The sequence below is a fragment of the Actinoplanes sp. NPDC051851 genome (genome assembly GCF_040681165.1).
Lineage (GTDB): Bacteria > Actinomycetota > Actinomycetes > Mycobacteriales > Micromonosporaceae > Actinoplanes.
Genome location: NZ_JBFAYF010000026.1, coordinates 76,189 through 132,598 on the forward strand (window position 1 = coordinate 76,189; position 56,410 = coordinate 132,598).

Annotated in this window: 54 protein-coding genes and 1 pseudogene (2 of these 55 running past the window's edge); 19 read left to right on the top strand and 36 right to left on the bottom strand. The window is 71.6% G+C overall.

Annotated elements, in window-relative coordinates; translation table 11 throughout:
• Both AB0M08_RS24260 and AB0M08_RS24265 read left to right on the top strand, forming a co-directional pair.
• Positions 1-1,369: the 3' portion of a ribonucleoside-diphosphate reductase subunit alpha gene (locus AB0M08_RS24260; RefSeq protein ID WP_364497292.1), read on the top strand. Its footprint begins 995 nt before the window's first position; only the last 1,369 of its 2,364 coding nucleotides appear in the window; its start codon lies off the left edge, out of view; it ends in the stop codon at positions 1,367-1,369.
• Entirely contained in the window at positions 1,369-2,364 is a 996-nt protein-coding gene (locus AB0M08_RS24265; RefSeq protein WP_364497295.1) for a ribonucleotide-diphosphate reductase subunit beta, read from the top strand. Before AB0M08_RS24260 ends, AB0M08_RS24265 begins: the two co-directional genes overlap by 1 nt.
• A 97-nt stretch (positions 2,365-2,461) precedes the next feature.
• Here AB0M08_RS24265 and AB0M08_RS24270 read toward each other — a convergent pair whose 3' ends face one another.
• Genes AB0M08_RS24270 through AB0M08_RS24285 form a run of 4 tightly spaced genes read right to left on the bottom strand, consistent with a single transcriptional unit; the run spans position 2,462 to position 7,648 of the window.
• Entirely contained in the window at positions 2,462-2,674 is a 213-nt protein-coding gene (locus AB0M08_RS24270; protein ID WP_364497298.1) for a hypothetical protein, read from the bottom strand.
• A 5-nt stretch (positions 2,675-2,679) separates the two neighbouring features.
• A complete protein-coding gene (gene meaB, locus AB0M08_RS24275; RefSeq protein ID WP_364497300.1) occupies positions 2,680-3,666 on the bottom strand; it encodes a methylmalonyl Co-A mutase-associated GTPase MeaB in 987 nt (328 codons plus the stop codon).
• Positions 3,663-5,852, bottom strand: coding sequence for a methylmalonyl-CoA mutase (gene scpA / locus AB0M08_RS24280; RefSeq protein ID WP_364497302.1), 2,190 nt, complete (start codon positions 5,850-5,852; stop codon positions 3,663-3,665). The genes meaB and scpA overlap by 4 nt, the downstream gene beginning before the upstream one ends.
• On the bottom strand, positions 5,849-7,648 hold the full coding sequence (locus AB0M08_RS24285; RefSeq protein WP_364497305.1) for a methylmalonyl-CoA mutase family protein: 1,800 nt from the start codon (positions 7,646-7,648) through the stop codon (positions 5,849-5,851). The genes scpA and AB0M08_RS24285 overlap by 4 nt, the downstream gene beginning before the upstream one ends.
• 202 nt (positions 7,649-7,850) lie before the next feature.
• Between AB0M08_RS24285 and AB0M08_RS24290 the strand changes: the two genes are divergently transcribed.
• Positions 7,851-8,663, top strand: a complete 813-nt coding sequence (locus AB0M08_RS24290; protein ID WP_364497308.1) for an SAM-dependent methyltransferase — start codon at positions 7,851-7,853, stop codon at positions 8,661-8,663.
• On the opposite strand, the gene AB0M08_RS24295 is transcribed toward AB0M08_RS24290, so the two are convergent.
• The 4 genes from AB0M08_RS24295 to AB0M08_RS24310 all read right to left on the bottom strand — a co-directional run bounded on the left by AB0M08_RS24295 (position 8,664) and on the right by AB0M08_RS24310 (position 13,897).
• Entirely contained in the window at positions 8,664-10,394 is a 1,731-nt protein-coding gene (locus tag AB0M08_RS24295) for an ABC transporter ATP-binding protein (RefSeq protein ID WP_364497311.1), read from the bottom strand.
• Positions 10,391-12,070, bottom strand: a complete 1,680-nt coding sequence (locus AB0M08_RS24300) for an ABC transporter ATP-binding protein (protein WP_364497313.1) — start codon at positions 12,068-12,070, stop codon at positions 10,391-10,393. The genes AB0M08_RS24295 and AB0M08_RS24300 overlap by 4 nt, the downstream gene beginning before the upstream one ends.
• 149 nt (positions 12,071-12,219) lie before the next feature.
• Positions 12,220-13,140, bottom strand: coding sequence for a M20/M25/M40 family metallo-hydrolase (locus AB0M08_RS24305; RefSeq protein ID WP_364497316.1), 921 nt, complete (start codon positions 13,138-13,140; stop codon positions 12,220-12,222).
• A 178-nt stretch (positions 13,141-13,318) separates the two neighbouring features.
• Entirely contained in the window at positions 13,319-13,897 is a 579-nt protein-coding gene (locus AB0M08_RS24310; RefSeq protein WP_364497319.1) for a hypothetical protein, read from the bottom strand.
• A 243-nt stretch (positions 13,898-14,140) separates the two neighbouring features.
• Here AB0M08_RS24310 and AB0M08_RS24315 point away from each other — a divergent pair, with 243 nt between their 5' ends.
• Positions 14,141-14,395: a hypothetical protein gene (locus AB0M08_RS24315; protein WP_364497321.1), complete on the top strand. Its 255-nt coding sequence runs from the start codon at positions 14,141-14,143 to the stop codon at positions 14,393-14,395.
• 63 nt (positions 14,396-14,458) lie between these two features.
• Here AB0M08_RS24315 and AB0M08_RS24320 read toward each other — a convergent pair whose 3' ends face one another.
• Positions 14,459-15,667, bottom strand: coding sequence for a DUF1996 domain-containing protein (locus tag AB0M08_RS24320; RefSeq protein WP_364497324.1), 1,209 nt, complete (start codon positions 15,665-15,667; stop codon positions 14,459-14,461).
• 354 nt (positions 15,668-16,021) lie between these two features.
• On the opposite strand from AB0M08_RS24320, the gene AB0M08_RS24325 reads away from it, so the two are divergent.
• Both AB0M08_RS24325 and AB0M08_RS24330 read left to right on the top strand, forming a co-directional pair.
• Positions 16,022-16,828, top strand: a complete 807-nt coding sequence (locus AB0M08_RS24325; protein WP_364497327.1) for a Dyp-type peroxidase — start codon at positions 16,022-16,024, stop codon at positions 16,826-16,828.
• Positions 16,825-17,328, top strand: coding sequence for a hypothetical protein (locus AB0M08_RS24330; RefSeq protein WP_364497330.1), 504 nt, complete (start codon positions 16,825-16,827; stop codon positions 17,326-17,328). Before AB0M08_RS24325 ends, AB0M08_RS24330 begins: the two co-directional genes overlap by 4 nt.
• 72 nt (positions 17,329-17,400) lie before the next feature.
• Here the strand turns inward: AB0M08_RS24330 and AB0M08_RS24335 are convergent, their stop codons facing one another.
• Complete coding sequence (locus AB0M08_RS24335; RefSeq protein ID WP_364497333.1) at positions 17,401-18,426, bottom strand: alcohol dehydrogenase catalytic domain-containing protein; 1,026 nt, start codon at positions 18,424-18,426, stop codon at positions 17,401-17,403.
• 177 nt (positions 18,427-18,603) lie between these two features.
• Between AB0M08_RS24335 and AB0M08_RS24340 the strand changes: the two genes are divergently transcribed.
• Positions 18,604-19,194: a TetR/AcrR family transcriptional regulator gene (locus AB0M08_RS24340; RefSeq protein ID WP_364497336.1), complete on the top strand. Its 591-nt coding sequence runs from the start codon at positions 18,604-18,606 to the stop codon at positions 19,192-19,194.
• A 476-nt stretch (positions 19,195-19,670) separates the two neighbouring features.
• Complete coding sequence (locus AB0M08_RS24345; RefSeq protein WP_364497338.1) at positions 19,671-21,527, top strand: sigma-70 family RNA polymerase sigma factor; 1,857 nt, start codon at positions 19,671-19,673, stop codon at positions 21,525-21,527.
• Between the two features lie 60 nt (positions 21,528-21,587).
• Here AB0M08_RS24345 and AB0M08_RS24350 read toward each other — a convergent pair whose 3' ends face one another.
• On the bottom strand, positions 21,588-22,673 hold the full coding sequence (locus AB0M08_RS24350; protein WP_364497341.1) for an S-(hydroxymethyl)mycothiol dehydrogenase: 1,086 nt from the start codon (positions 22,671-22,673) through the stop codon (positions 21,588-21,590).
• Between the two features lie 118 nt (positions 22,674-22,791).
• Between AB0M08_RS24350 and AB0M08_RS24355 the strand changes: the two genes are divergently transcribed.
• Positions 22,792-24,072 (top strand): LuxR C-terminal-related transcriptional regulator, encoded by a 1,281-nt coding sequence (locus tag AB0M08_RS24355; protein ID WP_364497344.1) that lies wholly within the window; start codon positions 22,792-22,794, stop codon positions 24,070-24,072.
• Here the strand turns inward: AB0M08_RS24355 and AB0M08_RS24360 are convergent, their stop codons facing one another.
• Together AB0M08_RS24360 and AB0M08_RS24365 are read right to left on the bottom strand one after the other, a co-directional pair.
• A complete protein-coding gene (locus AB0M08_RS24360; protein ID WP_364497347.1) occupies positions 24,073-25,248 on the bottom strand; it encodes a cytochrome P450 in 1,176 nt (391 codons plus the stop codon). It lies immediately after the preceding gene.
• A 61-nt stretch (positions 25,249-25,309) separates the two neighbouring features.
• A complete protein-coding gene (locus AB0M08_RS24365) occupies positions 25,310-26,509 on the bottom strand; it encodes a cytochrome P450 (protein ID WP_364497349.1) in 1,200 nt (399 codons plus the stop codon).
• A 489-nt stretch (positions 26,510-26,998) separates the two neighbouring features.
• Here AB0M08_RS24365 and AB0M08_RS24370 point away from each other — a divergent pair, with 489 nt between their 5' ends.
• Positions 26,999-30,685 carry a hypothetical protein gene (locus tag AB0M08_RS24370; protein ID WP_364497351.1) on the top strand — a complete coding sequence of 1,229 codons (3,687 nt, stop codon included), beginning with the start codon at positions 26,999-27,001 and terminating at the stop codon, positions 30,683-30,685.
• A gap of 26 nt (positions 30,686-30,711) precedes the next feature.
• Here AB0M08_RS24370 and AB0M08_RS24375 read toward each other — a convergent pair whose 3' ends face one another.
• Together AB0M08_RS24375 and AB0M08_RS24380 are read right to left on the bottom strand one after the other, a co-directional pair.
• Positions 30,712-30,975 carry a hypothetical protein gene (locus AB0M08_RS24375; protein ID WP_364497353.1) on the bottom strand — a complete coding sequence of 88 codons (264 nt, stop codon included), beginning with the start codon at positions 30,973-30,975 and terminating at the stop codon, positions 30,712-30,714.
• Positions 30,976-31,057: 82 nt separating this feature from the next.
• A pseudogene (locus AB0M08_RS24380) lies at positions 31,058-31,213 on the bottom strand (transposase); the annotation flags it as partial.
• A 38-nt stretch (positions 31,214-31,251) separates the two neighbouring features.
• Here AB0M08_RS24380 and AB0M08_RS24385 point away from each other — a divergent pair.
• Both AB0M08_RS24385 and AB0M08_RS24390 read left to right on the top strand, forming a co-directional pair.
• Positions 31,252-32,475 (top strand): transposase, encoded by a 1,224-nt coding sequence (locus AB0M08_RS24385; RefSeq protein WP_364497355.1) that lies wholly within the window; start codon positions 31,252-31,254, stop codon positions 32,473-32,475.
• Between the two features lie 173 nt (positions 32,476-32,648).
• Positions 32,649-32,840 carry a hypothetical protein gene (locus AB0M08_RS24390; protein WP_364497357.1) on the top strand — a complete coding sequence of 64 codons (192 nt, stop codon included), beginning with the start codon at positions 32,649-32,651 and terminating at the stop codon, positions 32,838-32,840.
• Here the strand turns inward: AB0M08_RS24390 and AB0M08_RS24395 are convergent.
• Positions 32,832-33,611, bottom strand: coding sequence for an IclR family transcriptional regulator (locus tag AB0M08_RS24395; RefSeq protein WP_364497360.1), 780 nt, complete (start codon positions 33,609-33,611; stop codon positions 32,832-32,834). The two genes, AB0M08_RS24390 and AB0M08_RS24395, sit on opposite strands and share 9 nt — an antisense overlap.
• A gap of 129 nt (positions 33,612-33,740) precedes the next feature.
• Between AB0M08_RS24395 and AB0M08_RS24400 the strand changes: the two genes are divergently transcribed.
• The 3 genes from AB0M08_RS24400 to AB0M08_RS24410 are packed head-to-tail and all read left to right on the top strand — an operon-like array spanning position 33,741 to position 35,931.
• Entirely contained in the window at positions 33,741-34,772 is a 1,032-nt protein-coding gene (locus AB0M08_RS24400; protein WP_364497362.1) for an aromatic ring-hydroxylating dioxygenase subunit alpha, read from the top strand.
• The gene (locus AB0M08_RS24405) at positions 34,769-34,987 is read left to right on the top strand and encodes a hypothetical protein (RefSeq protein WP_364497364.1); all 219 of its coding nucleotides are present in this window, start codon (positions 34,769-34,771) and stop codon (positions 34,985-34,987) included. Before AB0M08_RS24400 ends, AB0M08_RS24405 begins: the two co-directional genes overlap by 4 nt.
• A 2-nt stretch (positions 34,988-34,989) precedes the next feature.
• Positions 34,990-35,931, top strand: a complete 942-nt coding sequence (locus AB0M08_RS24410) for a PDR/VanB family oxidoreductase (RefSeq protein ID WP_364497366.1) — start codon at positions 34,990-34,992, stop codon at positions 35,929-35,931.
• A 10-nt stretch (positions 35,932-35,941) separates the two neighbouring features.
• Here the strand turns inward: AB0M08_RS24410 and AB0M08_RS24415 are convergent, their stop codons facing one another.
• Together AB0M08_RS24415 and AB0M08_RS24420 are read right to left on the bottom strand one after the other, a co-directional pair.
• A complete protein-coding gene (locus AB0M08_RS24415) occupies positions 35,942-37,267 on the bottom strand; it encodes a lipase family protein (RefSeq protein WP_364497369.1) in 1,326 nt (441 codons plus the stop codon).
• Positions 37,268-37,375: 108 nt separating this feature from the next.
• The gene (locus AB0M08_RS24420; protein ID WP_364497372.1) at positions 37,376-37,567 is read right to left on the bottom strand and encodes a hypothetical protein; all 192 of its coding nucleotides are present in this window, start codon (positions 37,565-37,567) and stop codon (positions 37,376-37,378) included.
• A 150-nt stretch (positions 37,568-37,717) separates the two neighbouring features.
• Here AB0M08_RS24420 and AB0M08_RS24425 point away from each other — a divergent pair, with 150 nt between their 5' ends.
• Both AB0M08_RS24425 and AB0M08_RS24430 read left to right on the top strand, forming a co-directional pair.
• Complete coding sequence (locus tag AB0M08_RS24425) at positions 37,718-38,587, top strand: helix-turn-helix transcriptional regulator (RefSeq protein ID WP_364497375.1); 870 nt, start codon at positions 37,718-37,720, stop codon at positions 38,585-38,587.
• A 17-nt stretch (positions 38,588-38,604) separates the two neighbouring features.
• Positions 38,605-38,799: a DUF397 domain-containing protein gene (locus AB0M08_RS24430; protein WP_364497377.1), complete on the top strand. Its 195-nt coding sequence runs from the start codon at positions 38,605-38,607 to the stop codon at positions 38,797-38,799.
• Positions 38,800-38,827: 28 nt separating this feature from the next.
• Here the strand turns inward: AB0M08_RS24430 and AB0M08_RS24435 are convergent, their stop codons facing one another.
• Both AB0M08_RS24435 and AB0M08_RS24440 read right to left on the bottom strand, forming a co-directional pair.
• Complete coding sequence (locus AB0M08_RS24435) at positions 38,828-38,992, bottom strand: hypothetical protein (protein WP_364497378.1); 165 nt, start codon at positions 38,990-38,992, stop codon at positions 38,828-38,830.
• A gap of 61 nt (positions 38,993-39,053) precedes the next feature.
• Entirely contained in the window at positions 39,054-39,365 is a 312-nt protein-coding gene (locus AB0M08_RS24440; RefSeq protein ID WP_364497381.1) for a hypothetical protein, read from the bottom strand.
• 78 nt (positions 39,366-39,443) lie between these two features.
• Here AB0M08_RS24440 and AB0M08_RS24445 point away from each other — a divergent pair, with 78 nt between their 5' ends.
• Positions 39,444-39,734 (top strand): SemiSWEET family transporter, encoded by a 291-nt coding sequence (locus AB0M08_RS24445; protein ID WP_364497383.1) that lies wholly within the window; start codon positions 39,444-39,446, stop codon positions 39,732-39,734.
• Between the two features lie 120 nt (positions 39,735-39,854).
• Here AB0M08_RS24445 and AB0M08_RS24450 read toward each other — a convergent pair whose 3' ends face one another.
• On the bottom strand, positions 39,855-41,840 hold the full coding sequence (locus tag AB0M08_RS24450) for an ATP-binding protein (RefSeq protein WP_364497385.1): 1,986 nt from the start codon (positions 41,838-41,840) through the stop codon (positions 39,855-39,857).
• Between the two features lie 76 nt (positions 41,841-41,916).
• Between AB0M08_RS24450 and AB0M08_RS24455 the strand changes: the two genes are divergently transcribed.
• Positions 41,917-42,786 carry a cyclase family protein gene (locus tag AB0M08_RS24455; RefSeq protein ID WP_364497388.1) on the top strand — a complete coding sequence of 290 codons (870 nt, stop codon included), beginning with the start codon at positions 41,917-41,919 and terminating at the stop codon, positions 42,784-42,786.
• 150 nt (positions 42,787-42,936) lie between these two features.
• On the opposite strand, the gene AB0M08_RS24460 is transcribed toward AB0M08_RS24455, so the two are convergent.
• The 15 genes from AB0M08_RS24460 to glnT form a co-directional block, all read right to left on the bottom strand.
• Positions 42,937-43,278 carry a hypothetical protein gene (locus AB0M08_RS24460; RefSeq protein ID WP_364497390.1) on the bottom strand — a complete coding sequence of 114 codons (342 nt, stop codon included), beginning with the start codon at positions 43,276-43,278 and terminating at the stop codon, positions 42,937-42,939.
• A 56-nt stretch (positions 43,279-43,334) separates the two neighbouring features.
• The gene (locus AB0M08_RS24465; protein WP_364497392.1) at positions 43,335-44,801 is read right to left on the bottom strand and encodes an MFS transporter; all 1,467 of its coding nucleotides are present in this window, start codon (positions 44,799-44,801) and stop codon (positions 43,335-43,337) included.
• Positions 44,788-45,585, bottom strand: coding sequence for an FCD domain-containing protein (locus AB0M08_RS24470; RefSeq protein ID WP_364497395.1), 798 nt, complete (start codon positions 45,583-45,585; stop codon positions 44,788-44,790). Before AB0M08_RS24470 ends, AB0M08_RS24465 begins: the two co-directional genes overlap by 14 nt.
• Positions 45,586-45,784: 199 nt before the next feature.
• Positions 45,785-45,940: a hypothetical protein gene (locus tag AB0M08_RS24475; protein WP_364497397.1), complete on the bottom strand. Its 156-nt coding sequence runs from the start codon at positions 45,938-45,940 to the stop codon at positions 45,785-45,787.
• A 709-nt stretch (positions 45,941-46,649) separates the two neighbouring features.
• Positions 46,650-48,002, bottom strand: a complete 1,353-nt coding sequence (locus tag AB0M08_RS24480) for an ammonium transporter (protein ID WP_364497400.1) — start codon at positions 48,000-48,002, stop codon at positions 46,650-46,652.
• Between the two features lie 74 nt (positions 48,003-48,076).
• The gene (locus tag AB0M08_RS24485; RefSeq protein WP_364497403.1) at positions 48,077-48,733 is read right to left on the bottom strand and encodes an XRE family transcriptional regulator; all 657 of its coding nucleotides are present in this window, start codon (positions 48,731-48,733) and stop codon (positions 48,077-48,079) included.
• Positions 48,730-49,404 carry a DUF4166 domain-containing protein gene (locus tag AB0M08_RS24490; protein ID WP_364497405.1) on the bottom strand — a complete coding sequence of 225 codons (675 nt, stop codon included), beginning with the start codon at positions 49,402-49,404 and terminating at the stop codon, positions 48,730-48,732. The genes AB0M08_RS24485 and AB0M08_RS24490 overlap by 4 nt, the downstream gene beginning before the upstream one ends.
• A gap of 6 nt (positions 49,405-49,410) precedes the next feature.
• Positions 49,411-50,061: a hypothetical protein gene (locus AB0M08_RS24495; RefSeq protein WP_364497408.1), complete on the bottom strand. Its 651-nt coding sequence runs from the start codon at positions 50,059-50,061 to the stop codon at positions 49,411-49,413.
• Positions 50,062-50,172: 111 nt separating this feature from the next.
• The gene (locus AB0M08_RS24500) at positions 50,173-50,703 is read right to left on the bottom strand and encodes a hypothetical protein (protein ID WP_364497411.1); all 531 of its coding nucleotides are present in this window, start codon (positions 50,701-50,703) and stop codon (positions 50,173-50,175) included.
• 229 nt (positions 50,704-50,932) lie between these two features.
• Positions 50,933-52,147 carry an allantoate amidohydrolase gene (locus tag AB0M08_RS24505; protein ID WP_364497413.1) on the bottom strand — a complete coding sequence of 405 codons (1,215 nt, stop codon included), beginning with the start codon at positions 52,145-52,147 and terminating at the stop codon, positions 50,933-50,935.
• Positions 52,144-53,247: an FAD-dependent oxidoreductase gene (locus tag AB0M08_RS24510; protein ID WP_364497416.1), complete on the bottom strand. Its 1,104-nt coding sequence runs from the start codon at positions 53,245-53,247 to the stop codon at positions 52,144-52,146. Before AB0M08_RS24510 ends, AB0M08_RS24505 begins: the two co-directional genes overlap by 4 nt.
• Positions 53,244-54,563, bottom strand: a complete 1,320-nt coding sequence (locus tag AB0M08_RS24515) for an FMN-binding glutamate synthase family protein (protein WP_364497419.1) — start codon at positions 54,561-54,563, stop codon at positions 53,244-53,246. Before AB0M08_RS24515 ends, AB0M08_RS24510 begins: the two co-directional genes overlap by 4 nt.
• A complete protein-coding gene (locus tag AB0M08_RS24520; RefSeq protein ID WP_364497422.1) occupies positions 54,563-55,225 on the bottom strand; it encodes a hypothetical protein in 663 nt (220 codons plus the stop codon). The genes AB0M08_RS24515 and AB0M08_RS24520 overlap by 1 nt, the downstream gene beginning before the upstream one ends.
• Complete coding sequence (locus tag AB0M08_RS24525; protein WP_364497425.1) at positions 55,213-55,992, bottom strand: hypothetical protein; 780 nt, start codon at positions 55,990-55,992, stop codon at positions 55,213-55,215. The genes AB0M08_RS24520 and AB0M08_RS24525 overlap by 13 nt, the downstream gene beginning before the upstream one ends.
• Positions 55,993-56,092: 100 nt before the next feature.
• Positions 56,093-56,410, bottom strand: the 3' end of a protein-coding gene (glnT, locus tag AB0M08_RS24530) for a type III glutamate--ammonia ligase (RefSeq protein ID WP_364497428.1). It continues 999 nt past the right edge of the window; the window shows 318 of its 1,317 coding nt (coding positions 1,000-1,317); the start codon falls outside the window, past its right edge; it ends in the stop codon at positions 56,093-56,095.

Genomic DNA, 56,410 nt, shown 5'->3' on the forward strand with positions numbered 1-56,410 from the left:
CCGGCGGACGCACAATCTGAACCTGGCGAACTGGATCCCGGACGAGTTCATGCGGCGGGTCGAGGCGGACGGCGACTGGTCGCTGATCGATCCGTCGGACGCGCCGGAGTTGCCGGATCTGTTCGGCGAGGCGTTCGACGAGGCGTACCGGAAGGCGGAGAAGAAGGCCGTCAAGACCGTCAAGGCCCGCGATCTGTACGGCCGGATGATGCGCACCCTCGCGCAGACCGGCAACGGATGGATGACGTTCAAGGACCGGTCGAACGCGCTCTCCAACCAGACCGGCGCGCCCGGCAACACCATTCACCTGTCGAATCTCTGCACCGAGATCCTCGAGGTGAACGACGACGGCGAGACCGCGGTCTGCAACCTCGGCTCGGTCAATCTCGGCGCGCACGTGACCGAGGCGGGCGTCGATTGGGAACGGTTGCGGGAGACGGTCCGCACCGCGGTGGTCTTCCTCGACCGGGTGATCGACATCAACTATTACCCGTCCGCACAGGCCGCCGCCTCGAATCCGCGCTGGCGCCCGGTCGGCCTCGGCCTGATGGGCCTGCAGGACGCCCTCTTCACCCTGCGCCTGCCGTTCGACTCCGCCGAAGCCAGGAAGCTCTCCACCAAGGTTCAGGAGGAGATCTTCCTGACCGCGCTGGAATCGTCAGCGTCGCTCGCCGAGCGATTCGGCGCGCATCCGGCGTACTCGCAGACCCGGGCCGCGAAGGGTGACCTGCACCCGGACCTGTGGGGTGTGACCACCACGCAGACCGATCGCTGGAACTCCCTGAGAGAGAGAATCGCAACCAACGGCCTGCGTAACTCGCTCCTCGTCGCCATCGCGCCGACGGCCACCATCGCGTCGATCGCCGGCTGCTACGAATGCATCGAGCCTCAGGTGAGCAATCTCTTCAAGCGCGAGACGATGTCCGGCGAGTTCCTTCAGATCAACACCTTTCTGGTACGCGAACTGAAGTCCCGCAATCTGTGGAACGCCCCGATCCGTGAGGCGATCAAGCGCGCCGAGGGGTCCGTGCAGGGCATCACCGAACTGCCGGCCGAGGTCCGCGAACTGTTCCGTACCGCCTGGGAACTCCCCCAGCGGGCCCTGATCGACCTGGCCGCCGCCCGCGCGCCCTACATCGACCAGTCGCAGTCGCTGAACCTGTTCCTGGCCGCGCCCACCATCGGCAAGCTCTCCTCGATGTACCTCTACGCGTGGAAAGCCGGCCTGAAGACCTCGTACTACCTGCGCTCGCGGCCCGCGACGCGCATTCAGCAGGCCACGGTCTCGGTGGCACCGGTCATTCCGGCGCTCACCCCCGCCGAAGTCTGCTCCCTGGAGAACCCCGAATCGTGTGAGGCCTGCCAGTAATGCTGCTCGACCCCGGAATGGACCTGACCCTGCGGCCGATGAAGTACCCGCACTTCTTCGACCGTTTCAAGGACGCCATCAAGAACACCTGGACCGTCGAGGAGGTCGACCTGCACGGCGACCTCGCCGACCTGGCCACACTGACGCCCGCCGAACAGCACCTCGTCTCGCGGCTGGTCGCGTTCTTCGCCACCGGTGACACGATCGTGGCGAACAATCTGGTCCTCAATCTGTACCAGCACGTCAACTCGCCGGAGGGCCGCCTCTACCTGTCCCGGCAGCTGTTCGAGGAGGCGGTGCACGTCCAGTTCTATCTGAATCTCCTGGACACCTATGTGCCCGACGAGCAGGAGCGGTTCGAGGCGTTCGCGGCCGTCGAGAACATCCCGTCGATCGCCCGCAAGGCCGAATTCTGCTTCACGTGGATCGACTCGGTCTACAAGCTCCGGAAACTGGAGACGAAAGCCGACCGGCGGGCGTTCCTGCTCAACGTGATCTGCTTCGCGGCGTGCATCGAGGGGCTGTTCTTCTACGGCGCCTTCGCGTACGTGTACTTCCTGCGCTCCCGCGGGGTGCTGCAGGGACTCGCGTCCGGGACCAACTGGGTGTTCCGCGACGAGAGCATGCACATGGCGTTCGCGTTCGACGTGGTCGACCAGGTCCGGGCCGAGGAGCCCGACCTGTTCGACGCGGAGATGGCGAAGCAGGTGACCGACATGCTCGCCGAGGCCGTCGAGTGCGAGGTCCAGTTCGCCGAGGACCTCCTGGAGCAGGGCGTCTCCGGCATGTCCCTCGCGGACATGCGCGAGTACCTGCAGCACGTGGCCGACCGGCGGCTGCAGGCCCTCGGGATCGCGCCGCTCTACGGCAGTGGGAACCCGTTCGCGTTCATGGAGCTGCAGGACGTCCAGGAGCTGTCGAACTTCTTCGAACGGCGGGTGTCGGCGTACCAGGTCGGCGTCACCGGCACGGTCAGCTTCGACGACGACTTCTAGGCGAGAGGCGAGAGGCGAGAGGTGAGAGGCGAGAGGCGAGAGGCGAGAGGCGAAAGGTGAGAGGTGAGACGCCCCGGGAGACCGGCTCCCGGGGTGCTCAGGAACCAGGCCGGAGGGCGAGCGTGGCGTGCAGCTGGGCGAGCTGCGTGGTGGCGATGAGCATCGAGAGGTCGGCGCCGGGGACGTACGGCTCCTCGGAGTGGTCGTCCTCGTTGATGTTGGTCTCGTAGTCGACCAGGCAGACCTCGTAGAGGCGCTCGGCCTCGTGGGTGAGTTCCTCGGCGCGGGCGGCGTGCTCGTCGGGCGTCATGCCGATCATGGTGTCATCCGGTCGTAGGAGCCGAGCAGCAGCTCGACCGCCCGCGCCGGGGTGAGCGAACCGTCCAGGATCCGCCGCTCCACGTCCCGGCCGGTCTCCCGGACGGCGGGGTCGGTGGTGAAGCGGGCCAGGACGGTCTCCCGGGCCATCGCCCACATCCAGCCGACCTGCTGGCGGCGGCGCCGCTCGACGAGCTCGGCGCCCAGGCTCTCCCGGTGGGCGACGAGCTGGGCCCAGACCTCGTCGATCCCGGTGCCCTCGAGCGCGCTGCAGGTCAGGACCGAGGCCGCCCGCGACGATCCGTCCCGCAGCAGCCGCAGCGCGCCGCCCAGCTCGCGGGCGGCGGCCTTGGCCTCGACGGCGTGCGGGCCGTCGGCCTTGTTGATCGCGATCACGTCGGCGATCTCCAGGATGCCCTTCTTGATGCCCTGCAGCTGGTCGCCGGTGCGGGCGAGCGCCAGCAGCAGGAACGAGTCGACCATGTCGGCGACCGCGGTCTCGGACTGTCCGACGCCGACGGTCTCCACGATGACGATGTCGTAGCCGGCGGCCTCCACCACGACGATCGCCTCCCGGGTGGCCTTGGCGACGCCGCCCAGGGTGCCGGCGGTCGGCGACGGCCGTACGAAGGCGGCGGGGTCGTTCGCCAGCCGGGCCATCCGGGTCTTGTCGCCGAGGATGCTGCCTCGGGTACGCGTCGACGACGGGTCGACGGCGAGGACCGCGACCCGGTGCCCGGCGGCGGTCAGCATGCTGCCCAGCGCGTCGATGAAGGTGGACTTCCCGGCGCCGGGCACGCCGCTGATCCCGATCCGGTGCGAGCGCCCGCCGTCCGGGGTGAGCGCCGCGATCAGCCGCTGGGCGAGCACCTGGTGATCGCGGCGGGTCGACTCGACCAGGGTGATCGCCCGGGCCACCCAGGCCGGGCTGTGCTCGCGCACCCCGGCCGCCATCGCCTCGACGTCGACCGTGGGCCGGGTCACGGGGTCGCGGGGTGGCCGAGCCGGCCGGCGAGGTCGGCCAGCAGGTCGATCGCCGCGTCGGCCAGCACGGTGCCGGGCGGGAAGATCGCGGCAGCGCCCGCCGCCCGCAGCGCGTCGTAGTCCTGCGGCGGGATGACCCCGCCCGCGATGATCAGGATGTCCGGGCGGCCCTGCGCGGCCAGTTCGTCCCGCAGTGCCGGGACCAGCGTCAGGTGGCCGGCGGCGAGGGAGTTGACGCCGACGATGTGCACGTCGGCCTCGATCGCCTGCCGGGCCACCTCGGCCGGGGTGGCGAAGAGCGGGCCGACGTCGACGTCGAAGCCGAGGTCGGCGAAGGCGGTGGCGACCACCTTCTGGCCGCGGTCGTGACCGTCCTGGCCCATCTTGGCCACCAGGATCCGCGGCTGGCGGCCCTCGGCCTCGGCGAACGCGACGGCGGCGGACCGGGCCCGTTCGATGTTGCTCACCGTCCCGGCCTCCTCCCGGTAGACACCGGAGATGGTACGGATCCGCGCGGTGTGCCGCCCGTACGCCTTCTCCAGCGCGTCGGAGATCTCGCCGACGGTCGCCTTGGCCCGGGCCGCGTCGACCGCGAGGGCGAGCAGGTTCTCGCCCTGCCCGGCGGCGGCGCGGGTCAGCGCCTCCAGGGCGGCGGTGCAGGCGGCGGGGTCGCGTTCGGCGCGCAGCCGGCGCAGCTTCGCGATCTGCCCGGCCCGTACCGCCGCGTTGTCGATCTTCAGGACGTCGATCGGTTCGTCGGCGGACGGCCGGTACTTGTTGACCCCGATGACCGGCTGCCGGCCCGAGTCGATCCGGGCCTGGGTCCGCGCCGCCGCCTCCTCGATCCGCATCTTCGGGATGCCCTCGTCGATCGCGCGGGCCATCCCGCCGGCGGCCTCCACCTCGGTGATGTGCTGCCAGGCCCGGGCCGCCAGGTCGTGGGTGAGGCGTTCGACGTACGCGCTGCCGCCCCACGGGTCGATCGCCCGCGTGGTGCCGGACTCCTGCTGGATGAGCAGCTGGGTGTTGCGGGCGATCCGGGCCGAGAAGTCGGTCGGCAGCGCGAGCGCCTCGTCCAGCGCGTTGGTGTGCAGCGACTGGGTGTGCCCCTGCGTCGCCGCCATCGCCTCGATGCACGTACGCATGACGTTATTGTAGACGTCCTGCGCGGTGAGCGACCATCCGGAGGTCTGGCAGTGCGCGCGCAGGCTCAGCGACCGCGGGTCCTTCGGTGCGAACTCCTTGACCAGCTTGGCCCAGAGCAGCCGCCCGGCGCGCAGTTTGGCGACCTCCATGAAGAAGTTCATCCCGATCGCCCAGAAGAACGACAGCCGGGGCGCGAACGCGTCCACGTCGAGCCCGGCGTCCCGGCCCGCGCGCAGGTACTCCACCCCGTCGGCGAGGGTGTACGCCAGCTCCAGGTCGGCGGTCGCCCCGGCCTCCTGGATGTGGTATCCGGAGATCGAGATGGAGTTGAAGCGCGGCATCCGCTGCGACGTGTACGCGAAGATGTCGGAGATGATCCGCATCGACGGCGCCGGCGGGTAGATGTAGGTGTTGCGGACCATGAACTCCTTGAGGATGTCGTTCTGGATCGTGCCGGAGAGCTGTTCCGGCGCGACCCCCTGCTCCTCGGCGGCGACGATGTAGAGCGCCAGGACCGGCAGCACCGCGCCGTTCATCGTCATCGACACGCTCATCCGGTCGAGCGGGATCCCGTCGAAGAGCTGCCGCATGTCGTAGATCGAGTCGATCGCGACGCCCGCCATCCCGACGTCGCCGGTGACCCGCGGGTGGTCGGAGTCGTAGCCGCGGTGGGTGGGCAGGTCGAACGCGACCGAGAGGCCCTTCTGCCCGGCGGCCAGGTTCCGCCGGTAGAACGCGTTGGACTCCTCCGCCGTGGAGAAGCCCGCGTACTGCCGGATCGTCCACGGCTGGTTGACGTACATGGTCGGGTACGGTCCGCGCAGGTACGGCGCGACGCCCGGGTAGGTGCCGAGGAAGTCCAGCCCGGCCAGGTCGTCGCCGGTGAAGAGCGGCGGCACCGCGATCCCCTCGGGGGTGTGCCAGGTCAGCTCCTCGGCGCTCGCGCCGGTCGCCTCCCGGATCGCCGACTTCCAGGCCTGATCGGCGCCGGGCACCGGCGTGGCGGCGGTCAGCTTCGCGGTGGCGAAATCGGGGATCACTCCGGCACTCCCAGGTCGGCCAAGGTGGTGGTCAGGACCGCGATCGCGTCGCCGCCGGTGAAGACGTACCCGTCGATGCCCGGGAACTCGCCGCGCCCGGCCAGCAGCACCCGGCGCACGCCGTTCCCGCGCAGATCCTCGATCAAGGGCACTGCCTTCTCCGCGTACGCCCTGTCGGGCCCACAGACGCAGGCGACCGGCGATCCGGGCTCGGTGGTCACGGCGATGCCCCCGGCCGCGAAGAGGTTCGTCGCGAAGGTGACCCGCGGCCCGTACCCGGCCGGGGAACCGAGGGTGGCCAGGTGCACGGTCGGCCGGGCGCCGGTCGCGGCCAGGTGCGCGTCGCTGCGGTCGCGCAGCCGCTCGTACGCCTCCGCGTACCGGTGCCGGGGCAGTCCACCGCCGACCGGCGCCGGGGCGGGCCGCCGCGCGGGCGGCTCCTCGGCCAGGTTCGGGAACTCGCTCACCCCGGTGATCGGGTCGCGGCGATGGGCCAGATCGGACGACCGGGACTCCCAGACCTCGGCGAGCCGGTCCGCGACCAGGCCACTGTCGAGCGCCGCGGCCAGTCCCCCGGCCCGCTCGATGCCGGTGAACCACTCCCAGGCGGCCTGGGCGAGCTGTTCGGTGTAGCTCTCGACGTACCAGGAACCGCCGGCCGGGTCGATCACCCGGGCCACGTGCGACTCCTCGACCAGCAGGATCGGGGTGTTGCGGGCCAGCCGCCGGGCGAACGCGGTGGGCCGCCCGAGCACGTGGTCGAAGGGCAGCACGGTGATCGCCTCCGCTCCCCCGGCCCCGGCCGCGAACGCCGCGACCGTGGTCCGCAGCAGGTTCACCCAGGGATCACGAGCGGTCATCATGGCCGCCGAGGTCACGGCGTGCTGCCGCTGGCCGCCGGACTCCGGGGCGCCGCACAGCTCGGCGATCCGCGCCCACAGGCGACGGGCGGCGCGCAGCTTGGCGATGGTGGCGAACTGGTCGGCCGTGGCGGCGTACCGGAAATCGATCTGATGGAAAGCGGTCTCGACCGGGAGGCCCGCGTCGGTCAGCGCGCGCAGGTAGGCGACGCCGGTCGCGGCCGCGCACGCCAGCTCCTCCACCTCGGATCCGCCGGCGTCGTGATAGACCGTGGCGTCGACGGTGACCGCCCGCAGCCCCGGCGCCTCACCCGCACAGCGGGCCGCCCACGCACCGGCGTCCCGCAGCGCCCCGCCGAGACCTGCCGTTTCTCCGGTACGGGCCCGCCAGCCCAGCGGATCCGCGCCGAGACCACCGGTGACCCGCCCGGGATCGACGCCGCGCGCGGCGAGCAGCGCGAACCACGCGGTCGCGGCCGTTCCGAAGGCGTCCCCGGCGTCCAGGACCACCCCGGCCAGATCCAGGTGGACGCCGTCGAGCGCCTCCGGCAGAGCGTCGATCGGCAGCGCGCCGCCGCCGACCGCCAGCCAGAGCGAGGTCGTCCCGTTCTCCAGGTCGCCGAGCGCCGCCTCCCGGACCTCCTCCGGCTCCGGCTCGGCGTAGCGCTGCCGCAGATCCCAGCCCGCGACCACACCACCCGCCGCGGTGGCCCCCCGCACGAACGGCTGCCCACCGGGAACCCCGGTCTCCGGCAGCGGCGCGGTCTGCGCGGTGTGCAGGCCCGCGACCCGCAGCCCACCCTGCGTCACGGTGGTGAGCAGGTCATCCACCCGCTCGGGAGCCGTATCGTCACCGGCCCCACCCGACCTGCGCAACGCCGCGAGGGCGAGACGCCGCCACTGCTCGACGTCGGCGGCGGGGAAATCCGCCCCCAACGTGAGACCGTCAGCCGCCGTCACGACTCCGCCGCCCTGATCGTCACGCCGCACCCTTCGCCGTCCTGTTCACATTCCCCCGTCCGGGAGCTTAACGCCCGTTCGGCAGGGAGCGACACCGGATCTCCGCTCAGGGTCAACCGGCCCGGCACCGGGGACGGCCGGCCCGAGAGCATCGTCCTATATCGACTATCATGAGCGGATGACCTCCGGGGAGAGCCGCGGCCACATCGACAGTGAGGTGCCGCATCCGGCGCGGCGGTACAACTACTGGCTGGGTGGTAAGGACAACTTCGCCGTCGACCGGGCGTCCGGGGACGAGATCGAGCGGCGGTTCCCGAACACCCGGGTGGCCGTGCGGGCGAACCGGGACGTGCTCGGGCGGATGGTCTCCTACCTCGCCGGGGAGGCCGGGATCCGGCAGTTCCTCGACATCGGGACCGGGCTGCCGACGGCGGACAACACCCACGAGGTCGCGCAGCGGATCGCGCCGGAGAGCCGGGTCGTCTACGTCGACAACGACCCGCTGGTGATGACGCACGCGCGGGCGCTGCTGACCAGCTCGGCGCAGGGGCGGACGGCGTACATCGAGGCCGACCTCCGGGAGCCGCAGAAGATCCTGGCGGACGTCCAGCTGCGCAGCGTGCTCGACGTCAGCCGGCCGGTCGCGGTGATGCTGATCGCGGTGGTCCACTTCGTGCACGGGGCGGGCAGTGCGAAACCGCTGGTCGACGCCCTTCTGGAACCCCTCGCGCCGGGCAGCTTCGTGGCGCTCACGCACGCCACGACCGACCTGATGACCCCGGAGAACCGGCAGAACTACCTGACCCTGCTGGAGAGCGGCCGCCTCGACGTGTGGCCGCGCCCCCAGGAGGAGATCGCGGCGCTGTTCGACGGCATGGACCTGGTCGAGCCGGGCATCGTGCTCGGCACCCGCTGGCGCAACGACGCCGGGGAGGACGCCCTGGCCGACGGCGACACCGGGTTCTGGGCGGCCCTGGCGAAGAAGCGCTGATCAGCGGGAGGACCAGGCCGCCCAGAGCCGGGCGTACCGGCCACCGGCGGCGACCAGTTCGGCGTGCGGGCCGGACTCGACGATCGCGCCGTGCTCCATCACCACGATCCGGTCGGCGGACGCCGCCTGGGTGAGCCGGTGCGCGACGACCAGCGCGGTCCGGCCCTGCAGCGCCGCGGTCGCGGCCAGCTCCAGGTCCCGCGCGCCGGCGCTGCCCGCCTCCGCGGTCGCCTCGTCGAGGACCACCACCGGCGGGTCCATCAGCACCACCCGGGCCAGCGCCAGCTGCTGGGCGCGGGCCGCGGTCAGGTGATGGCCGCCGTCGCCGACCACGGTGTCCAGGCCGTCGGGCAGCTCGCGCGCCCAGCCGAGGGCGCCGACCCGGTCCAGCGCCGCGATCACCTCGTCGTCGGTGGCCTCCGGGCGGGCCAGCCGCAGGTCCTCGGCGAGCGGGCCGGCGAACACGTGCGTCTCCTGGCTCACGATCGCCACCGTCCGCGCGGGCGCGTCCGGCACGGCGATCCCGCCGACCGTGGCGTACCCGGAAAGCGGTTTTAGAATACCGGCGGCGAGCCAGGCCGCGGTCGTCTTGCCCGCGCCGGTCGCGCCGACCAGGGCGACCAGCTCGCCGGGCGCGACCCGCAGCGAGACGCCGGACAGCACCGGGGTGGCCTCGTCGTAACCGAACGTGACGTCATCGAGGGCCAGCTCACGATCCGTGGGCCGGGTCGAACCGCCCGCGCGCTCCACGTCCATGCCGACCACGCCGACCAGCCGGGCCAGGCTCGCGCCCGCATCCTGCGCCTTGTCGAAGGTGACCATCAGCATCGCCAGCGGGTTGAACATCCGGTGGAACAGCAGGGCGGCCGCGGAGACCTCACCCACAGTCACACCCTTTTCCCGTACGAGCACGAAGCCCACGATCAGCACGGCGGCGAGCCCGGCGAACTCGGCCCGGTTGATCCGCCCGACGAACCGGGTGTAGAGCGCGAACACCCCCACCGAGATGTCCCGGGCCCGCGCCGACGCGCGTTCGATACCGGTCAGGTGGCGCTCCTCCAACCGGTAGGTGTGCACCGTGCCGAGACCCTGCATGCTCTCCACGAACCGCTGCGACCGGTCGGACACGGCGGCCCGCTCGGCGGCGTAGGCCGGGGCCGAGCGGGGCAGGTACCAGCGCAGCCCGAGGTGGTAGAACGGGATCGCGACCGCACCGGCCAGACCGAGACGCCAGTCGATGCCGAGCATGGTGACCAGGGTGATCACCGCGAGCAGCACCGCGGAGATCATCCCGGGCAGGACCTCGGAGACCGCGGTGTCGATCGCGGTGATGTCCGCGCTCACCCGGGAGAGCAGGTCGCCCCGGCCGGCCCGGTCCAGCACCTGCATCGGCAGGCGCAGCGCGGTGGCGACGGTCCGCTCCCGCAGATCCGCGAGCATCCGGGCGCCGAGCCGGCGGATCAGGTAGCCGGAGACCGACGTCGCGGCGCCACCGACGATCGCGGCGGCCACGATGGTCACCGCGACCGGCATGATCGCGGCCGTGTCACCACCTGATCGGATCCGGTCGACGAGCAGGCCCAGCGCGTACGCGGGAACGACCGTGGCCCCGGCCGCCAGCGTCCCGGCGACCAGGGTGAGCGCGGTCTCCGCCTTCCGGGTCCGCAGGTCGGCGGCGAGCCAGGCGCGGGTCTCGGCGGTACCGGCGACGGGCAGGAGCTGGGTGGTCATCGCAGAACCGTCCGCTGGTAGGTCTCGTCCCGGGTGCTGAGGTCGGCGTGCGCGCCCTCGGCGGTGACCGCCCCGGCGTCGATCACCACGACCCGGTCGGCCGCCGCGAGCAGCGCCGGGCTACTCGTGATCACCACGGTGGCGAACCCGCCGTCCGCGCTGCCCGGGGCGTGCCGCAGCGCGCGGATCCCGTCGGCGACGGCCTGCTCGGTGACCGCGTCCACGGCGGTCGTCGGGTCGTGCAGGACCAGCAGCGGCGGCGCGGCGAGCAGCGCGCGGGCCAGGGTGACACGCTGACGCTGGCCGCCGGAGAGGTTCGAGCCGCGCTCGGTGATCGGCATCTCCAGGCCCGCCGGGTGCAGGTCGGCGACCTCGTCGGCGGCCGCGGCCCGCAGCACCCCGGTGAGCCGCTCGCCGCCGTCGCCGTGCAGGTCGATGTTGCCGGCCAGGGTGCCGGTGAACAGGTCGGTCCGGTGCGGCTCGACGTGCAGCAGGCCGCGGGCCCGGTTCCGGTCGACCGACTCCAGCCGCACGCCGCCGAGCAGCACGTCACCGTCGTAGGCGTCGGGGACCGCGAGCAGCCGCACCAGCGCCTCGGCGTCGGCCGGGCGGTGCGCCACCACCCCGACGAACTCACCCGGGCGGACGTGCAGGTCGAGTCCCTTCAGCGGACCGTAGGACACGTCGCTCAGGCGCAGGTCGTACCCGAGCCCGGAAGGAACCGGCCCGCCCTCGGGCAGGACCGACCCGCCCTGGACGACCGACGCGACGCGGTCGGCCGACGCGCGCGCCGCGGCGACCCAGCTGGGCACGACCGCGAGGATGCCGAACGGCTCGATGAGGAACTGCGCGGAGCCGATCACCGTGATGAACTGACCGACACTGATCCGCCCGGTCAGCGCGAACCAGCCCGCCGCGATCGCGATGCCGCCGGCCAGCAGCGTGCTCAGCCCGGTGGAGACACCCTGATAGACGTTCTGGGTACGCGCGGCGCGCAGCGTGGCACCCAGCGCGTCGCGGCTCACCGTCCGATAGCGGTCAGCCGCCGCGTCCTGCGCGCCGATCCCCCGCAGCGGGCGCAACCCGGTCACCAGGTCGGTGGCGAGCGAGGTGGCCCGGCCGCCGCGTTCCTGCTGCTCGGCGACCCGCCGGCTGATCATCGGCCCGGTCAGCGCCAGCACGCCCAGCACCACCGGCGTGGCGATCAGCACGATCAGCCCGAGCGGCCAGGAGATCAGCAGCAGGGTGGCCGCGCTGACCGCGACCGCCACCACCGCACTGGCGATCCGCGGGATGTGGTCGAGCACGTACGACGTGTAGTCGGAGTCGACCCCGGTGACGGTGAGCAGATCACCCGCCTGCCGGTCGGTGCGCAGCCCCCGCGGGTCCAGGATCCGCCCGGCGACCTCGACCCGCAGCCGGTGCCCCTCCTCGGCGATGGCGCGCTGCAGGTTCCGCGCCCCGAACCGGTAGTTGACCACCAGGACCAGGAACAGCAGCGCGAGCGCCAAGACCCAGACCAGCAGCTCGGCCACGTCCCCGGTGCCGACCGCCCGATCCACGATCACACCGATCAGAATCGGCACGAGCGCCGCACACCCCTGATAGACCCCGGCCAGTACGGTCCCGATCCAGAGCCGCCGCCCGTTCCGCGCGACGGCCCTGCGCAGAATCACGCCACCCCTGCTCGACACTCCCCAACTCCTCACCCAAGATCAAGTGAGGCTACCCTAAGAACGGAGCCCGCTCATGGGCCGGTTCGCGCCGGAACCGAGCCCGGGCGTCCGGCTCTCGTGGAACGCCCGGGCCGGTCTTCCCGGGGCGCTCAGCCGGCCAGCGACCAGACCGCGCTGGCGATCGCATTGGTGCCGAGGGCGACCGAGTCCGCGGAGACGTCGGTCAGATCGTCGCAGGCCTTGTGGTAGCAGGCGCCCAGCTCGTCGAGGCTGCGGACCGAACTGACGCCGGTGACCTCGACGCCCGCCTCCTTGAACGCGGCGTGATCGGAGCGGTCGTCGGTGTCCAGGGACGGGTTGACGGTGACGCCCTGGGCGGCGAAGTACTCCGCGAACGGCTCGTTCAGGCCGTTCGACTGGCCCTCGGCGTAGAGGCTCCAGCCGACCGGTTCGCCGTCCTCCTCCTTGTTGCCGATCATGTCGAAGTTCAGGTACGCGTCGATCTTCGCGGTGTCCGCGCTGGTCAGGTGCGACACGTAGTAGCCGGAGCCGACGTCACCCTGCTCTTCGGCACCCCAGAAGCCGAACCGGATCCGCTTCGTCGGGCGCAGGTCCGCCTGGGTGATCGCGGCGGCGTTCGCGAGCAGGGCGGCCACCCCGGAGCCGTCGTCGTTGATGCCCGGGCCGGCCGCGACCGAGTCGGAGTGCGCACCGGCCATGATGACGTGGGTGTCGTCGCCGTACGGCCACTCGGCGACGACATTGGACGCGGACCGTCCCCGTACCGTGAAGGTCTGCACGGTGGTCTGCCAGCCGAGCGCCGTGAGCTGCTGCTGGAGGTAGTTCACCGTGGAGGTGAAGCCGACGCTGCCGATCACCCGGGTGTTGCTGCCGGCCTCGGCGAACGCCATCAGCTGCTCCAGGTGCGCCATCGGCACGCTCGCGTCGATCACCGGGGGCGTGGCGGCGGCGGTGACCGGCGGGGTGTCCGCGTACGCCGAGCCGGCGACCGTGACCGTGACCGCCAGCACGACAGCGGCGACGGCATGGGGTAGTCGACGAACCCGCATGGTTCCTCCGAGGGGGTGGGAGCGCGGCATTGACGCCGTAATGTAGGCATACAAGCCCCATTACAGGTAGATAGCAATCAATGCATAGCGTCCGCGTACGCCCCGCTCGTCTCCCCCTGGACCCGGATACACCGACAGGCCTGGTCGCACGGAGCGACCAGGCCTGTTCCGGAACGAATCAGCGGTTCAAGGACCCCCCTGGGGCGTCCCCGGCACCCTCGTCATCGGCACTCGAGTAATCGTCGGTGTAGTCGCCGTCGTCGGTCTCGTCACCGGCGTCGGCATCGGCATCGGCATCGGCGTAGTCACCGTCGCCGTCGCCGTCGATCTCGTCACCGCCCCCGGTCTCGTCACCGGAGGTTTCATCGGCACCGCCAGGGATGCCATCGACCTCGCCGCCGCCGGGCTCAACACCGGGGATGGGCGCGAAATAGGGAACTCCCTGAGGTTCGTCCGGGGCTCCTTGACCCTCCGCGTATTCGACGTACAGCACGTAGGTTTTCTGGTACTTGCCGGATCCCTTACTGCATTTGAAGCTGATCCACCTGCCGTCGTCCTTGCCGGCGAAGCCGTGCGTACGACATTCGAGTTCGGTCTTGTAATAATCCCAGACCTCATACTTTCCGGTCACGGCCGCGGCATGACCCGCCACGCCGGAGGTGTCGCGCGGCACGGCGGACGCCGGAGCGGCACCGAGGCCCGCACCGGCCAGAACCGCCGCACCCGCACCGATCACCATGCGCGTCATCGACTTCATTTCAGTCAGTCCTTTTCTGCTGAGAATCACATGAGCGCGCCAATACTAGGATCCCCGGGTGCACGCCCATACCAGGTTTCCGCAAACCGGAAAAGACTGACAAAATCCGGTCCGGAAAAACGAATAAGGCGGCACGCGAACCACCGCCCGGCGGATGTGCCGGAAGCTTGACATCCAGATGATCTCCGCCGGCCGAACGTCGTTTCGGCGCGGAATTGAACGTACGCCGAGCTCCGGCGGGCGATGAGCACCTACCTGCGACCCGAGGACGATCTCGCGGCCGAGGCGGAGATCCTGCTGGAACGCGGCTGGCTGGCCGTGGACGGCGACGGCCGGCTGCGGATCACCGAGGCCGGCGAGGAGGCCCGGCTACGGCTGAAACAGCACGCCCCGGCGATCCGCGCCCGCATCCACCGCGACATCGACGACGCGGACTACGTCACGGCGCTGCGCGTCCTCCACCGGCTGATCCGCAACACCGGCGGCACGGTGGACTGACCGGCCCGCCCCGGGCCGCCGCCCGCCCGTCCAGGCGAGCCTGACGGTGCCGGGCGGTGCGGGTCACGCGCAGTGCCACAGCCAGAGGCAGCGCCACGAACGGTGCCCGGCGGGAGTGGTCGAGGTGTCGACGGCCGCGGTGACCAGGGTGGAACGGCAGCGCCAGAGCCAGAGGCAGTACCAGGCACGCTCCTTGACGTGGCGGGTGCCGGCGGAGGACGACGGCGACGGCGCGCTCGTCGTCTCGTTCGGGGTCGGCGTGGTGCTCGCCGGAGCGGACGTGGTCGCGGTGACCGCGGGGCCCACGCTTGGGCTCGCGGTGACCGATTTCGTGGTCTTCGTGGCCCTGGGCGCCGAGGAGGCGGAGGTGATCGCCGGAACCGGCTTGCCGGGAGTGCCCTCGGAGCCCGTGTTCTCCGCGGTGAAGTGGCCGCACTCGCTGACATCGCCGGCGTTGGAGCAGTCGTCGATCAGGGTCTGGAGGATCTTCTGGTCCCAGGTGTTCCAGAAGTCCAGGTGGATCGAGTAGACGTTGCCGGACGAGAAGGTGATCTCTCCGGTGTCGGGGCCACCGAAATCGTAGGTGGCGTGGAAACCGATGCGCGGGAAGGCGTGCGGGAATCCGGCCGGGCAGTCGCCGCCGCTGGGGAAACGCATGTGGGCGACCGCGTTTCCGCTGACCGGAACACCGTCCCAGCAGGACGGGAACTCCACCCGGAGCTGGATGCCGATCGAGCCGGTGCAGTTCGCCGGCGGCTCCTCGCGGACGTAGTCGATCTGTGAGTTGTCGTGGCAGCCCCAGTAGATCCGGCCCGGCGCGGCGGCGGCCTCGGCGGCGGTGGTGGCGCTCTTGTCGCCGACGATCATCTTGAAGTCGGCGGGGAACGCTTCGATGTGCTCCTCGTCGTAGGCGGTCACCGAGTAGTAGACGACCGCGCCGTCCGGGTGCACGGCCGTGCCGTTGCGGTACAGCGTCGGCGCCCAGTAGGCGGCGCGGTCGCCGGCCACGCAGGTGCTGGTCACGCCGTTCATCGAGTCGTAGGTCGAATAGGCGTTCGTGGAGGCGTTGCCCAGGAAGTCGTGCAGGTGGGAGGCGCCCGGCCGGCCGGGGAAGACGATCGGGTCGTCCGGTGCCGAATGGCTGTAGCCGCAGTCGATCTTCCAGAGTTGGTGCGCCGCGGCCTCCGCCGGGGCGCCGGCGACGCTGAGCGTGGTGCTGACAGCGACGGCGCACGCCGCGAGCCAGGACAGCAAACGGATCGATTCACGCACGGGGATAGCCTTTCGAGAATTCCACTGACGGGCTTCTGAAGGGCACATGATGCATCAATGCGTGATCCTTGGCAAAGCCGTGATTCATTCGGCGCAGCCGGCGTTTCATATCACTTTCCAGATAGGCGTTTTCTCACAGCGACGCCGGGCCGCAGAGCGGGTAGCCTCCCCCGGGTGACGAGCGCTTTCAGGTCCGTCAGCCGCCGCCTACTGCTGGCCGGGGCTGCGGCCGCGACACTTCCGCTGATGGTCGAGGCCGCTGACGGCGGCCGTCATCAGCCGGGAATCGTGGACCATCCGTTGCCATTTCTTGCGCTTGCTGGATTCGATCTCAAAAGCATTTTCCCGTACGCCGTGAGCAGACTGCTGCAGTCGTGGACCGCGGATATGAACAGGCTCTCCGGCCGGACCGTCACCATCGGGTTCGGGCCGGCGATGTTCGACCGGGTACGGGGGCTGGCCGATCGGCGGCCCGCGGCCCTGCGACCCCTGCCGTCGTTCCCGGGCGAGGCGATCGACGCCAGGGGCAGCCATGGCGACCTCTGTGCGCAGGTATGCGCGAGCACTCCGGCCGCCGCCGCCGACGGGCTTCGCGTGCTGATCAATAGCGGGCGGGAGTTCGCCGGACTGCGGTGGCGGCAGATCGGCTACCGGGATCAGGACGGCACCGCCGATCCGCGTAACCCGTTCGGCTTCCGGGACGGCACCGCCAACCTTGACGTCACCAGCACCGCGGCGCGGGAACGGCACCTGTGGGTGTCGGACGGGCCGGAGTGGATGCACGGCGGCACCTACCTCGTCACCCGGCGGATCCGGCTGCTGCTGGACACCTGGGACCGCACCGCCCTGGACGCGCAGGAATCGATGATCGGCCGGACCCGCGACACGAACCGGCGAACCGGGAGCGGGCACGCGCGGCTGGCGTCCGGGGCCCGGATGCTGCGCCGCTCCTATACCTACGACGGCGGCGTGGACGTGAACGGGCTGCAGGATTCCGGGCTGATCTTCATCTCCTTCCAGCGGGATCCGGCGCAGTTCGTGGCCGTACAGGAGAAACTCGCGGACGTGGATGGGCTGAACGCTTTCAGTCAGCATGTAGCCAGTGGGGTCTTCGCTTGCCCACCGATGGACACCCTCCTCCGCGGCGGGCCGACGGTGTGAGGGCGATCGTCGCGGGTCTCCTGCTCGCCCTGGCCGTGAGCGGGTGCCGAGCGCGGGAGGAACCGGCGGCCCCGGCCTCGTCGTGGGACATCACCGCGATGCCGGACCCCTGTCGCCTCCTCACACGGGCCGAGGTCAGCCGGGTCGTCGGCCGTGACGCCGAGGCCGGCGTCCGGTTGGCGTCGTGGCCACCGCTCTGCGAGTTCGTCCTCCGACCGGACTCGACCCTGCTGTACGTCGGTGACGACGCGGGCGCCACCGGGCGACAGGAGTTCGACCAGATGCGGAACAGCGGATCGGAGGCCGAGGCGGTGTACGGCGTCGGGGACGAGGCGTACTGGCTTCCCGAGCTGACCTCACTGCACGTCATGAACGGCGCCACGCATCTGAAGGTGGTCTTCGCCGGGCCCGGCGTGCCCGCGGCCGCGCGTGCCCGCGAGGCCGCCACCGCCCTGGCGGGCCTCGCCATCCTGGACGGCCCGCGCACACCGATCCGATAGCCGCGCCCGGCTTCCCGGCGCGCCGACGTCACGCCACGTCGCGCCGGGAAGCCGGCTGAACCCCGTCCGTCCTTACGCCGGGGGCGCCAGGGTGAAGACCGGTTTGTGTCCGGCATCGGGTGAGGTCAGCACCTCGGGGAGCTGATCCCAGTCGTAGACGCCGCTGGTGACCAGTTCCGGGTGCAGGGTGCCGTCGGCCACGTGCCGCAGGACCGGGGTCATGTTGGGGCGGGCCATGCCCTTGCCGTTGTGGAAGTTGACGCCGCGCTGGTAGAGCGCGAGCAACGGCAGCTCGACGTCCTGGAAGTAGATGCCGACGCTGTTGACCCAGCCCTCCGGCACCACCGACAGGAGCGCCTTGCGCAGCTTCTCGGGATCGCAGGAGGCGTCCACGGCGACGTGGAAGTCCCGGGCGATCCGGCCGTCGATGTCCCGGACCTCGGCGCCGAGCCGCTCGGCGACCGCCATCCGCGCCGGGTCGTCGTCGTAGTAGACGGTCTGCGCCTTCGCGCAGTGCACGGCGACGTCGGTGACGTAGAGGCCGATCGAGCCGGTGCCCCCGAAGACGCCGATGCGTGGCTCGTCGACGCCCTGGATACGGGGCATGGTGGTCTCCCAGCCGAGGGCGAGGTTGTCGCCGATCGAGGCGAGGTGGACCGGGTCGGCGCCGGCGGGCAGCGGCGCGAGGTTGTAGTCGGCGTACGGCACGCGGATCAGCTCGGAGAACGTGCCGCCCCACGCGCCGTTGACCGGCAGCCCGTATTGGGCGTCGCGGTGCAGGAGACAGCGGGCCGGCAGCCCCGCGGCGCACCGCGCGCAGGTCCCGCAGGCGATGTGCCAGGCCACGCCGACGACGTCCCCGACCCGGTACCGGGTGCAATCGGGCCCGACCTCGACGACGGTGCCGACGCATTCATGGCCGAGCGGGAACGGCCCGAACCCGGTGAAGGGGGTCTTGCCGGCGATGACGTGGTGGTCGAGATCGCAGGTGGTGGCGGCCAGCGGGCGCACGAGCGCGTCGGTGGGGTCGACGATGGTGGGGTCGTCGACCTCGTCGAAGCGGAGCTGCCCGGGGGCGACGAACATGAGGGCACGCATGGTGACTCCTTAGGCGCGGGACGCGTCGTCCCCGAGCGCGGCGATCGCGTCTCGCCGGGTTTGCAGGTTGCCGGTCATCGATCTCTCGGGGCCGACATGTCGCGTCTTCGTTATGACAGTCGTTATAACGATCTCGAAGGCTAGACTATGACGGTCGTTCTAACCAGAGGGGGATTCGTGGCCGGCAGCGAACCCGACCCACGCCGGCGCATCGTGGCGGGCGCGGCTGACATGATCAGCCGCCGTGGCCTGACCGCGACCAGCATCCGGGAGATGGCCAAGCACGCCGGCGCCCCGCTCGGCTCCACCTACCACTACTTCCCCGACGGCAAGCAGCAGCTGGCCACCGAAGCCGTCCGCTACGCCGGCGACCTGGTCTCCCGCAGCCTGCGCAGGGAACTGCCGGCCGGCCCGGCCGCCGGGCTCCAGGCGTTCCTGGACATGTGGCGCACGATCGTGCTCGACTCCGGCTTCCGGGCCGGATGCCCCGTCCTCGCCGTCGCCATCGAGGAACCACCCACCGACGACCTCCCACCCGCCCTCGTTGCCGCCGCCGAGGCCTTCGACCAGTGGGAGACCCTGCTGGCCGACTCGTTGCGCGCGCACGGCGCCGACCCCGGAGAGGCCGCCGAGGTCGCCACCCTGATCATCGCCGCCGTCGAGGGCACCGTCGCGATGTGCCGCGCCAAACGCAGCATCGAGCCCCTCGACCGCACCGCGGCGCAGCTGCGGCGACTCATCGACACGGTGACCCCGGCAGAGCGGTAGGCGGCCCCGCCTCGACCGGTCACGATCGCTGCGGCGCCGTCCAGCTACTGAGAAGCCGCAGGGCTTCGTGTCCCAGCTGTCACGCAACCTCCGCGCCGAGCTGGGCGCCAGGAGGGTACGGGTCAGGCACTCGCGTGGCTCCGGCCGCAGGACGTCGCGCTGACCGTTGATTTCCTCGCGGGCCTCCCGCCCCGGGTGAACCTCCCCCACGTCACCGTCATGCCGACCGGCCAGCCCGACTGACCGGACCACACCTGCCGCCGCCCACCGGCGCGGGGCGGCGGCAGGAAGGCGATCCGGACCTGCTCACCGCCGTTCCCAAACGGTTGACAACAGCCTATGAACCGCCGCAGACAATTTCTGAAAGAAAAGTGATATACGGTCGCCCGCCATTTCATCCACCATTTCTCGTATTGACACAATGGTGAGTGGAATTTAGCCTTCGACGCGTTGTACGAATGGCGGGAGAGACCTCGATGAGCAAGCGTGCCACCCACGACGACGACCTGGTCGTCGCCGCGCAGCGCGGGGATCGCGGGGCTCGCGAGCGCGTCGTGCGGGAGCACCTGCCGCTGGTCTACAACGTGGTCGGGCGGGCGCTCGGCGCCGACGCGGACGCCGAGGACGTGGTGCAGGAGACGATGCTGCAGGTGGTCCGGCACCTGGAGCGGCTGCGCCGGCCGGACAGCGTGCGCGCCTGGATCCTGGCGATCGCCGTGCAGCAGATCGGCGCGCACCAACGACGCTCGGAGGCGGCCCCGATGATCCCGCTCGACGCCGTGCCGGAGTCCGGGGCCGAGTTCGAGGAGGTGGCGCTGCTGCGGGTGCGGCTCTCCGGCGAGCGCAGGCGGGTCGCCGAGGCGGTGCGCTGGCTCGACGCCGACGACCGGACCGTGCTGGCGCTCTGGTGGCAGGAGACCGGCGGCCGCCTCACCCGCGACGAGGTGGCGCACGCGCTGGAGACCACCCCGGCCTACGCGGCGGTCCGGATCCAGCGTATGCGCGCCCAACTCGACCGTTCCCGATCAGTGGTGACGGCGCTCGGCACCGAGCCGCGCTGCCCCGGCCTGACCGAAACCGTCGCGGGTTGGGATGGTGTTCCGTCGCCGTTGTGGCGCAAGCGCATCGACCGGCACGTCCGCGATTGCCCCGCCTGCCTGAGCACCTCGCGGGACGGGATCGCCGTCGAGCGGCTGCTGGTCGGCGCCGCGCTGATCCCGGTGCCGGCCGCGCTCACCGCCGCCGTGATCTCCAGAATCGCGGCGTCCGGCACGCTCGGCGGACGACCCCGGCAGCTCTCCCAGGCCCTGCGCGCCAAACCCCTGGCGGCCGGGGTGAGTGTTCTGGTCGCGCTGGTCGGCGGCATTTTCGCGTACGGGAGAGAGGGGGTGGAACAGGAGCAACCAACGGCGAACCCGGTGGTGATCGCCGCCCGGACCACCGACGCCCTTCCCACCCCCTCCGCGACCACGCCGTCGGTGACGGCGACCACGTCGAAGCCCACCCCGTCCCCCCGTGAAAAAGCCGCGACCTGTGGCGCCGGACTCGCCAAGATCTGGGCGAACTGGCCGGTCCCGACCGACAAGGGCAGCTACACCGACCTCGGCGACGGCACCGTCCGTGACCGGAAGACCTGCCTCGTCTGGCAGAAAGCGATCGCCCCGAAGTCCTACACGTTCACCGGCGCGAAGTCCTATTGCGCCGGTCTGACGCTGGACGGCGGCGGCTGGCACCTGCCGAGCCGCGTCGAGCTGCTCTCGATCGCCGACTACGCGGAGGCGAACCCGGCGGTCAACGAGAAGGCTTTTCCGGATACGCCCCCGCGGTACTTCTGGACCTCGTCCCCGTGGGCGGTGACCAAGACCCCGCTGCGCGCCTGGATCGTCAACTTCTACGAGGGCCTGACCAGCAATGCCGGCGACCAGACGGGCGAGTACTCCGTGCGGTGCGTGCGCTCCGACGGTGGCTCCGGCCGACCCTCGTACCAGATAAGAAGCGGTCAAGTGACCGACCCGGCAACCGGCCTGACCTGGCAGCGCGGCGTCTCGACGCCGATGGCCGTCGGCAAGGCCGCGGCCTACTGCACCGGCCTCGACCTGGGCGGCCGCACCTGGCGGCTGCCCACCCTGAAGGAGCTGGAGACCACGGTCGACGAGACCCGGGTCTCCCCCGCGATCGACGTGAAGGCTTTCCCGGCCACCCCGAAGACCGGCGCCTTCTGGTCCGCGACCACCTCCGCCGCCCACTCCCCGAACCGCTGGCTGCTCACCTACAACGACGGCATCACCACGGCTCACGAGGTCGACGAGGCCTACGTCCGCTGTGTCTCCTGAGCCGTCCGCCTACCAGCTACGGGCGGCCGGCTGGAGACACTGATCGACGGGCGCCCGCCGTCAGAGGACGACGACGGAGCGCAGCACCTCGCCCGCGTGCATGGTGTGGAAGGCCTTCTCCACGTCCTCCAGGGCGATCCGCTCGCTGACGAACCGGTCGAGCGGCAGCCGTCCCTGCTGGAAGAGGTCGACCAGGACCGGGAAGTCGCGCTCCGGGAGGCAGTCGCCGTACCACGAGGACTTCAGCGCGCCGCCGCGCCCGAACACGTCGAGCAGCGGGACCTCGACCGTCATCTCCGGGGTGGGCACGCCGACCAGGACGACCGTGCCGGCCAGGTCACGGGCGTAGAAGGCCTGCTTCCACGTCTCCGGGCGGCCGACCGCGTCGATCACCACGTCCGCGCCGAAACCGCCGGTCAGCTCCTGGATGGCGGTGACCGCGTCGGTCGTGGAGGCGTCGACGGTGTGGGTGGCGCCCAGGTCCACGGCCCAGGCGAGCTTCCGGGGGTCCCGGTCGACCGCGATGATCGTGGTGGCGCCGGCCAGGCGGGCGCCGGCGATGGCCGCGTCGCCCACGCCGCCGCAGCCGATCACGGCCACCGAGTCGCCGCGGCCGACGGCGCCGGTGTTGACCGCCGCGCCGATGCCAGCCATCACACCGCAGCCGAGCAGGCCCGCGACGGCCGGGTCCACGGTCGGGTCGACCTTCGTGCACTGACCGGAATGGACCAGGGTCTTGTCGGCGAACGCGCCGATGCCCAGCGCCGGGGTGAGCTCGGTGCCGTCGGTCAGCGTCATCTTCTGGGTCGCGTTGAAGGTGGCGAAGCAGTACTGCGGGCGACCGCGCCTGCAGGCCCGGCACTGTCCGCAGACGGCACGCCAGTTCAGGATCACGAAGTCGCCCGGCTCGACGTCGGTGACGCCCTCGCCGACGGTCTCGACGGTGCCGGCCGCCTCGTGACCGAGCAGGAACGGGTACGCGTCGTTGATCCCGCCCTCCCGGTAGGTCAGGTCGGTGTGGCAGACCCCGCAGGTGGCGATCGCGACGACCACCTCACCGGGACCCGGGTCGGGGATCACGATGTCGACCAGCTCGACCGGCGCTCCCTTGGTGCGGGCGATGACTCCACGGACCTGCTGCGGCATGGGTTCTTCTCTCTCCGTCAATAAAGATCAACCCCGACTCTAGGCGTACGCGCAAAGCTCTTGACCTGGTCTTCGGAGGGGAAAAAACTGGTCGGCGGGACAGGTCTAGGGTGGTGGCGTGACGACTGAGCTGGACGGGCTCCGCGAGGTGATCGACGGGCCGCTGCACGAGATCGCCGGGCGCCTCTCCCGGTTCCTCGGCGACCGGTGGCCGCACACCGCGCTGGTGATCTTCACCCGCGAGTGCACCGGACGGCCGCGCAAGGTGGCCGGCGACACCGAGATGATCAATCGGGTCACCCTGACCGAGTTGGAACAGCTCAAGGCACGGGTGACACCGGGCGCGCCGGTCGCCACCATCGCGACGATCGCCGGGGCCGAGCGCCCGGTCTGGGTGGTCCGCGACCCGGTCGACACGCTGCTCGTGCTGATCCCCCGGGGTTCCGGGCAGCCCGCGGCACCGCTGGCCGAGCTCTTCGGAATCGTGGCGACCTCGATCCGGCAGCAGGTCGCGCAGGCCAGCCCGGACTACCTCGCCGAGTCACGGGCGGCCTCCAGCGAACGGGCCCGGACCATCGCCGAGATGGCCGCGGCGCACGAGACCGCGCTGGTCACCGTGCTGACCACGCTGCGCTCGACGGCACTCGACGACCATCGGGCCCGGCTCGCGGCGACCGAGGAGGCCTCCACCGCGCTGGTCGCGCTGCGCTGCGCCCGGGCCTCCGACCAGGCGCTCTCCGCGGAGCCGCTGCCGGCGGTCTTCGCCCGGCTGCGCAAGGAGATCCGGCAGATGCTGCGCCACCACGAGGCCCAGCTGGAGTTCGTGGCCCCGGCCGCTTGCGCGCCCGGCGACACGGGCCGGCGCACCGAAGCGGGCCGGTCCGAGCACACGATGACCCTGCCCGGCGAGGTGGCGCAGGCGGCACACGCGATGACCCGGGCGGTCGTGCTGGCGCTCACCGCGCAGTCCGGGCTGACCCGCCTGCGGGTGGCGTGGGAGTGCGACGGCACGCATCTGAGGGTCGACGTCCGAGGTCAGGACCCCGGGCGCCTCGACCTGGGCGCGCTGCGGCACCAGCTCGACGGCCGGGCCCGGGCACTGAAGGCGACCGTCGAGCTGGACGCGGTGCCGGGCTGGGGCAGCCGGGCCGCGATCGACCTGCCGCTCGCACCGGCCGCCGAGCCGGACCGGACCGGCGAGAGCCGTCTGGCCGGCCTGAACCGGCGCGAGCTGGAGGTGCTGCGCCTGGTCACCCAGGGCAAGCGGAACCGGGCGATCGGCGAGGCGCTGGGCGTCACCGAGAGCACGGTGAAGTTCCACGTCGCGGGCGTACTCAAGAAGCTCGAAGTCTCCAGTCGCGGCGAGGCGACCGCCCTGGCGCTGAGCGCGGGGATCTGATCAAAAACTGACGGGGAGCTCGTATACCCCGTAGACCTGACCGTCGTGTTTGAACGGGACCTCGTCCAGCGGCACCGCGCACCGCAGTGCGGGCAGGCGCCGGTAGAGCGTGCTGTACACGACCTGGAGCTCCACCCGGGCCAGCTGCTGGCCCAGGCACTGGTGCACGCCGAACCCGAACGCCACGTGCCGGCGCGCGTCCCGGGTCAGGTCCAGCTCACCCGGCTCCGGGAAGATCGACGGGTCCCGGTTGCCGATGTCGTTCGCCATGATCACGCCCTCGCCGGCCCGGATCGTCACCCCGGCGATCTCGATGTCCTCGAGCGCGGCCCGCCGCCGCCCGGTGTGCGTGATGTTGAGGTAGCGCAGCAGCTCCTCCACCGCGCTCGCGACCAGCGCCGGATCGGTGCTCTCGCGCAGCAGGGCGAGCTGATCCGGGTGCTCCAGCAGCGCCAGCGTGCCCAGCGCGATCATGTTCGCGGTCGTCTCGTGGCCCGCGACCAGCAGCAGCACCCCGATGCCGGCCGCGTCGGCGCGGGTCAGCTCGCCGTTCGCCACCCGCTCCACCAGCTGGGAGAGCAGGTCGCCGCCGGGCGTCTCGGCCTTCGTCGCGAGCAGGCCGTCCAGGTAGTCGGTGAGCGCCCGGAACGAGGCCGTCCGCTCCTCGATCGCCACGCTGCGGCTGATCAGATTCCGGCTGTGCCCCTGGAACAGACCGTGGTCGGCGTACGGCACGCCGAGCAGGTGACAGATCACCAGCGACGGCACCGGCAGCGCGAAGGCCTCGACCAGGTCCACCGGGTTCGGACCGGCGAGCATCTCCTCGATCAGATCATCGACGATCTCCTGTACGACCGGACGCAGCGCCTCCACGCGCTTGATGGCGAACGGCGCGGTGACCATCCGGCGCAGCCGCGCGTGCTCCGGATCGTCCATCAGGATGAACCCGATACTCCCGGAGCCGGTCGGCCGCGCCGGACTGGGCAGCGGATAGCCCGGTCGTCGCACGTCCGAACTGAGTCGTGGATCGCCGAGCAGGGTGCGCTGCTCGGCGTGGCGGGTGACGAGCCAGGGGGTGCTCCCGTCCCAGAGGCGCACCCGGGCCAGCGGGGCCTGCTCCTGCAGACCGTGCAGCTCGGGCGGCGGATCGAACGGGCATTTCGGGGCTCGTACCATCGGAAACGTAGGAACCGTGTCAAGCGCCATGGATCGAGTCAACTCCGGCACATTGATTAAGTCAAGTGATTGAAACGTCCAGCGGCAGCCGGTTGACGCTCACCATCAGCCACGGATTCCGGTGCACCACCGGCTCGTCGGCGGCGACCGTGATGTCGCCGTAGCGCTCCAGCAGGATCCGCAGCGCCACCTTCGCCTCCAGCCGGGCCAGCGGCGCGCCCAGGCAGAAGTGGATCCCGTGCCCGAAGCTCAGGTGCGGGTTGGGCCGGCGCCGGATGTCGAACCGGTTCGGCTCGTCGAAGATCCGCGGATCCCGGTTCGCCGCCGTCACCCAGAGCTGGATCACCGCTCCCGCCGGCAGATCCACGCCGCCCACCCTGGTCGGCGCGGTGGTCATCCGAACCAGCCGCGGGAACGGTGTCCGATAGCGAATGCTCTCCTCGATCGCGCCGGGCAGCAGCCCCGGATCACGGCGGATCTCCTCGGCCGCCTCCGGACACTCGTCCAGGCTGACGATCGTGTTCCCCAGCGTCGCCGTGGTGGTGATGTGCCCGGCCAGCAGCAGCAACCCGACGAACCCGACGATCTCCTGCTCGTCCAGGCGCTCGCCGTCCACCTCCACCTGCAACAGTGTGCTGGTCAGATCGTCGCCGGGATGGGCCGCGCGGGCCCGGATGTGGTCCAGCAGGTACGCGTTCATCTCCCGGATGGTCGGCGCCGCCTTCGCCATCGCCCGCTTACCGGCCGTCTCCAGCGACTCCTCCGGGTCGATGCTGTTCTGGTCGAAGAGCACGTCCGCCCAGCGCCGGAAGACCGGCCGGTCGCCGGTCGGGATGCCCAGCAGCTCCGCGATCACGATGACCGGGAGCGGATAGGCCAGCGCGTCGATCAGGTCCAGCCGGGCACGTCCCTCCACCTCGTCCAGCAGGTCGTGTGTCACCTCGGCGATCCGCGGCTCCAGCCCGGCCACCATCCGCGGGGTGAACGCCTGACTGACCAGTCCCCGCAGTTTCCGGTGCCGCGGCGGATCCATCCGGACGAAGTTCCCCTTCTGGAACGACTCGTAGTCCTCCTGCGGCGGCATCACCGCCGAGAGGTCCGACGAGAACACCCCGGAATCGGAGAGGATCTCCGACGCCTCGGGATGCCCGTACACCTGCCAGGTGCCCTGCTTGTCGTCGAAGCGGACCTGCCCCCGCGCCCGGCCCTCCTCCAGCCAGTCCAGGAACATCGGCAGCGTCCGCTGCGCGATCGTGGTCATGACGCTTCCCCCGCTCTTTCGAGATCGAAGAAATCGGGCTAACAGTCATAACTGACGCTAATCCCGTGCCCGATCAGCGTCAACGACCAACAGCCGGCGCTCAGCAGCCGCCCGCCGTTCCATCCGGCAAGGCCGCGCAGTTAAGGAACGGGCGCGGACGGCAATACCCTCTTCGCTCCTCATTCCCCGCTTGCTGCTTTCCACGGCCTCGCCAGGCAGTCCCGTTCCGCCTCTTGGCTGGTCGTGAGGGGTGCCCCCGCTGGTCAATTCCGGCGGGGGTCTCCCCGGTCGGGGTAGGCCACGTTTGGCCGGGTTTGATCGGCTTTTCATGATCAACCGTGGGGATGATCTTCGTGGCTGGCGTTCTGGGGTGTGTCGGCGGGCTTGAGTGACCTCTGGGTGCCAGCTTTCCCGGCGTGGCTGGTGTTCGGCCCGCCCGGGTGCCGAAACCGGCGCCGGACCGTTGCACAGGTCCGCGAGACTGGCGCGGTGACCAGCGTCCCCGCTCCCGAGACGTATCCGTGCCCCTACTGCCTCGCGCAGGCGTCGGCGGCGACCGGCTGCCCGTCGTGCGGCCGGGGCCCGGACACCGACGCGATCACCGTGACGCGGATGGACGGGGAGATCGCGGACCTGACCGGGCGGCTGACGGCGGCCCGCGCCGAGATCGCCGCCCTGGAGACCCGGCTCAACGAGAGCATCACCAGCCGCAACACGATCGCGACGAAGGTACGGATCGCCGCCGAGCGGGCCCGGGCATTCCCTCTCCCGCCGACGGTCCCTCCCCCGTTGACAGCCCCTTCCCCGCCGGCCGCCCGCTCCGGGACCGCTCCCGAGACCGGGCCGATCGCCCGCATGCCGCCCGCGCCGCCGGCACCGGGCGCCGAGCCGGAGACCGGGCGTCCCCGCGCGCTGGGGGCGACGCCGTCTCCCGCGGACGGGGTGGAGCAGAGGATCACCGCGCTCACCGCGCAGAACGTGCTGTTCGCGCTCGGTGGGCTGCTGCTCGTGGTCGCGGCGGCCGTCTTCACCGCGGTGGCCTGGGCGCAGGTCGGCGTCATCGGGCGGGCCGCGATCCTGGCGGCGGCGACCGGGACGGTCCTCCTGGTGCCACCGTTCGCGGTGCGCCGGGGACTCCACGGCGCCGCCGAGACCCTCGCCGCCGTCGGGCTGCTGATGGTGCTGCTGGACGGGTACGCGGCCTGGGCCGTCGACCTCCTCGGCGTGCAGGGGCTGGGCGGGCCGGGCTACTCCGCCACGGTATGCGCGGTGACGGCGGGGATCGCGCGGGGATACGGACGGCTCGCCGGACAGGCCGGGCACCGAGACGGGTCGGCCGGGCACCGAGACGGGTTGGCCGGGCACCGAGACGGGCCGGCCGGGCACGAAGGCGGATTGGCCGGGCACCGAGACGGGCCGGCCGGAGGTGGGCTGGCCGGGCCCGGGATCGCGGCGGTGCTGGTCGCGCAGCCGGTGCTGCCGCTGCTCGCGGTGGCGGGTGATGCCGGGGCGACCGGGTGGTCGGTGGCGCTGAGCGGGGTCGCCGTCCTCGACGCGGTCGTCGTCCGGCTCCGCCGGGAGTGGGCCGAGCCGAGCGGGCCGGGGCTGGTGGCGTACCTCTGCGGGCTCCTCGCCGTGAGCGGGGCCGGGATGATGGCGCTCGCCGACCTGGCGGTGGTGGAGAGCGCGACCGAGGCGGCCCGGTCGGGTGGCGCGCTGGTGCTGGCCGCGGCGGTGGCGACCGGCGCGGCGGTGCTCTCCGGCTACCGGACGGCGCAGGCCTGGACGGCGGGCCTGCTCACCGCGGCGGTCGGGATCGCGGGCGGCGGGTGGGCGCTCCAGCTGGACGCCGGCAAGCCGCTGACCCGCCTCGCGATGGTCGCCCTGGCCGTGGCGGTGGCGGTCGTCGCGGTCCGGACCCGGCTCCCCGGCATCGTCGGCCGCGGCACCTGGATCGGCGCCCTGGCGGTGGCCGCGCCGCCCGCGGTCGGCGTCGCGTGGGCGGCCGTGGTCGCCGGCACGCACAGCGTCGCAACGGCACGCCCGGCCCTGAGCGCGGCATGGACCACCACCGTGTCCGGTTTCGAGTGGGACATTCTGCTTGCGCTGGTGGGGGTGCTTTGCGCGTACGTGATAAGCCTCCCCGACAGGGCACGCACGGACCTGGGGCTGACCGCCCTGCTGATGGCCGCCCTGCTGACCCCGGCGGCGCTGCGGCTGCCGTGGTGGACGGCGGCGCTGCTCGGCATGCTCGTCGCCGCGAGCGCGATCGCCCTGGCCACCCGCGCCACGGACGATCTCCGGCTGCTCTTCCGGCTCGCCGTGAGCGTGACGGCGACGGCACACGCCCTGCTCGTCGCGTTCGGCGACGCCGCCGTCGCGGCCGGGGTGTGCGGCAGCATCGTGGCGATCGGCGCGGTGACCGGTTTCGGTCTGCGCGCGGACGCACGCCACGGCGACGTGACCGGTCCGGCACGGCAGCGCGGTGTCGTCGGGGCCGGGGCCGTCACCGCCGGGCTGCTCGCGATCGCGCCCACCGTGTGGCTCGCCCTGCTGGCGCTGGACGTCCCGGTGACCCTGCGAGTCCGCGCGATCCTGCTGGTCGGCATCCTGCTGTGCGCTGCCGCGCGCCACCCGTCGGTCTCCACGCCGCAGGTGACCGGCGTGGCGCTGCTGGTCGCGGCGGCCACCCCGCTGTGGGCGATTCCGGGCACCGATCCCGGTGCGCTCTACGTCGGCGCGGGCCTGCTGCTGGTCGCCTCACTCGCCACCGCTCGCCTACCGAAGCACGCCGCGACCCGCTTGCCGGAGCACGCCGCGACCCGCTTGCCGGTGTTCGCCGCCGCGGGCGTGCTGGCGGTCGGCCTGGCCGCCTGGACCGGCGAAGACCTGGCGAAGGTCCTGGTCAGGCCGTATGGAGCGCTGGCGTTCGCATGGGCCGGCGGCCACCCGTCGTCATCCCCGATCGCGTGGGCGACGGTCGCCGCGGTGCTGATGAGCGCCGCCGCCGCGGGCCGGTTCGCCTGGTCCCTCTCCGCCACGCGCACGGCCGCCGCGATGGCGGTGGCGCCACTGCTCGGGCTGGCGATCCCGCTCGGGGTGGCCGCCGCCCGCGCACCGTGGCCCGCGGTTCCGCTGACGTCGCTGACCGTCGGGCTGGCCGGCATGGTCGTCCTCACGCTGGGCACGTCGCGGCCGGACCGGCGCGCCGGGCTGACCGCGGCGTTCGGGGTACTCGCCGGCGCCGGGCTCTGCGGCGCGACGCCGGTCGCCGGCGCGATGCTCGCCGCGTTCGCCCTGGTCGTGGTCGCCGGGGCGGTGGCGGGCGTGGCGGCCCGCACGGAGATCGCCCGGATCGCCGGCTGGGTGACCGGCACGCTCGCCCTGATCGTCGTCGCGGTCACCGCCGCCCACGTCGCGGAGCTGCGGACCGGCGGCAGCGCCCTCGCCGTACTGGCCGCCGCCGCGGTCGCCGCCGCCCTGGAGTGGATGCTGGCGGCGAAGCGGCCCCGCGAGGCCCGGCCGGTCGCCGCCGTCGCCCAGGCCGCCGCCGTGATCGCCCTGATGACCGCCGGAACGCTCGGCCGCGCCGCCCTGATCGCCACGCTCTGGTCGGTCGTCCTCGCGGTCCGCGCCCTGCGCCCGCACGAGACCCATACCGTCCGCAACGCCTACGCCCTGGCCGCCGCGGGTGGCGCCCTGCTCGGCTGGTGGCTTCTCCTCTCCGCCCGGCAGGTCGGCGTCGCCGAGGCGTACACCGCTCCCGCCGCCGCGGCCGCCCTCGCCGGCGGCTGGTTCGCGCGCCGCCAGCGCCCGGTCCTGCCGTCGTGGACCGCGTACGGCCCCGCGCTCGCCGCCGCCTTCCTGCCCACCCTCGCGGTGATCGCCGGCAGCGGCCCGGACCACCCCGAGTACGCCCGCCGCCTGCTGCTCGGCGCGGACGCCCTGGCCGTGCTGATCGCCGGCGCGACGGCCCGCCTGCGGGCCCCGGTCGTCTCCGGCGCCCTCGCGCTGACCCTGATCGCTCTGCACGAGCTCGCCCAGATCTGGGACCTCGTCCCGCGCTGGGCCCCCCTGGCGCTCGGCGGCCTCCTGCTGGTCGGCATCGCCACCACGATGGAGCAGCGCCGCCGCGACCTGACCCGCCTCCGCGACGCGATCACCCGGATGGACTGACGCGACTCTCCGGCGACCGTGCCGGATCACGGGCGGGCGGGGCGGAGGAGTTCGCGGGCGGTCTCGTAGGCCTCCTTGAACAGGGCCGGGTCCACCCAGGAGTGGCGGGACATGTAGGCGGGCCAGTCCTCGGTGCCGGCGATCAGGCGTAGCGCCGGGATGTGGTAGTGGCGCTGGCGGCAGCGCAGGCCGTCGGTGCAGACGGCCCACTGCGGGTTGGGGAGCTCGATCACCTCGGCGAGGCTGACGGCCGCGCGGCCGCTGCGGCCGGAGACCGCCAGGCGGACCACCTCCAGGAGGGCGCGGACCGCGGCGGCCGCGTCGATCTCGCGGGACGGGGTGCCCCGGGGCAGGGCGCGCCGCAGCCGCCTTGATCGGGGCGTCGCGTTCGGTGCAGACCTCTCGGATGATCTCTGTGAGTCGTTCGTCCACTGTGCCGTCGATGGCCTTGCGCTCGTATTTCGGGCACCAGGCGAGGTGGTGGTGGCAGTGGTATACGACGTTGTTGTTCGATCTGACCTCGTCCATGCTTGCACTGTGTAGCTCGATGCCGTATTGAGTCTGGTGTGTCCGAGACGGTGCGTTACACCTACCGCCTGCGGCCCGGCCGCATCGCGCAGGCCGCACTGCTCGGCGAGTGGGGGCGCTGCCGGTGGTTGTGGAATGAAGCCGTTCACCAGCAGAGGACCGGCCGGAAGCCGACGTTCGGGAAGCTGTCGAAGCTGCTGACCGAGGCCCGGTCCCGTAATGCCTGGCTGCGTGAGGGTTCGCAGGTCGCGCAGCAGCAGACCCTGCGCACCTACGGTGCCGCTCTGGACCACTGGTTCAGGGTCAGGGGCCGGGGACGGCCGAAGGTCAAGCGTAGGAAAGACGCGTTGCCGACCCTGGAATACACCACCCGTGGTTTCCGGGTCAGAGACGGCCGGTTGTGTCTGCCCGGCACGGTGACCGTCCCGATCGTGTGGTCCCGTGAGCTGCCGTCCGCACCGACCTCCGTCCGTATCTACCAGGACTCCCTCGGCCACTGGTACGCCTCGTTCGTGGTCCGCCGCGAGCAGGCCCAGACGCCGGGCGCGGATCTGCCGGGTATCGGTGTGGACTGGGGTGTGAAGACGACCGCTACCACCACCGACCCGGTGTTCGACCTGCCCCACCTCGGCCACCGGAAACGGTGTGCCGCCGAGCTGGCCAGGGCTCAGCGTAGGATGGCCCGCCGCCGTCGACCCAAGGGGCAGAAGGCGTCGAACGGCTACGTGTCCGCGAAGCGGCAGGCGGCCCGGATCCGCAAGAAGGCGGCCCGGCAGAACACCCACGACGCCCGCGTCTGGGCCAAGACCGTGGTCGACCACCACGGCCTGATCGCGGTCGAGGACTTCAAACCGAAGTTCCTGGCCAAGACGTCGATGGCCCGCAAGGCCGCCGACAACGCGATCGGCGCCTGCAAGAAAGAGTTGATCGAACGTGGCGTGCGGGCGGGCCGCACGGTGGTGCTGGTCCCGCCCGCCTACACCACGATGACCTGCTCCGCGTGCGGTGAGAGAGCCAATCACCGCCTCGGACTGGGCGTACGCACTTTCGAGTGCGCGGCCTGCGGCTACACCGCAGACCGCGACCTCAACGCCGCGAGAAGCATTCTCGCCACGGCTGAACGCGACCGTGCCAGTGCCGACGACGTCAGACACCAGATCGCCTCCTTCCGGGACGGTGGATCAGATGCGGTCCGAGCTGGGAATCCAGAGCCGCAAGGCTCCGGAGGGAAATCCCCCGGATTCATCCGTGGGGATCGTTAAGATGATGTCGAACTACCTGGCCCAGCTCTACATCGCCGAGGGCCGGTTCGAGGAGGGTGAGCGGGTCATCGCCGAGGCGCTGCGGCGGGCCGCCGGGGACCGAGCGCTGAGCATAGAGGCCGGCCGGACCTCGCTGCCGGGCCGCTGCACGAGGGCTGGCGGCGGTGGGCACCATGCCGTCACTGCGCAGCGAGGAGCTGTACCTGATCCACTTCCAGGTCACCGGGGACGTCACGGCGCTCGACCGGGCGTACGCGATCCTGGAGGCGAAGGCCGCGACGATCACCGACCCGGACCACCGGCGGGTCTTCCTCACCCGGGTGCCGGTCAGCGCGGCGATCATGGCAGCCCGGCGGTCACGCTGAGGCCAGGGCGCGGGAGATGGCGCGGGCGCTGGAGCGGACCAGCGGGGACAGGGCCTGCGGGGCGAATGACCCGTATCGGACGACCAGGGAGACAGCGGCGATCACCGTGCCGGCCGGGTCGCGGATCGGGGCGGCCACCGAGAGCGCGTCCTGCGTGACCTGACGGTCGGAGACCGCGAACCCGTTCGCCCGGACGTCGGCCAGCATCCGGGCCAGCAGCTGAGGATCGGTGACCGTGTGCGGGGTGAACCGCCGGATCGCCGCGCCGAGCACCTCCTGCTGCAGCTCCGGCGGGGCGTACGCGAGCAGCACCAGGCCGACACCGGTCGCGGAGAGCGCGAACCGGCCGCCGACCCGGGTGTGCACCGGCACGGCCCGGCTGCCCGCGATCCGCTCGACGAAGACCAGCTCGGCGCCCTCGCGGACCGCCAGCTGGACGTTCTCGTGGGTCACCTGGGAGAGGTCCTCCAGGTACGGCAGAGCCCGTTCCCGCAGGCCCTGGCCGCGCGGCGCGAGCGCGGCCACCTCCCAGAGGCGCAGGCCGACGGTGTAGCGCCCGGCCGTGTCCCGCTCCAGCGCGCCCCACGCGATCAGCTCGCCGGCGAGCCGGTGCACGGTCGACAGCGGCAGCCCGGACCGGCGGGCGATATCGGTCAGCGTGAGCGCCGCGTGCCGGGGCCCGAACGCCTCGAGGATCCGCAGCGCACGCCCGAGGACCGGCCCGGTCACCGCGCGCACCGGCGGCCGCCGCTTCCCGGGCTCCGCGCTCATCGGGGCATCATCGCAGGTTTCCTGCTGATTGCTTCCGTATTACGGAAACCCCCGATGCCCGCGGTGCGGCCTGGGTCACACAATCCGGGTCACATCCGAGCACTCAACCCGGCACGGAAGAGGCGGACAGTGACGTCATTCGTTCAAGATCAGTGGTACGTGGCCGCGTACGCCCGGGAGGTCGGGCGCGAGCTCTTCTCCCGGACGGTCTGCGGCGAGTCGATCCTTCTCTGGCGTACGCGGGACGGCGCGGTCACCGCGATGTCGGACCGCTGCGTGCACCGCCGGTTCCCGCTCTCCGAACAGCCCAGCCACCTGGCCGGCGACACCGTGGTCTGCGGCTACCACGGGTTCACGTACGGTGCGGACGGCGTCTGCGTGGCGGTACCCGGTCAGACCCGGGTGCCCCGGACCGCCCGGCTGCGCAGCTATCCGGTGGCCGAGCAGGACTCGTTCGTCTGGGTGTTCATCGGCGACCCGGCACGCGCCGAGGGCACCCGGATCCCGCGCGCACCCTGGCTCGACCGGGCGGGCTGGACCGTGGTGTCCGGCATGGAGCCGCTGGCCGCCCGCTCCAGCCTGCTCGTCGACAACCTGATGGACCTCTCGCACGAGACCTACCTGCACGGCGGGTACATCGGCACGCCCGAGGTGGCCGCCACGCCGATCACCACCGAGGTCGACGAGGAGGCCGGGATCATCCGGGTCTCCCGGCACATGGCGGACGCGGAGTGCCCGCCGTTCTACGCCGACTCCACCGGGATCACCGGGCGGATCACCCGGTGGCAGGACATCGAGTTCACCCCGCCCTGCCTGTACGTGCTGCACAGCCGGATCGCCCCGGCCGGGGTGCTGCCGAACCCGGACGGCACCGACCCGGACGCCTTCCACGTCGAGGTGGTGTACGCGATCACCCCGGAGACGGAGAGCTCCACGCACGACTTCTGGGCGGTGGCCCGGGACTTCGCGCTCGACGACGAGGCGGTCAGCGAGTACCTCGCCAAGAGCAACCGGACCGTGGTGCTGCAGGACGTGACGGCGCTGGACGCCCTGGAGCGGGTGATCGCCGGGGAGCCGGACGGGCACCAGGAGCTCTCCATCAACATCGACACCGGCGGGCTGGCCGCACGCCGCATGATCGCCCGGATGGCGCAGCGATGACCGACCGGCTCCTGCGGGTGGCGTGGCTGCCCGGTTCCGATCGCCTCCACGGGGAGTGCCACTGCGGTGCCGCGTCGGAGTCCGACGATCCGATCGCGATGTGGGAGTGGCTGTCGGCCCACCCCGACCACCCGCTCGGCGGCCCGGCGGTCCCGGTCCTCCCGGCAACGCCGCCCCGGCCTCCGGCCCACCTCGTGACCGCCCTCCGGAGGTAGTCGTGACCGAAACCCTGCGTCTACGGGTCGCCCGGCACACCGTCGCCGCCGACGGTGTGGTGGTCCTGGAACTCCGGCACGAGGACGGTCGGCCGCTGCCGGACTGGGCGCCGGGCGCCCACATCGACCTGCTGATGGCGCCCGGGCTGACCCGGCAGTACTCGCTCTGCGGCGACCCCACCGACCGGCACGGCTGGCGGGTCGCCGTGCGGCGGGAACCCGATGGGCGCGGTGGCTCCCGGCACATCCACGACACACTGTCCGCCGGTGATCAGGTCGAGGCCGGCGCGCCCCGGAACCGTTTCCCGCTGCGGCCGGCGAGCCGCTACCTGTTCCTCGCCGGGGGTATCGGGATCACCCCGATCCTGCCGATGCTCGCGGCCGCCACGACCGCGGGCGCGCGCTGGGAACTGCATTACGCAGGGCGTACCGGGACAGCCATGGCCTTCGGCGAGGAGCTGGCGGCGGCTCATGGTGACCGGGTCACGCTCTATCCCGAGGACGAGCGAGGGCTTATCGATCTCGACGGGCTGATCGGGCGGCAGGAGCCCGGCACGCTGGTCTACTGCTGTGGGCCGGAGGGCATGCTGACCGCTGTCGAACAGTGCTGCGCACGGTGGCCCGACCGGCCGCTGCACGTCGAGCGGTTCAGTGCAACAGCGGTCACCGCAGACGGCGGGGAGTTCGAGGTGGAGTTGGCGCGCTCCGGTCGTACCGTAAAGGTGTTGCCCGGGGTGTCGGTCCTGGAAGCGGTCGAACGGGCCGGCGTCGACGTGCTCTCGTCCTGCCGCGAGGGGACCTGCGGGACGTGCGAGACGACCGTGCTCGCGGGTGAGGTCGACCACCGGGACAGCCTGCTCACCGCGGCGGAGCAGGCCGCCCACGACATCATGTTCATCTGCGTGTCGCGAGCGGCCTCACCACGGTTGATCCTGGATCTGTGACCGGATCGGGTCAGGGCTGGCGGGAGATCGTCGAGCAGTTGGAGGAGGCCGGCAGACCCGCCAGCCGGGCGCCGAGCCAGTCCACCGCGGAGAGCTGGTCGGTCAGCAGTGGACCGAAGTGGTTCAGCAGCGGGCTACCCGTGTCCGGCAGGCTGATCGGCGCGTAGACCACCGAACCGCCCAGGTCGCACCAGTCGACCGCCATCTGCCGGGCCTGGCCGTGGGAGACCAGGTTGTCGTTGACCCCGGTCGCGACCCGCACCACGCCGACCGGTTTCGACGTGCCGATCAGCTGGTCGGCGACGAACGCCCGCAGGGCCGGCTCGGCCTGGATGATCTCGGTGAGCGACTCGCCGTTCGTGGTCCACGACGAGCTCTCCTGTCCGGCGTAGCCGAAGAGGGCATCGCCGACGCACATCGTGGACAGGTCGGTGAGCGCCGTCTTCCCGGCCGTGCTCAGATACTCGTCGAGCAGCGGTGCGAGGGCGGGTTCGGACTGGACGAACCCGTTGACCGCCCAGCCCAGCGCGCCGGCCAGCTCGGTGCCGTCGATCGCGGCCGTGACGTCCTCCAGGTCGGCGGGCGGCGCGCCGGCGTAGGTCGCGGTCACCGTGACGTCCGGCGCGTAGGTGGCCTGCAGCTCCGCGGCCGCGGCGACCGCTCCCCCGCCCTGGCTGTAGCCGTAGAGACCGATCGGGGACCTCGCGGTCAGCGACGTCTTCGGCAGCGCCTTCGCGGCCCGGGCGGCATCGAGCACCGCATGGCCCTCGTCGACCCGGTTGACGTACGTGTGCAGCCGGTCGGTGGCGCCGAGCCCGACGTAATCGGTCTGCACGACCGCGATCCCGCGCAGCAGGAGCTGGTAGATCGCGAGGACCTCGTACCCGATCGAGATCGTGGTCTGTGAGTCCTCGGTGCCCACCACCAGGCCGCGCTCCAGGGCGAGCGAGGTGGAGCACTGGTCGCCCTGGCCCATCGTGCCGGGCGCGAGCACCACCAGCGGCCGCGCGGTCAGCCCCAGCCAGGGCAGGGCCGGTTCGAGGTACGCCCCGGTGACCGCGACCGGCTCGCCGTTCGCGTCGGTGGACTTGTACATGATCCGGGTCGCGGTGCCCGGCAGGGTGCCGCCGATGCCCGGCAGGGAGAGCGCGAGCGGCAGTTTCTCGCTGCGCACGAGCGTCCCGTCGGCCGCGGGCAACGTCGCCGGCGGCGTGTAGAAGTCGGGGATCGTCACCCCGCGCGAGACGACCGTGGCACCCGCGGGGAGGGCGCCGAGCACGGTTCCGGCGAGGGACGCGACGAGCAGTGTGGCGGAGATGCGTTTCCAGAGGGACATGTCCGGCCTCCAGCGGCTCAATGGTTACCGGACGGTAACCAGGCGAACCGAGACCTTCCAGAGGTATCTGTTATCACTCTTGTCGATATAATGACCGGCTCGTAGCCGTCAGCACTCCCCGCTCAGCAGGCCACGCAGGCTGTCGAGAAGCTCCTCGTCGTCGAGGGTGAGCCGGATCGAGCCACGGCGTTCGTCCATCCGCACCCGGACGATGCCGAGCGGGACACGGTCGAGTCCGACCTCGACCTCCACGTTGAACGGCTGCGCCTGCAGCGCCGCCACCAGTTCGTCCCGTGTCACCGCATCGCCCCCCTCATACACGGGTCCTGTGTGGACCAGGATGCGCCCGCCCTCCTCGCCTATGCAAGTTCGTGCCCACGATTTTTCAGAGACGAACCCCTATGCGCCAACCCTGTGGATCAGGTACAACACAGAGAACAGTGGTTGTGGATGAGGAACGTGCCGGTACGCAAGGTCCCCACGGTCAAGCTCCGCCGGCTCACCGCGGAGCTCAAACGGCTGCGCATCGCGGCCGGCGTCACCATCGACGACGTGGTCAAACAGACCGGGATCGATCAGTCGTCCGTGTACCGGATCGAGCGCGCGCTGAACAAGCCGCAGCGCCGGACGGTGACCACGTTGCTCGCCCTGTACCACGTGGACGATCAGCGCCGCGAGACGCTGCTGACCTGGCTCAAGGAGAGCGACCAGCAGGACTGGCTGCAGGCGTACGAGCCGTACCTGCCCGAGCAGTATCAGGCGTATGTCGGATTCGAGTACGAGGCCGAGCGGCTGAGCAACTACGAGCCGCTCTTCGTCCCCGGCCTGCTGCAGACCGCCGACTACGCCCGGGCGGTCATCGAGGACGTCGGCCAGGAACGGCACTTCACCCCCGAGGAAGTGCAGAAACGCTTGGATGTACGCCGCCACCGCCAGAGCATCCTGCACCGCCCGGCACCGCTGCAGCTCTACTCCGTGATCGACGAGGCCGCGATCCGCCGTACCGTGGGCGGCCCGGAGATCATGCGCGCCCAGATCCAGCACCTCGCCAAGGTCTCCGCCGCCTCGAACGTGACCCTGCGGATCGTGCCGTTCAGCGCCGGCGCGTACCCCGGGATGACCGGCCCGTTCACGGTCATGTACTTCACCGACCCGTTCGACGCACCCCTGGTGTACGCCGAGGGAGTGACCGGAAACGCCTTCCTGGAGAGGGAGAATGACGTGGCCAGGTTCGCCGACACCTTCGAGTTCATCGCCGGTGCGGCCCTGAGCGTCACCCAATCCCGGAAGTTGCTCCAGGAGATAGCGAAAACCGCGTAAGAGAAGAGGGACCCCGGATGGATCTCACCGACGCCAGATGGTTCAAGAGCAGCCGATCCGGGCACGACGGGGCGTGCGTCGAGGTCGCCATCGTCCGGGAGGGGGTCGCCGTGCGCGACACCAAGGACCGGGACGGCGGCACGCTCGCCTTCACCCACGCCGAGTGGGCCGCCTTCGTCGCCGGCGCCAAGTCCGGCGAGTTCGACGACTGACCGCCCCTGACCGACCGCCGCGGGTTCTTCACTCGGCGGGGCGCATCAGCACCGCGGCGGCCAGCAGGGGCACCACCAGCAGACCGAGACACGCCAGCGCCGCCGGGAGCGTCATCCAGCGGTGCAGGGTCACGACGAACAGCGGGCTCACGATGAACCCGCCGTAGGACACCGTGGTGACCCGGGCGACCATCCGGCCGCCCGGGTCACGCTCCGCCGCGTGGGCCAGCCGCGTGGGCCAGCAGAGCCGGCAATCACCGGACCACACCGACCAGCGGCGCGGTCACCACGACCGCCACCGGGAACGCCGCGTGCACCCGCTGGAACGACCGCCGGTCAGCCCGGGCCACCGCCATGTTCAGGCAGACGTCCAGCGCCCCGCGTTCCCGCCCCCGGGCCAGCCGCCCGGCGAACGCCATCGCCGGGATCGCGCCGACCGGGATCGCCACGAGGGCCGGCCCGAGATCCCCGAGCGTGCCCCCGATCCGGTCCTGCACCGCCGGGAGCAGCGCACCCCAGGCACCCCAGAACACGCCCCAGACTCCACACACGACGATCAGCGGCATCACCTCACGTTATTTGAACATTCCGGACGCGGCGGCCGTTGCTGGTGGGGGAGTCATGGTCAACGGATCGGAGATGTCGTGCGTGTCGTACTCGCGTGGGTGACGACCTGCTGGGCCGTGGTCGTGTCGCTGGCCCCGCTGCTCCAGGTACGCCTGGTCGTCCGCCACCGCGACTCGTCCGGTTCCTCGGCCGGCTGGCCGGCCACCATCTTCATCGGCTCGTCGCTCTGGGCCCTGTACGGCCTCGTCACCGACGACCTGCCCCTGATCATCGCGGACAGCATCGGCGCCCTGATCAGCCTCTTCACCGTCATCATGATCCAGATCTACCGCCCGGCCCGGCGCGCCGCCGATCAGCCGGTGCCGTAGGACACCGCGGGCTCGCGGTGCGATCTGCAGACCATGCCGGCGATACGGACGGCGGTCACCCCTACCGAGGGAGCCTGCGGCCCCCACGCCGGTTCGCCGCGGAGTCGGATCGCCGACGCCTCACGTGACCCGATCGGTCCGTGAACCGGTCTCCTCGGCCCAGAGCAGGGCGGCGATCCGGCCGACGGCGCGGTCGCGGTGGCGGCGGTAGGTGTTGAACGACAGGTGCAGGCCGACCGCCACCCGCTGCTGTGTGGTGGCCGGGCGCAGGAACGTCCTGGTGACCAGCTCGGCCAGCGCGGGCTCCAGTGCCCCGGCCGCCTCCTCCACCAGTCCCCGCAGCACCTCGGCGGGCGGCCGCTCAGACCGGCGGCGGACCATCCTGGACCGCAGGAGCGGGTTCGCGGCGAGCGCTTCCGGCGTGGTCAGCACGCGCAGGGCGGAGCGGACGGCGTCGGTGAACTCGTCCCGGCCGAGCAGCGGGACCGCGGCCTGCGCCGGGCGTACCGGAGCGCCCATCTGACGCGCGTGCAGCGCCCGGGTCCACTCCTCGGCGCCCGCCCGCCGCCAGTCGTGCGCGAACACCGGATACCACGCGTCGCCGATCCGGTAGTCCGCGTCGGGCGCCGGGAGGAAGTCGAGGAACTCCATCGCCGGGCGCCACCGGTCGCCGTCCGCCCAGGCACCGGTCAGGGTCCACGCCGTGTCGCCGGTGAGCTGGAGGATGTCCAGCATCTGGCACGCCACGAACAGGGTCGTCGACGGCGACGGCGCCTGCCCGCACTCCCGGTCCAGGAAGAAGCGCCACGCCCGCACCCGCTCGCCCGGCCGGGGCGCGCCGTTCTTGGCCACGAAGTGCCACATGGCCTCGGCACCCGGATCCACACCGAGATCATCTTCGGTCAGGTCCAGGCAGGCGGCATATCCGTTCACCAGCCCCTCTCCGGTACGGAACACCCGGAACGCCGACGGCTGCCGCCGCATCCAGTACGCCACCAGGTCCGCCTGCTCCGCGCCCTGCCACGCCGCGGTCATCGCGACGACCGGGCCGTGGTCGGCGTCGCGAAGGCCGTCGGCGTACCCGCCCAGCGGCGGCGGGAGCGCGCTCAGCCCGGCGACCGGGGAGCGGCCGCCGTTGAGGACGACCATCCGCGCCACCAGCTCGAACCGTTCCCGTTCGTCCGCCACGGCCCGCACCCGCTCCCGGAAGGCGACCAGCTTGCGCAGGAACGTCTCGGCGTACCGCGCCGGGTCCCGCCAGCGCAGGTCGGCCTCGAGGACGTCGCGGACCACGTCGTGCGGGTACAGGCCGTACGGGCTCTCCCCGATGAACGGCTGGCCGCGCAGCCAGGCGAAGAGCTCGGCCGCGTCGCCGCCGACCATCGCCCGCAGGTAGTCCTCGGTGGTGGCCGGCACCAGCGCGCACGCCTCCAGGGCCGCCCGGTGCCGCGGGCCGGGCGCCGCCTCGACCAGGCGGGCGACCAGCGCGCTCACCACGTCGGGCACGTCGCGCAGGCTACGCGGGGTGACGCCCCGGGCGACCGCGTCGGCGAGCAGCGCCAGGGTGAGCGGATGACCGTGACCGATCGCCAGCAGCTGGTCGTGCACCGCCTCCGGGACACCCTGCCCGGCCAGGTAGGCACGCCCGTCGGCGTCGGGCAGGCCGTCCAGCGCGACGACCCGGGTCAGTGCCCGCCACGCCGGGTCGGCACGCCAGCCCGGTCCCGGCGGCCGCCGTCCGGCGATCACCACCGGGCAACCGGCGGGCAGCGAGGGCAGGTAGCGGTCGCGGGCCCAGTCGTCGATCGGCTCCAGCAGCTCGTACGTGTCGATCAGCAGCACCGGGCGGCCGCCGTCCGGCACGGTGGGCAGGCTGCCCGGGCCGAGCGCGAGGTAGCGGGCGTCGACCCGGACCGGGATACGCCCCTGCTCCGCCGCCGTCGCCGCGAAGACGTCGAGCAGCGCGGACTTGCCCACCCCGCCGGGGCCGTGCACGAAGAGCACGCCCGCCGTCGCGAGCACCTCGCGGAAGAGCGCGATCTCCGGCTCCCGGCCGACGAACGACGCACGGCGCAGCGCGTCCACAGTGTCCTGGAGCCGTGACATGGTCCGACCCTAACGGGCACCGAACGGGCACCGGTATGGGCAGTCGGTCACCCCGGATCGGGGCGACGATCGGGGCATGACCGATTTTCCCAGCAACTGGGGCCGATGGGGCGACACCGACGAGCGCGGCGCCGTCAACCTGATCACCGACGAGGTACGGGCCCGGGGCGCCGCCGAGGCCCGTACCGGCCAGACCGTGTCGCTCGCCCGGCTGACCACCCCGTTCCCGCTGACCGGCGGCCCGTTCGCGCCGACCACGGCGTCCACCACCGCGGTGCAGACCGTGATGATCCACGCCGGGCCGGGCGTCCCCGCGATGGCCGAGGTGATGATCGTGACCACGCACCACCCGGAGGTCACCCACCTGGACGCGATGGGCCACTGGGCGGAGGGCGGCCGGGTCTACCCCGGGGTCGACGCGGCGGCGAGCTCCGGCGCCGAGGGCGTACGGCACGGCGCCGCCGACGTCTACGCCGGCGGCATCCTGACCCGCGGCGTCCTGCTCGACCTGGCACCCGGCGGGCGGCTGGACCCGGGCCACCCGGTGACCGGCGCGGACCTGGACGCGGCCGCCGACCGGGCCGGGGTCACGGTGCTGCCCGGCGACGCGCTGGTGGTCCGGGGCGGCTGGGACCGGGTCGCCGACGGCGCGCAGCCCCTGCCCGGCATGACCCTGGACGCGGTCCGCTGGATGCACGAGCACGGCGTCGCCGTCTACGCCGGTGACATCGGGGACGCCCGCCCGCCGCTGCCCGGTGAGGTGCCGGGCGCGCTGCACCGGTTCGCCCTGGGCCGCCTGGCCATCCCGCTGATCGACGGCGCGGACCCGGACGAGCTCGCGGCGACGTGCGCGCGGCTGGGCCGCTGGACGTTCCAGTTCGTGGTCGCCGCGCCCCGGATCGCCGGCACCACCGGGCTGCCGGTCAACCCCCTGGCGATCTTCTGACCCGCCGGACCGGGAAACTGCGAGTGGTTCGCCGAGGCCGTCGAGTGGCTCGGGGCACGCCTGCGGGTCGGGGCACGCCTGCGGGTCGGGCCGCTCGCGGTCGGGAGGGTGACGCCGTCTAACGGCACATCGGGCCGGCGGCACATCGCACTAGTGGCACATCGAGCCGAGGCCGAGGAAGAGGCAGCACGAGCCGGTCAGGGCGATCATCACCGCGGCGATCGCCCGGGCGAAGACGTCGGTCCCCGCACGGCCCCGGACGGTCACCGGGAGGAACTGCTCCACCAGCACCAGCAGGATCCAGCCGCCCAGCAGGAGCAGGAACTGGACTTCGTCCAGGTGGCGGAAGGTGCTCGCATTACCGGCCCCGCCGTAGTTGGAGCAGTCCTCCACCCGCAGCGCCGGACCGGCGAGCGCCAGCACCACGGCGAGCACCCCGCCGCCGACGAGGAGGGCCCAGAATCCGCTCAGCGGTGACGGGGGTTTGATCACCGGCCGACCTTAATGGGACCGCGCCATCTCACCGCGGCTCGATCAACTCGCCCGGCTCACCCGATGAGGCGGGGGCGGCCGGAGAGCCAGCCGAAAGTGATCAGGATGAGGTCCAGCACGATGATCACGGTCAACGGCAGGCTCCAGGAACCGGTGGCGTCGTGCAGGGCGCCGACCACGATCGGGCCGGCCGCCGCGACGATGTAGCCGACCGACTGCGCCATGCCGGAGAGCTGGGCGGCCTGCGTGTGGTCGACCGTACGCAAGCCGAAGAAGGAGAGGGCCAGCACGATGCTCGCGCCGCCGCCGACACCCGCCAGCGACGCCCAGATCGCGCCGTACGCCGGAAAAGCGAGAATGCCGCCGGCCGCACCGGCCAGCAGAACCGGGACGATCACGCCGAGCAGGCGCTGGTCCCGCGAGCGGTGGATCAGCGTGGAGCAGGCGATGCTGCCCGCGATGCCGAAACCGTTCAACAGCAGCTGATGTACGCCGGCGGTGGCGGCGCTCACCCCGGCGGCCGTCTCCATCGAGGGCAACCAGGTGATCAGCACGTAGTAGCCGGTGGACTGCAGCGCCATGAACGCGGTGACCTGCCACCCGAGCGCGGTCCGCCACGGACTCCGCCCGCGCCCACCGGCCAGCCCGCCCACAACCGCCCGCCCCACCGCACCCGCTCGGTCCACGCCGGAGGCCGCCGCGCTCGCACGCTCCGAATCGCCGACTCCCCCGTTCTGCAAACCGGCCGTGCCTGCGTTCGGCAGACCAGCGGCGTCCACGTTTCGCAGACCGGCGGTGTCCGCGTTTCGCAGACCGGCGGCGTCCGCGTTTCGCAGACCAGCGGTGTCCACGTTTCGCAGACCGGCGGTGTCCACGTTTCGCAGACCAGCGGTGTCCACGTTTCGCAAACCGGCGGCGGCGTCCGGGAGCGCGCCCCGGAGCTGTGGGAGCATCGCGCCGAGGGCGATCAGCGCCAGGCCGGACCACATCGCCAACGGCAGCCGCCAGCCGAGCGCGGTCAGGCCCGCGACCGGCACGGCGGCACCGGCCGCGATCGCCGCGAACGAGGACTGCACCGCCGAATAGGTACCGGTGATCTGCCCGATCCGGTGCGGAAAGTCCCGCTTGACCAGGGCAGGAAGCATCACATTGAGTACGGCGATCGCCATGCCGAGCAACCCGGTGCCCAGCCAGAGCAGCGGTTGCCCGGGAAGCGAGCGGACCACCAGCCCGACGGCGAGCACGACGAGGCCACCGGCGAGCGCGCGTTCCAGCCCGAGACTGCGGGCCAGCGCGGGCGCAAACGGGGAGACCACGGCGAACGCGACCAGCGGCAGGCTGATCAGCGCGGACGCGGTCAGCGAGGAGAGGCCCAGCTCGCGCTGCAGCTCCTCGATGACCGGCCCGACCGTGGTGATGCCGGCCCGCAGGTTGCCCGCGACGAGCAGCAGACCGGTAAGGATCAGCGCGGGGCTGAGGGTTCGGGCGGCACTCCCACCGACGGCACGATCAGTCACGGTCATCGGCGGTGTCTCCGTCATCAGGAACGCCCGTGTCGGTAACGCCCGTGCCAATAGCGCCCGCTTCCACGGCCACGGGAGAGCCGACAGCGCGAGCAGCGGCGCGGTCGGCGATCTCGTGGGCGAGGCGGGCGGTGCGCTCCGCCGCGTCGGCGGCGGCGTCCGGGTCACCGGCGGTGACGGCATCGACGATCGCGGCGTGGGCGGCGTCGATCTCGGTCAGCCTCGGTAGCGCCGCCGGGAAGTCGAGGTCCGGTGAGTTCAGGTGTTCGAGGGCCTGCTCGTTCCCGCCGGTGCCGCGATACAGCTCCGCGAGCAGCGCGTTCCCGGAACACTCCAGCAGCAGCCGGTGGAACCCGATGTCCGCCGCCGCGTACGACGGCCCGTCGGTCGCCGCCGCGCGCGCCGCGAACGCCTCGGCCAGCGCGACCCGCTGCTCGGGAGTCGCCCGGATCGCCGCGAGGCGGGCACCCTCGCGCTCCAGCAGCAGCCGAACCTCGGCAACGTCGGTGGCCCGGTCGTGCTCCAGCCGCCGGGCGAGCACCGGCGCGAGATCGCTGGTCGCCACCACGAAGGTCCCGTACCCCGCCCGGGCCCCGAGCAGCCCGGCGTGCACCAGCGAGCGCAGCCCCTCACGAACGCTGTTCCGGCTGACCCCCAGCTCACGGGTCAGCTCGGCCTCGGTGGGCAGGAGCGCACCGACCGGGAACTCCCCGGCGACGATGCGCCCGCGGATCTGGGCGGCCACCTGTTCCGACAGCGGAACGTTGGGACTCAAGCGCGGCATGCCCCCACCGTAGCCTTCAGCCAATTGTCGGACAATAGGACTGAGCAGGGCGGAGTGTGCACTGCGCCTCAGGAAAACACGCGCTTCAGGGACGCACGCGCCTCAGGGACGCACGCGCCTCAGGGACGCACGCGCCTCGGGGATAGATACGCCGAAGCGGGCGCCGGAACGTCACGGCACCCGCTTCGATCAGGCTCGATCAGAACCAGACTTTTCTACCGCCGACCGGCCGGCCGACAGCACCGAGGATCCAGAGCACCGCACCGACGATCAGAAGAATGACGCCGATCGTGTACAGGATGGATACGTGCAGAAGGTATCCCAGCAGCAACAGGATCAGTCCAACAACGAGCATCGCTTCTCTCCGTCCGTCCGCGGGAATCCCCGCCGACCGCCTGATACCCAATGCCCCTCGCGAGCAATCCTCGCCAATCCCGCCCCGCTCCCCAGCACTCCGCCCCACCCCGGCACCACGCCCCGGCACGCCCCGCCCCGGCACCACGCCACGCCCCGGCACGCCCGGACCCGGACCCGGTCCCGGACCCGGACTCGCCCCCGAACCCGGCTGGCGATCTTGGCAAAGGCAACGCGCCGGAGAGGGGGCCCACCCCAATACCGGGGGAATCCCCCATCCCAACAGGCATCCTGCCCGAAAACCAGTGATCTTGACGGCCCGCCTGTGGACAACCCCGTGTCGAGGCGAGAACACGAACACGCATCGACGCGACCAGGGCGCAGGGCCCGACCGAAATTGACCAGCAGAATCACGGGTGACCCTGCTGATCAAATCTGAACCGGCCGGGCAGCACCCCGCGGGCAGTGAACTGGCGGCCCAGGGAGCCCCGGCCGGTCGGCTGGCGTTCACGGGTCAATCGGACTGCCCGACACACCCCGGACCACCAGCCAACCACCCTGAGACACCCCGGAACGCCAGCCCACCACCCACGGGCACCCCGGAACGCCAGCCGACCGGCCGAGGTACCCCGGAACGCCGCCGGCTCACCATCCGCGAGCGCCGCCCGAACGGTCCACAACCGAACCCTGGCCGACGCAGCCGGAGACGGTCAGCTCGATGCGGGTGTGCTCGTCGGCGCGGCCTCGGCGGTCAGCTTCTCGGCCGAGGCGATCACCGCCTCAGGCGTCGGGCCGGTGCCGGGAGCGTGTGCCTTGCCCTCCAGGTCGTACGCGAGCTCCGCATGCTCAACGACGTCGATGCCCGCGGCCTCCTTCTCCGGTGACAACCGGAGGCCGATGGTCTTCTGCAGTACGACGGCGATCAGCAGACTGACCACGAAGGAGTACCCGAGCACCGCGAACGCCGCGATCGCCTGCTTGCCGAGCAGCCCGAACCCGCCGCCGTAGAACAGGCCGGACTGGCCGCTCGGCGCCTCGTCGGTGCCGAAGAAGCCGACCAGCAGCGTGCCGAGCAGGCCGCCGACCAGGTGCACGCCGATCACGTCGAGCGAGTCGTCGTAGCCGAGCCGGTACTTCAGCGAGATGGCGAGCGGGCAGACCACGCCGGCGATGGCACCGACCGCGAACGCGCCCATCGGGGTGACCGCGCCGCAGGACGGGGTGATCGCGACCAGGCCGGCGATCGCACCGGACATCGCGCCGAGCGTGGTGGCGTGCCCGTCCCGGAACCGCTCGACGACCAGCCAGGCCAGCATCGCCGCGCAGGTGGCGTTGAACGTGGTCAGCATGACGACCGAGGCGGCGTTCCCGGCCGCGAGCGCCGAGCCGCCGTTGAAGCCGAACCAGCCGAACCAGAGGATGCCGGCGCCGGCGGCGACCAGCGGCAGGTTGTTCGGCCGGGCCTGCTTGGGCCAGCCGGTGCGCTTGCCGACCACCAGGATCACGGCGAGGGCGCCGATACCGGCGTTGATGTGTACGGCCGTGCCACCGGCGAAGTCGACCGCGCCGAGCTTGTTGGCGATCCAGCCGCCGGTGACGCTGCCGTCCGCGGAGTCGAACGCGAACACCCAGTGCGCGACCGGGAAGTAGACCAGCGTCGCCCAGAGCCCGGAGAAGAGCAGCCACGGCCCGAACCGCACCCGGTCCGAGATGGCCCCGGCGATCAGCGCGGTCGTGATCACCGCGAACAGCGCCTGGAAGATCGCGACGGCCGCCGGGGGCAGCGTCGCGGTGTCGTCCCCGGCGACGAGATCACCGAGTCCCATGTGCTCGGTGATGTTGCCGAGAAGGCCGAGTCCACCGTACGAGTCCCCGAACGCCATCGAGAACCCGTAGAACGTCCAGAGCACGCCGACCACGGCGACCGCCCCGAACACCATCATGATCATGTTGAGTACGGACTTCGACCCGACCATGCCCCCGTAGAAGAGGGCGAGGCCGGGAATCATGAGCGCGACAGCCATGCTGCTCGCGAGGATGAATGCGGTGCTTCCGACGTCCAAGGGGGAGATCCTTCGTCTACTGGGAGTGTCCGCTGTTTGACGGCAGTAAACAGAGGGAGTGTTACCCCTGGATATCAGCGGTGCGGCGCGACCGTGTCGGGGAAGGCGATGACCGAGAGGAAGCGGATCGGGAGCTGGATCAGGTCGGCCGGGCCGTGCGCGCCCTCGCCGTCCATCTGCAGCGAGTCGCCGGGGGTGAGGCGGTGGACCGAGCGGCCGTGGGCGTAGTCCATCACGCCCTCCAGCATGTAGATGAACTCGGTGCCCGGGTGCTGGAAGAGCGGGTACGTCTCGCTCTTCACGGTCAGCGTGACGTGCAGGCACTCCAGCCGGCGGTGCTCGCCGCGCAGCGAGCCGAGCAGGTGGTACTCGTGCCCGGCCTGCGACCCGTCCCGGACGATCGCCGTGCCGCCACCGGCCGGGACGAACGAGGACGGGCGCTCCTTCTCCGCGCCGCGGAACAGGCTGGTCACCGGCACGTCCAGGCCACCGGCGAGCGCGGCCAGGGTGCCGAGGCTGCACGAGGTCTGGGCATTCTCGATCTTCGAGAGCATCGCCTTGGAGATGCCGACCCGGGTGGCCAACTCGGCGACCGTGAGCCCGTGCTGGTTGCGCAGTTCGCGCACGTTGCGGCCGATCGCCACCTCCAGATCGACCGCGCCGAGGGGCTCGCCGGCCGCCCTCTCGCGAGCGGTACCGGCGTCGTTGCGGAGCAGGGGGCTGTCGGTCACGGAGCAACACTAGTTTCCCGCAGCGGCCGGACCGCCGCGGGCACCGGACTCCCCGCCTCGACATAGCGGGCGGCGAAGCTGCCGTGATAGCCGAAGAGCGGCCCGAACCGCCGATGAGAAACGGTCACCCGAATCCGGAACCGCTCGGCGCGCTCGTCCCACGACTCGCGCACCTCGGCGTCACCGCGGATCAGCGACGGGCATCCCACGCCACCACGGAAGGCCTGCGCCCCGCTGCGGATCCGCAGGCTCCCATCGGGGAGAGCCGTCACGTCCAGGTCGACCGCGAGGTGCTGGGTCGTCCCGAGATAGTCGACGAGCACCTCGCGCGCCGGGTCGTAGACCATCGTCGCGTCGAACCGGCGCCGCCGATGCGGCCGTACCTGAAAAGTCCGGACGAACGTTAGGGTGGGCCGCCCGAAGGTGTCCCGATAGGCATAGTTCTCAATGCTGAACGGGATGTCATTTCCGGTCTCCGGGAACAGGATGTGCCGCAGCGTCCCGACGTGCAGGAACGGCACGGTGAACGCCGGCCCGCGCCACACCCGGTCCATCACCCCGGTCCCCACGCAGCCCTGGTCCCGCTCCCCGTCGACACCGAACCGCCGCTGCAGCCGCGGGTGCAGCCGCCCGAAGTCGTCGCCGAGCGCACGTTCGAACACCGAGGTCATCGCTGGTCACCCTTTCCCGGGCTTGCGTCGGCACCGTCGTGCCGACGGCGTGTGCGGGTGCTTGGGTACGCCGAAAGCCAGCAGAACCGCCGCCACCACGATCACCGGATGCCCACTCAGAGCGACGGCGGCGATCACGACCACCGAGCGCGACAGCACCTCGACCACGGCATGCCACCGGGCTCGCTCCGGCGGGACACCGTCCTCGAGCCAGAGGCGCAGCCGGTCGAACGACCACGCGGTCGCCCACCCGAACACCGGCCCGAAGACGAGATCGACCGCGCGCCCCACGATCCCCCACCGGGTGCGGTAGGCGTACCCGGTGAGGAAGCGCACCCCGCCACTGACCGGAACGTATCGCCAGTAGCCGGACCCCTCCTCGATCGGCGACCGCAGGTCGCTGGAGCCGAAGCGCAGCGCCGACACCGCCTCACCCCCGGCCGTCCGGCGCTCCCCGCTGTGCACACCGCGCCCGGCGATCTCCACCCCGGGCAGCACCGCCGTCGCATAGGTGAACGCCGCCGGTTCACTGCCGGGCACCGCGTCGATACGCCCGAACCGGACATCCCACCGCGCGTGCTCCCGATGATCCTGGGTCAGTTCCCAGACACGTTCCAGCGGCACCGCGATGGTCGTCTCGACATAGATCCTGGCCACAACACCCCTCCCCGAACAGGTTTGAGCGACCGCTCAAACCTAGCAGTTTTAAGCGATCGCTCAAAACCCTGAACGGCCGGCCCCGCAGCCGTCGGGATCAGCAGCCCACGCTCACCCGCGCGGGCCGGTCCTCTCGTCGTAGCGGGTGAAGTCGTAGCGGGTGAAGTCGTAGCGGGTGAAACCGGGTAGGACCGCGGCGAGCAGGCCGACCGCGCCGGTGCAGAGCAGGCCGCCGGAGACGATGGCGCCGCGCAGGCCGATCGCGGCCGCCATGCCGCCGGCCCGCAGCTGTCCCAGGGTCGGGCCGACCGAGAAGGACAACAGCTCGATGCCCCCGAGGCGCCCCCGGAAGTTGTCGGGAACGGTCTGGTTCCAGATCGTCTGCCGGAACAGGCCGCTGACCATGTCGGCGCCACCCGCCACGACCAGCAGGGCCAGGGCGAGCGCCACGTCGCCGGTCAGGCCGAACCCGGCGACGGCGAGTCCCCAGATCCCGGCGGCGATCAGGACCGCCAACCCGTGGCGATGCACCTGCCCGATCCAGGCGCTGGTCAGCGACACCAGCAGCGCTCCGACCGACATCGCCGAGTAGAGCAGCCCGAGGGACCAGGAAGCGCCCATCGACCCGATCTGCCACCGCATGCCCTGCACCGCATGCCCTGCACGGCGTCCCCCACGGGGAACGTCCGGCCCTCGTCAGAAACGGACGATCAGAAGCCCACACGGGCCCTGCGCACTGTGGTGGGGAGGCGTCACTCCTTGCCGGTCCAACGGTTCGACTCAGCGAAACCTACGCCAAGCGAGGTGCGGGCTGGCGCTCAGGGCCGCCTCAAGGGCTCCGAGGCACCCCTGAGCGCCGGCCAAGAGCGGGTCAGGTCAGCAGGCCGGCCAGGCAGGTGGCCAGGGCGGCGGCGCCCTCGTCGGCGTCGGTGGGCTCGACGTATTCCTCGGGGGCGTGCGACACGCCGGTCGGGTTGCGGACGAAGAGCATGGCGGTGGGCAGGTGGTCGCCGAGGATGCCCGCGTCATGGCCCGCGCCGGTGCCGAGCACGGGAGCGCTCGGCAAGTATGAACACAACCGGTCACGCAGACCGGCATCGAAGGTCACCGTAGGGCTGAAGGACTCCTCGGTCACCGTGGCCGTGCACTGCTCGGCGGCGGCCAGGTCGTGGGCGGCCGCGGAGATCTGGGCGACCAGGGACGCGGTCACCTCGTCGGCGGGGTGACGCACGTCGAGCCAGATGTCGACGCGGGAGGCGACCACGTTGGTGCCGCCGGGGATCGGCTGGAGACGCCCGACCGTCGCGCGCGCATCCGGGATCTTGCGGGCCAGATCGCGGACGGCGACCACGATCGCGGCCGCGGCCACCATCGGGTCGCGCCGGTCGGCCATCAGCGTGGTGCCCGCGTGGTTGCCCTGGCCGCGCAGCGTGATCCGCCAGCGCCCGTGGCCCAGGATCGCGTCGCCGACGGCGACCGGCTGGCCGAGATCGATCAGCCCGCGGCCCTGCTCGACGTGCAGTTCGACGAAGGCGCCGATCGCGCCCAGCCGGGCCGGGTCGGGTCCGATGTGCCGGGGATCGATTCCGGACTTCGTGAGCGCCGCAGCGTAGGTGATGCCGTCGGCGTCGGTGAGACCGCGTGCCCGATCCGGAGAGATCGCCCCGCTCATCAGGCGGGAGCCGAGACAGGCGACGCCGAAGCGCGCCCCTTCCTCCTCGGGGAAGACCACGATGGCGAAGGGCTTGCTGCCCAGGGTTCCGCTTTCGGTCATTCTGTCGTACGCAGACAGGGCCGAAGCGACCCCGAGCGGGCCGTCGAACGCGCCCCCACCAGGGACGGAGTCCAGATGGCTCCCGGTGACGACGGCGCCCTCACGTGATCCGCCGGGGCCGTACCGCCACGCCCAGATCGCGCCGTTGCGATCGGTCTCCACGTCGAGGGACCTGCGCGAAGCCTCGGCGACGAACCATTCCCGCAGCGTCATCTCGGCCGTGCCGAGCACGAAACGGCTGTAGCCGCCCCGGGCCGGATCCCGCCCGACGTCGGCGATGTCCGCGAGCAACGAGGGAACCGACGCGATCATGAAAGCCCCTGAGAGAGTCGGAAACGGTCAGCGGGAGCGGCCACACCGAGCGCCGAGTCGGCCACGATCGTGCCGAGCAGCGGGGCGAACTTGGCGCCGTGCCCGGAGCAGGGCGAGGCCACGGTGATCGCGCCGACGGTGTCGATGAGGAAGTCCTCGGTCGGCGTGGTGGTGAAGACGCAGGTGGTCTCGGCATAGGGTTCGGGAATCAGGCCGGGCAGAAAGCGAGAAACGTATTCCACGACCCGTTCCCGGTTGCGCGGGTCCACGACGCCGTCGTTGAAGGCCGAGCTCGGGATCGATGGGCCGGCGCTGTATTCGGCGAGCTTCTGCCCACGAAAGCCAGCGTCCCGCCCGCCCGGCAGGCTATAGGTCATGATGTCGGCCCCCTTGTGGATGAACGTGGGCCATTCCGCAACGGGATCCCGGTAGGGGAAGTGATACGCCTGCTCTTTCCGGATCCGCAGCGGCGGTAGCGAGAACGGGAGTTCGAGTGAGGGCAGCCATCCCCCGGCCGCGACGACCACGTGATCGACGGTGAGCATCTCGCCGTCGGCCGAGCGGAGCGCGACGCGGCCGCCCGTTTCGACCAGGCCGGTGAGAGTCCAGTCCGTGTGGACGGTCGCCCCGGCGGCGCGGGCCAGCGCGACCATGGCGAGCACCGCACGCTCCGCGTCGATCACCCCGGCGCCGGGGTGCCAGAGGACCGGTCCGTCGCCGGTGCGGATTCCCGGCCACCGTTGAGCGGCAGCCGAAGCCGACAGCAGTTCGTGCTCGACACCGACGGCGGCGAGAACGGAGGCCAGGGCGGCGGGGTCGCGGACCGACCCGAAATCCAGCGAGCCGGTCGGGCGGATGAACTGTTCTCCGGCCGCCCCGGCCAACTCGTCCCAATGGGACCGCGACTCGGCTACCAACCGTACATGAAAAGGGTCGGGATAAGCGTGACGGAAAATCCTGGCGGAACCGTGCGAGCTGCCCTGCGCATGGGCGGGCGCAGCCCGCTCCAGAAGTGTGACCGCGACGCCCCGCTGCGCCAATCGCCAGGCCGTCGCGGCGCCGGTGAGACCGGCGCCGACGACCGCGACCGAGCGAATCACAGGCCCGACCCGGGGATCCAGGACGTGCCCGCGAGCGGCACCCGGGCCATCGCGGCGGCCTCGATGGTGACCGCGACCAGGTCCTCCGGCTCCAGGTGGGTGACGTGCGCCTTGCCGCAGGCGCGCGCGATGGTCTGCGCCTCCATGGTGAGGACGCGCAGGTAGTTGGCGAGACGGCGGCCCGCCTCGACCGGATCGAGGCGCGCGGACAGCGTCGGGTCCTGCGTGGTGATGCCCGCCGGGTCGCGACCGTCCTGGAAGTCGTCGTAGAAGCCGGCGGCCGAGCCGAGCGCCTCGTATTCGGCCTGGTAGCGCGGGTCGTTGTCGCCGAGAGCGATCAGTGCGGCGGTGCCGATCGCGACCGCGTCCGCGCCGAGCGCCAGGGCCTTGGCGACGTCGGCGCCGGAGCGGATGCCGCCGGAGACGATCAGCTGGACGCCCTCCGGGCCCTGCCGGTGCACGCCGAGCTCCTGCAGCGCCTGCACGGCCTGGGGCAGCGCGGCGAGCGTCGGGATGCCCACGTGCTCGATGAAGACGTCCTGGGTGGCGGCGGTCCCGCCCTGCATCCCGTCGACCACCACCACGTCCGCGCCGGCGTGCACGGCGAGCTTGACGTCGTAGTACGTCCGGCTGGCACCCACCTTCACGTAGATCGGCTTCTCGTGGTCGGTGATCTCCCGCAGCTCCTGGATCTTGATGGTGAGGTCGTCCGGGCCGGTCCAGTCCGGGTGCCGGCACGCGCTGCGCTGATCGATGCCCTGTGGCAGCGTGCGCATCGCCGCCACCCGCGCGTTGATCTTCTGGCCGAGCAGCATCCCGCCGCCGCCCGGCTTCGCGCCCTGTCCGAGAACGATCTCGATGGCGTCGGCGCGGCGCAGGTCGTCGGGGTTCATCCCGTACCGGGACGGCAGGTACTGGTAGACGAGGTGCTTGGACTGACCGCGCTCCTCCGGCGTCATCCCGCCGTCGCCGGTGGTGGTCGACGTGCCGACCTCGGACGCGCCGCGCCCGAGCGCCTCCTTGGCCTGCGCGGAGAGCGCCCCGAAGCTCATCCCGGCGATCGTCACCGGGATGTCCAGGTGCAGCGGGAACTCGGCGTGGCGTCCACCGAGGACCACGTCGGTGCCGCAGGACTCCCGGTACCCCTCCAGGGGGTAGCGGGACATGCTCGCGCCGAGGAAGAGCAGGTCGTCGAAGTGCGGCAGGGAACGCTTCGCGCCCCAGCCGCGGATGTCGTAGACGCCGGTCGCCGCCGCGCGCTGGATCTCGTGGATGGTGGCCCGGTTGAAGGTGGCCGACTCGCGCAGATGACTCATCAGTACTCGTTTCCCGCGTGGAAGTGGTAGAGCTGCCGGGCCGAGCCGTACCGCGTGTAGTCCGCGGTGTCGTCGTCCGGGAATCCCGCCCGGTCGAGCAGGTCGCGCAGCTCCTTGTGGTGCTCCTCGCCCATCTGCTTGGCGACGCAGTCCGCGCCGAGCGAGGCGACGGCGCCCTTGACGTAGATCCGGGCCTCGTAGACGGAGTCGCCGAGCGCCTCCCCCGCGTCGCCGCGGACCACGAGCCGCCCGGCCTGGGCCATGAACGCGCTCATGTGGCCGATGCTCCCGCCGACCACGATGTCGGCGCCCTTCATCGAGATGCCGCAGCGGGCCGCCGCGTCGCCGGTGATGACGAGCAGGCCGCCGTGTGCGGTCGCGCCGGCCGACTGGGAGGCGTTGCCGTTGACCCGGACCGAGCCGCTCATCATGTTCTCGGCGACGCCGACACCCGCGTTGCCGTTGATGGTGACGTCGGCGAGCTGGTTCATCCCGGCCGCGTAGTAGCCGCAGTGTCCGTCGATGGTCACCTGGAGCGGGGTCTTGAGCCCGGCGGCGACACTGTGTTTCCCGTTGGGTTCGGTGATCGTCACCGTTCCGGATTCCAGGCGGTGCAGGGCCCGGTTGACCCCTTTGTCCATCGTGAAGATCAGCGAGTCCATGCGTAGATCCGTTCCGGCTCGGGTTCGAAGATGCGGGCCCGCTCGATGCCGGGCAGCCCGACCAGCGCGCGGTACTCGGAGGCCATCGCCACCCAGTCGCCGGTCTCCGCGATCACCGCGGGCTTGCAGGCGATCGCGTCCCGGACCACGGCGAACGAGTCCCGGTTCGAGACCAGCAGCGTGTAGAAGCCGTCGAACTCGGCGCAGAGGCTCTTCAGCGCGCTCTCCACGTCGAGCCCGTCGGCGAGCGCCTGCGCGACGAAGCGGGCACCGACCTCGGTGTCGTTCTCACTGTCGAAGATCACGCCCTTCGCCCGCAGGTGGCGCCGGATGGTGGCGTGGTTGCTGAACGAGCCGTTGTGCACCAGGCACTGGTCCGGTCCGACGGCGTAGGGATGCGCTCCGGAGGGCGTCACGGCCGACTCGGTCGCCATCCGGGTGTGCCCGACCCCCTGCCACCCCTGCGCCCGCTCCAGCTGAAACGTCGCGGCCAGCTCGCGGGGATGCCCCACGCCCTTGAGGACGGTGAGATCCTCACCGAAACCGGCCACCAGAGCATCGGGCATCTTTTCCCGTACGGCCTGAAGAAGCGCGTCGACCGCCATCGGGGCGTGCACGATCTGGGTCTCCCCCAGGTCGATGACGGTCGCCCCCTCGATCGGTGGAACCGCGGTGGCCAGCACCGTCACCGTCGCGTGCCCCGGCGGGGACCAGACCGGGTCGCCGTAGACGGCCACGCCCGCCGAGTCGGCGCCGCGCTCGGACATCTCGCAGAGCATCCCGGTGAGCAGCTCGCCCAGCCTCGGGTATAAATCCCGATTTCTCAAATGTAGCCCGACAATTCCACACATATCTCGGTAAATCCCTTCAGAACGCCTGGAGGTACTGGTTGATCTCCCAGGGCGACACGGCGCTGTGCCAGGCGAAGAACTCATCCCGCTTGAGCTGGGCGAAGTAGGCGGCCACACCCCCACCGGCGGCGTCCAGCACCCCGGTGAGCAGGTCGTCGGCCTCGAAGGCCTGGATCGCGTCGAGGAGGGTGAGCGGCAGCGCGTCGCCCTTGGACTCGCCGCTGCCGGGCGCGCCGGGGTCGAGTCCACGGGCGATGCCGTCCAGCCCCGCGCCGAGCGCCGCCGCGATCGCCAGGTACGGGTTCGCCGAGCCGTCCCCGCCGCGCAGCTCCAC

Excerpts from the sequence above, each read along its gene's own strand:
- AB0M08_RS24265 (WP_364497295.1), top strand. The coding sequence starts at position 1,369 with ATGCTGCTCGACCCCGGAATGGACCTGACCCTGCGGCCGATGAAGTAC.
- AB0M08_RS24270 (WP_364497298.1), bottom strand. The coding sequence starts at position 2,674 with ATGACGCCCGACGAGCACGCCGCCCGCGCCGAGGAACTCACCCACGAG.
- AB0M08_RS24290 (WP_364497308.1), top strand. The coding sequence starts at position 7,851 with ATGACCTCCGGGGAGAGCCGCGGCCACATCGACAGTGAGGTGCCGCAT.
- AB0M08_RS24295 (WP_364497311.1), bottom strand. The coding sequence starts at position 10,394 with ATGACCACCCAGCTCCTGCCCGTCGCCGGTACCGCCGAGACCCGCGCC.
- AB0M08_RS24305 (WP_364497316.1), bottom strand. The coding sequence starts at position 13,140 with ATGCGGGTTCGTCGACTACCCCATGCCGTCGCCGCTGTCGTGCTGGCG.
- AB0M08_RS24310 (WP_364497319.1), bottom strand. The coding sequence starts at position 13,897 with ATGAAGTCGATGACGCGCATGGTGATCGGTGCGGGTGCGGCGGTTCTG.
- AB0M08_RS24315 (WP_364497321.1), top strand. The coding sequence starts at position 14,141 with ATGAGCACCTACCTGCGACCCGAGGACGATCTCGCGGCCGAGGCGGAG.
- AB0M08_RS24335 (WP_364497333.1), bottom strand. The coding sequence starts at position 18,426 with ATGCGTGCCCTCATGTTCGTCGCCCCCGGGCAGCTCCGCTTCGACGAG.
- AB0M08_RS24345 (WP_364497338.1), top strand. The coding sequence starts at position 19,671 with ATGAGCAAGCGTGCCACCCACGACGACGACCTGGTCGTCGCCGCGCAG.
- AB0M08_RS24350 (WP_364497341.1), bottom strand. The coding sequence starts at position 22,673 with ATGCCGCAGCAGGTCCGTGGAGTCATCGCCCGCACCAAGGGAGCGCCG.
- AB0M08_RS24360 (WP_364497347.1), bottom strand. The coding sequence starts at position 25,248 with ATGGTACGAGCCCCGAAATGCCCGTTCGATCCGCCGCCCGAGCTGCAC.
- AB0M08_RS24365 (WP_364497349.1), bottom strand. The coding sequence starts at position 26,509 with ATGACCACGATCGCGCAGCGGACGCTGCCGATGTTCCTGGACTGGCTG.
- AB0M08_RS24390 (WP_364497357.1), top strand. The coding sequence starts at position 32,649 with ATGCCGTCACTGCGCAGCGAGGAGCTGTACCTGATCCACTTCCAGGTC.
- AB0M08_RS24395 (WP_364497360.1), bottom strand. The coding sequence starts at position 33,611 with ATGAGCGCGGAGCCCGGGAAGCGGCGGCCGCCGGTGCGCGCGGTGACC.
- AB0M08_RS24405 (WP_364497364.1), top strand. The coding sequence starts at position 34,769 with ATGACCGACCGGCTCCTGCGGGTGGCGTGGCTGCCCGGTTCCGATCGC.
- AB0M08_RS24415 (WP_364497369.1), bottom strand. The coding sequence starts at position 37,267 with ATGTCCCTCTGGAAACGCATCTCCGCCACACTGCTCGTCGCGTCCCTC.
- AB0M08_RS24425 (WP_364497375.1), top strand. The coding sequence starts at position 37,718 with ATGAGGAACGTGCCGGTACGCAAGGTCCCCACGGTCAAGCTCCGCCGG.
- AB0M08_RS24430 (WP_364497377.1), top strand. The coding sequence starts at position 38,605 with ATGGATCTCACCGACGCCAGATGGTTCAAGAGCAGCCGATCCGGGCAC.
- AB0M08_RS24435 (WP_364497378.1), bottom strand. The coding sequence starts at position 38,992 with ATGGTCGCCCGGGTCACCACGGTGTCCTACGGCGGGTTCATCGTGAGC.
- AB0M08_RS24440 (WP_364497381.1), bottom strand. The coding sequence starts at position 39,365 with ATGCCGCTGATCGTCGTGTGTGGAGTCTGGGGCGTGTTCTGGGGTGCC.
- AB0M08_RS24450 (WP_364497385.1), bottom strand. The coding sequence starts at position 41,840 with ATGTCACGGCTCCAGGACACTGTGGACGCGCTGCGCCGTGCGTCGTTC.
- AB0M08_RS24455 (WP_364497388.1), top strand. The coding sequence starts at position 41,917 with ATGACCGATTTTCCCAGCAACTGGGGCCGATGGGGCGACACCGACGAG.
- AB0M08_RS24465 (WP_364497392.1), bottom strand. The coding sequence starts at position 44,801 with ATGACCGTGACTGATCGTGCCGTCGGTGGGAGTGCCGCCCGAACCCTC.
- AB0M08_RS24470 (WP_364497395.1), bottom strand. The coding sequence starts at position 45,585 with ATGCCGCGCTTGAGTCCCAACGTTCCGCTGTCGGAACAGGTGGCCGCC.
- AB0M08_RS24475 (WP_364497397.1), bottom strand. The coding sequence starts at position 45,940 with ATGCTCGTTGTTGGACTGATCCTGTTGCTGCTGGGATACCTTCTGCAC.
- AB0M08_RS24490 (WP_364497405.1), bottom strand. The coding sequence starts at position 49,404 with ATGACCTCGGTGTTCGAACGTGCGCTCGGCGACGACTTCGGGCGGCTG.
- AB0M08_RS24500 (WP_364497411.1), bottom strand. The coding sequence starts at position 50,703 with ATGCGGTGGCAGATCGGGTCGATGGGCGCTTCCTGGTCCCTCGGGCTG.
- AB0M08_RS24505 (WP_364497413.1), bottom strand. The coding sequence starts at position 52,147 with ATGATCGCGTCGGTTCCCTCGTTGCTCGCGGACATCGCCGACGTCGGG.
- AB0M08_RS24515 (WP_364497419.1), bottom strand. The coding sequence starts at position 54,563 with ATGAGTCATCTGCGCGAGTCGGCCACCTTCAACCGGGCCACCATCCAC.
- AB0M08_RS24520 (WP_364497422.1), bottom strand. The coding sequence starts at position 55,225 with ATGGACTCGCTGATCTTCACGATGGACAAAGGGGTCAACCGGGCCCTG.
- AB0M08_RS24525 (WP_364497425.1), bottom strand. The coding sequence starts at position 55,992 with ATGTCCGAGCGCGGCGCCGACTCGGCGGGCGTGGCCGTCTACGGCGAC.